The organism is Anaerostipes sp. CAG:276, from assembly GCF_000432215.1.
Lineage (GTDB): Bacteria > Bacillota > Clostridia > Lachnospirales > Lachnospiraceae > Anaerostipes > Anaerostipes caccae.
Map to the genome: position 1 here is coordinate 82863 of NZ_FR889182.1, position 48456 is coordinate 131318.

The 48456-nt window shown below is 46.3% G+C and carries 51 protein-coding genes and 2 pseudogenes; 9 read left to right on the forward strand and 44 right to left on the reverse strand.

Annotated features, from left to right (window positions below; genetic code table 11):
• The 10 genes from QVP35_RS06030 to QVP35_RS06075 all read right to left on the reverse strand — a co-directional run.
• On the reverse strand, positions 1 to 778 hold a 778-nt coding region (locus QVP35_RS06030; protein WP_288187779.1), incomplete at its 3' end, for a galactitol-1-phosphate 5-dehydrogenase.
• Between the two features lie 9 nt (positions 779 to 787).
• Complete coding sequence (gene gatY / locus QVP35_RS06035) at positions 788 to 1636, reverse strand: tagatose-bisphosphate aldolase subunit GatY (protein WP_022260902.1); 849 nt, start codon at positions 1634 to 1636, stop codon at positions 788 to 790.
• Positions 1637 to 1702: 66 nt separating this feature from the next.
• Positions 1703 to 3058: a PTS galactitol transporter subunit IIC gene (locus QVP35_RS06040; RefSeq protein ID WP_006569081.1), complete on the reverse strand. Its 1356-nt coding sequence runs from the start codon at positions 3056 to 3058 to the stop codon at positions 1703 to 1705.
• 41 nt (positions 3059 to 3099) lie between these two features.
• Positions 3100 to 3375 carry a PTS galactitol transporter subunit IIB gene (gatB, locus tag QVP35_RS06045; RefSeq protein WP_006569082.1) on the reverse strand — a complete coding sequence of 92 codons (276 nt, stop codon included), beginning with the start codon at positions 3373 to 3375 and terminating at the stop codon, positions 3100 to 3102.
• Complete coding sequence (locus QVP35_RS06050; RefSeq protein ID WP_022260903.1) at positions 3372 to 3836, reverse strand: PTS sugar transporter subunit IIA; 465 nt, start codon at positions 3834 to 3836, stop codon at positions 3372 to 3374. Before QVP35_RS06050 ends, gatB begins: the two co-directional genes overlap by 4 nt.
• Before the next feature lie 4 nt (positions 3837 to 3840).
• Positions 3841 to 5931: a BglG family transcription antiterminator gene (locus QVP35_RS06055; RefSeq protein ID WP_009290351.1), complete on the reverse strand. Its 2091-nt coding sequence runs from the start codon at positions 5929 to 5931 to the stop codon at positions 3841 to 3843.
• A 143-nt stretch (positions 5932 to 6074) separates the two neighbouring features.
• Positions 6075 to 6773, reverse strand: a complete 699-nt coding sequence (locus QVP35_RS06060; protein ID WP_009290350.1) for an HAD family hydrolase — start codon at positions 6771 to 6773, stop codon at positions 6075 to 6077.
• 77 nt (positions 6774 to 6850) lie between these two features.
• Positions 6851 to 8017, reverse strand: coding sequence for an ABC transporter permease (locus QVP35_RS06065; protein ID WP_009290349.1), 1167 nt, complete (start codon positions 8015 to 8017; stop codon positions 6851 to 6853).
• Positions 8014 to 8700 (reverse strand): ABC transporter ATP-binding protein, encoded by a 687-nt coding sequence (locus QVP35_RS06070; RefSeq protein WP_009290348.1) that lies wholly within the window; start codon positions 8698 to 8700, stop codon positions 8014 to 8016. Before QVP35_RS06070 ends, QVP35_RS06065 begins: the two co-directional genes overlap by 4 nt.
• Positions 8701 to 8710: 10 nt before the next feature.
• Positions 8711 to 10315 (reverse strand): efflux RND transporter periplasmic adaptor subunit, encoded by a 1605-nt coding sequence (locus QVP35_RS06075; RefSeq protein WP_022260904.1) that lies wholly within the window; start codon positions 10313 to 10315, stop codon positions 8711 to 8713.
• Positions 10316 to 10441: 126 nt separating this feature from the next.
• On the opposite strand from QVP35_RS06075, the gene QVP35_RS06080 reads away from it, so the two are divergent.
• Positions 10442 to 11362: a TIGR01212 family radical SAM protein gene (locus QVP35_RS06080; protein WP_009290345.1), complete on the forward strand. Its 921-nt coding sequence runs from the start codon at positions 10442 to 10444 to the stop codon at positions 11360 to 11362.
• Positions 11363 to 11424: 62 nt separating this feature from the next.
• Here QVP35_RS06080 and QVP35_RS06085 read toward each other — a convergent pair whose 3' ends face one another.
• The 5 genes from QVP35_RS06085 to QVP35_RS06105 all read right to left on the reverse strand — a co-directional run bounded on the left by QVP35_RS06085 (position 11425) and on the right by QVP35_RS06105 (position 15319).
• Positions 11425 to 11601: a hypothetical protein gene (locus QVP35_RS06085; protein WP_009290344.1), complete on the reverse strand. Its 177-nt coding sequence runs from the start codon at positions 11599 to 11601 to the stop codon at positions 11425 to 11427.
• A gap of 61 nt (positions 11602 to 11662) precedes the next feature.
• Complete coding sequence (locus QVP35_RS06090) at positions 11663 to 12457, reverse strand: HAD-IIA family hydrolase (RefSeq protein ID WP_009290343.1); 795 nt, start codon at positions 12455 to 12457, stop codon at positions 11663 to 11665.
• Positions 12458 to 12469: 12 nt separating this feature from the next.
• A complete protein-coding gene (locus tag QVP35_RS06095) occupies positions 12470 to 13654 on the reverse strand; it encodes a sn-glycerol-1-phosphate dehydrogenase (RefSeq protein WP_009290342.1) in 1185 nt (394 codons plus the stop codon).
• A gap of 511 nt (positions 13655 to 14165) precedes the next feature.
• Complete coding sequence (locus tag QVP35_RS06100; protein WP_009289120.1) at positions 14166 to 14861, reverse strand: LiaF transmembrane domain-containing protein; 696 nt, start codon at positions 14859 to 14861, stop codon at positions 14166 to 14168.
• Positions 14858 to 15319 carry a LytTR family DNA-binding domain-containing protein gene (locus QVP35_RS06105; protein ID WP_009289121.1) on the reverse strand — a complete coding sequence of 154 codons (462 nt, stop codon included), beginning with the start codon at positions 15317 to 15319 and terminating at the stop codon, positions 14858 to 14860. Before QVP35_RS06105 ends, QVP35_RS06100 begins: the two co-directional genes overlap by 4 nt.
• A 143-nt stretch (positions 15320 to 15462) precedes the next feature.
• On the opposite strand from QVP35_RS06105, the gene QVP35_RS06110 reads away from it, so the two are divergent.
• A complete protein-coding gene (locus QVP35_RS06110) occupies positions 15463 to 16245 on the forward strand; it encodes a Cof-type HAD-IIB family hydrolase (RefSeq protein ID WP_009289122.1) in 783 nt (260 codons plus the stop codon).
• A gap of 50 nt (positions 16246 to 16295) precedes the next feature.
• Here QVP35_RS06110 and QVP35_RS06115 read toward each other — a convergent pair whose 3' ends face one another.
• Genes QVP35_RS06115 through QVP35_RS06125 form a run of 3 tightly spaced genes read right to left on the reverse strand, consistent with a single transcriptional unit; the run spans position 16296 to position 20681 of the window.
• The gene (locus tag QVP35_RS06115) at positions 16296 to 18074 is read right to left on the reverse strand and encodes an ABC transporter ATP-binding protein (RefSeq protein ID WP_022260905.1); all 1779 of its coding nucleotides are present in this window, start codon (positions 18072 to 18074) and stop codon (positions 16296 to 16298) included.
• Positions 18067 to 19797, reverse strand: coding sequence for an ABC transporter ATP-binding protein (locus QVP35_RS06120; RefSeq protein WP_006568594.1), 1731 nt, complete (start codon positions 19795 to 19797; stop codon positions 18067 to 18069). The genes QVP35_RS06115 and QVP35_RS06120 overlap by 8 nt, the downstream gene beginning before the upstream one ends.
• On the reverse strand, positions 19794 to 20681 hold the full coding sequence (locus tag QVP35_RS06125; RefSeq protein ID WP_022260906.1) for a cation diffusion facilitator family transporter: 888 nt from the start codon (positions 20679 to 20681) through the stop codon (positions 19794 to 19796). The genes QVP35_RS06120 and QVP35_RS06125 overlap by 4 nt, the downstream gene beginning before the upstream one ends.
• A 160-nt stretch (positions 20682 to 20841) precedes the next feature.
• Here QVP35_RS06125 and QVP35_RS06130 point away from each other — a divergent pair, with 160 nt between their 5' ends.
• Positions 20842 to 21357 carry a ferritin-like domain-containing protein gene (locus QVP35_RS06130; protein WP_009289126.1) on the forward strand — a complete coding sequence of 172 codons (516 nt, stop codon included), beginning with the start codon at positions 20842 to 20844 and terminating at the stop codon, positions 21355 to 21357.
• Between the two features lie 9 nt (positions 21358 to 21366).
• Here QVP35_RS06130 and QVP35_RS06135 read toward each other — a convergent pair whose 3' ends face one another.
• The 3 genes from QVP35_RS06135 to QVP35_RS06145 all read right to left on the reverse strand — a co-directional run bounded on the left by QVP35_RS06135 (position 21367) and on the right by QVP35_RS06145 (position 24139).
• Positions 21367 to 22173, reverse strand: a complete 807-nt coding sequence (locus tag QVP35_RS06135) for an MBL fold metallo-hydrolase (protein WP_009289127.1) — start codon at positions 22171 to 22173, stop codon at positions 21367 to 21369.
• The gene (locus QVP35_RS06140; RefSeq protein WP_009289128.1) at positions 22170 to 22952 is read right to left on the reverse strand and encodes a 4Fe-4S binding protein; all 783 of its coding nucleotides are present in this window, start codon (positions 22950 to 22952) and stop codon (positions 22170 to 22172) included. Before QVP35_RS06140 ends, QVP35_RS06135 begins: the two co-directional genes overlap by 4 nt.
• A gap of 62 nt (positions 22953 to 23014) precedes the next feature.
• On the reverse strand, positions 23015 to 24139 hold the full coding sequence (locus QVP35_RS06145) for a DUF6070 family protein (RefSeq protein ID WP_022260907.1): 1125 nt from the start codon (positions 24137 to 24139) through the stop codon (positions 23015 to 23017).
• Positions 24140 to 24258: 119 nt separating this feature from the next.
• Between QVP35_RS06145 and QVP35_RS06150 the strand changes: the two genes are divergently transcribed.
• Positions 24259 to 25386, forward strand: a complete 1128-nt coding sequence (locus QVP35_RS06150; protein WP_009289130.1) for a zinc-dependent alcohol dehydrogenase — start codon at positions 24259 to 24261, stop codon at positions 25384 to 25386.
• On the opposite strand, the gene QVP35_RS06155 is transcribed toward QVP35_RS06150, so the two are convergent.
• The gene (locus QVP35_RS06155; protein WP_009289131.1) at positions 25383 to 26543 is read right to left on the reverse strand and encodes an amidohydrolase; all 1161 of its coding nucleotides are present in this window, start codon (positions 26541 to 26543) and stop codon (positions 25383 to 25385) included. The two genes, QVP35_RS06150 and QVP35_RS06155, sit on opposite strands and share 4 nt — an antisense overlap.
• 157 nt (positions 26544 to 26700) lie before the next feature.
• On the opposite strand from QVP35_RS06155, the gene nox reads away from it, so the two are divergent.
• A complete protein-coding gene (gene nox / locus QVP35_RS06160; RefSeq protein ID WP_009289132.1) occupies positions 26701 to 28041 on the forward strand; it encodes a H2O-forming NADH oxidase in 1341 nt (446 codons plus the stop codon).
• 11 nt (positions 28042 to 28052) lie between these two features.
• Positions 28053 to 29303, forward strand: a complete 1251-nt coding sequence (locus QVP35_RS06165; protein ID WP_009289133.1) for a [Fe-Fe] hydrogenase large subunit C-terminal domain-containing protein — start codon at positions 28053 to 28055, stop codon at positions 29301 to 29303.
• 582 nt (positions 29304 to 29885) lie between these two features.
• Here QVP35_RS06165 and QVP35_RS06175 read toward each other — a convergent pair.
• The 5 genes from QVP35_RS06175 to QVP35_RS06195 all read right to left on the reverse strand — a co-directional run bounded on the left by QVP35_RS06175 (position 29886) and on the right by QVP35_RS06195 (position 32881).
• On the reverse strand, positions 29886 to 30041 hold the full coding sequence (locus tag QVP35_RS06175; RefSeq protein ID WP_009289135.1) for a DUF3791 domain-containing protein: 156 nt from the start codon (positions 30039 to 30041) through the stop codon (positions 29886 to 29888).
• 83 nt (positions 30042 to 30124) lie between these two features.
• Positions 30125 to 30952 (reverse strand): undecaprenyl-diphosphate phosphatase, encoded by an 828-nt coding sequence (locus QVP35_RS06180; RefSeq protein ID WP_009289136.1) that lies wholly within the window; start codon positions 30950 to 30952, stop codon positions 30125 to 30127.
• A 68-nt stretch (positions 30953 to 31020) separates the two neighbouring features.
• On the reverse strand, positions 31021 to 31278 hold the full coding sequence (locus tag QVP35_RS06185; protein ID WP_022260908.1) for a TfoX/Sxy family protein: 258 nt from the start codon (positions 31276 to 31278) through the stop codon (positions 31021 to 31023).
• 26 nt (positions 31279 to 31304) lie between these two features.
• A complete protein-coding gene (locus tag QVP35_RS06190; protein WP_009289138.1) occupies positions 31305 to 31853 on the reverse strand; it encodes a hypothetical protein in 549 nt (182 codons plus the stop codon).
• 149 nt (positions 31854 to 32002) lie between these two features.
• Entirely contained in the window at positions 32003 to 32881 is an 879-nt protein-coding gene (locus QVP35_RS06195; protein ID WP_227032300.1) for an aldose 1-epimerase family protein, read from the reverse strand.
• 110 nt (positions 32882 to 32991) lie between these two features.
• On the opposite strand from QVP35_RS06195, the gene QVP35_RS06200 reads away from it, so the two are divergent.
• Complete coding sequence (locus QVP35_RS06200) at positions 32992 to 33687, forward strand: GntR family transcriptional regulator (protein ID WP_009289140.1); 696 nt, start codon at positions 32992 to 32994, stop codon at positions 33685 to 33687.
• Between the two features lie 17 nt (positions 33688 to 33704).
• Here QVP35_RS06200 and QVP35_RS06205 read toward each other — a convergent pair whose 3' ends face one another.
• The 6 genes from QVP35_RS06205 to QVP35_RS06230 all read right to left on the reverse strand — a co-directional run bounded on the left by QVP35_RS06205 (position 33705) and on the right by QVP35_RS06230 (position 37673).
• Positions 33705 to 34055, reverse strand: coding sequence for a PTS glucitol/sorbitol transporter subunit IIA (locus QVP35_RS06205; protein WP_009289141.1), 351 nt, complete (start codon positions 34053 to 34055; stop codon positions 33705 to 33707).
• A gap of 12 nt (positions 34056 to 34067) precedes the next feature.
• Entirely contained in the window at positions 34068 to 34604 is a 537-nt protein-coding gene (locus QVP35_RS06210) for a PTS glucitol/sorbitol transporter subunit IIB (RefSeq protein WP_009289142.1), read from the reverse strand.
• Between the two features lie 21 nt (positions 34605 to 34625).
• Positions 34626 to 34991, reverse strand: coding sequence for a PTS sorbitol transporter (locus QVP35_RS06215; protein ID WP_009289143.1), 366 nt, complete (start codon positions 34989 to 34991; stop codon positions 34626 to 34628).
• Positions 34992 to 35041: 50 nt separating this feature from the next.
• Positions 35042 to 35671, reverse strand: coding sequence for a PTS glucitol/sorbitol transporter subunit IIC (gene srlA / locus QVP35_RS06220; protein ID WP_009289144.1), 630 nt, complete (start codon positions 35669 to 35671; stop codon positions 35042 to 35044).
• Between the two features lie 48 nt (positions 35672 to 35719).
• On the reverse strand, positions 35720 to 36748 hold the full coding sequence (locus QVP35_RS06225; RefSeq protein WP_009289145.1) for an iron-containing alcohol dehydrogenase: 1029 nt from the start codon (positions 36746 to 36748) through the stop codon (positions 35720 to 35722).
• A gap of 187 nt (positions 36749 to 36935) precedes the next feature.
• Positions 36936 to 37673 (reverse strand): glucosamine-6-phosphate deaminase, encoded by a 738-nt coding sequence (locus tag QVP35_RS06230; protein ID WP_009289146.1) that lies wholly within the window; start codon positions 37671 to 37673, stop codon positions 36936 to 36938.
• Between the two features lie 316 nt (positions 37674 to 37989).
• Here QVP35_RS06230 and QVP35_RS06235 point away from each other — a divergent pair, with 316 nt between their 5' ends.
• A complete protein-coding gene (locus QVP35_RS06235; RefSeq protein ID WP_009289147.1) occupies positions 37990 to 38685 on the forward strand; it encodes a GntR family transcriptional regulator in 696 nt (231 codons plus the stop codon).
• Positions 38686 to 38769: 84 nt separating this feature from the next.
• Here the strand turns inward: QVP35_RS06235 and QVP35_RS06240 are convergent, their stop codons facing one another.
• From QVP35_RS06240 to QVP35_RS16565, 3 genes and pseudogenes are all read right to left on the reverse strand, one after another.
• A complete protein-coding gene (locus QVP35_RS06240) occupies positions 38770 to 39165 on the reverse strand; it encodes a transcriptional regulator GutM (protein ID WP_009289148.1) in 396 nt (131 codons plus the stop codon).
• A 233-nt stretch (positions 39166 to 39398) separates the two neighbouring features.
• Complete coding sequence (locus tag QVP35_RS06245) at positions 39399 to 40574, reverse strand: iron-containing alcohol dehydrogenase (RefSeq protein ID WP_022260909.1); 1176 nt, start codon at positions 40572 to 40574, stop codon at positions 39399 to 39401.
• 67 nt (positions 40575 to 40641) lie between these two features.
• Positions 40642 to 41966, reverse strand: a pseudogene (locus QVP35_RS16565) (alpha-amylase family glycosyl hydrolase); the annotation flags it as partial.
• Here QVP35_RS16565 and QVP35_RS06255 point away from each other — a divergent pair.
• Positions 41957 to 42181: pseudogene (locus QVP35_RS06255) on the forward strand (UTRA domain-containing protein); the annotation flags it as partial. The pseudogenes QVP35_RS16565 and QVP35_RS06255 sit on opposite strands and share 10 nt — an antisense overlap.
• A gap of 73 nt (positions 42182 to 42254) precedes the next feature.
• Here the strand turns inward: QVP35_RS06255 and QVP35_RS06260 are convergent.
• From QVP35_RS06260 to QVP35_RS06295, 8 genes are all read right to left on the reverse strand, one after another.
• The gene (locus QVP35_RS06260; protein ID WP_009289153.1) at positions 42255 to 42848 is read right to left on the reverse strand and encodes a hypothetical protein; all 594 of its coding nucleotides are present in this window, start codon (positions 42846 to 42848) and stop codon (positions 42255 to 42257) included.
• Positions 42849 to 43103, reverse strand: a complete 255-nt coding sequence (locus tag QVP35_RS06265) for a hypothetical protein (protein ID WP_009289154.1) — start codon at positions 43101 to 43103, stop codon at positions 42849 to 42851. It abuts the gene before it with no gap.
• A gap of 161 nt (positions 43104 to 43264) precedes the next feature.
• Positions 43265 to 44128, reverse strand: coding sequence for an AraC family transcriptional regulator (locus QVP35_RS06270; protein ID WP_009289155.1), 864 nt, complete (start codon positions 44126 to 44128; stop codon positions 43265 to 43267).
• 97 nt (positions 44129 to 44225) lie between these two features.
• Positions 44226 to 45026 (reverse strand): ABC transporter ATP-binding protein, encoded by an 801-nt coding sequence (locus QVP35_RS06275; RefSeq protein ID WP_022260913.1) that lies wholly within the window; start codon positions 45024 to 45026, stop codon positions 44226 to 44228.
• A gap of 10 nt (positions 45027 to 45036) precedes the next feature.
• The gene (locus QVP35_RS06280; RefSeq protein ID WP_054335196.1) at positions 45037 to 46575 is read right to left on the reverse strand and encodes an ABC transporter permease/substrate-binding protein; all 1539 of its coding nucleotides are present in this window, start codon (positions 46573 to 46575) and stop codon (positions 45037 to 45039) included.
• A gap of 3 nt (positions 46576 to 46578) precedes the next feature.
• Positions 46579 to 47190: a 4Fe-4S binding protein gene (locus QVP35_RS06285; protein ID WP_022260915.1), complete on the reverse strand. Its 612-nt coding sequence runs from the start codon at positions 47188 to 47190 to the stop codon at positions 46579 to 46581.
• A 170-nt stretch (positions 47191 to 47360) separates the two neighbouring features.
• On the reverse strand, positions 47361 to 47627 hold the full coding sequence (locus QVP35_RS06290) for a TIGR04076 family protein (RefSeq protein WP_009289160.1): 267 nt from the start codon (positions 47625 to 47627) through the stop codon (positions 47361 to 47363).
• On the reverse strand, positions 47608 to 48456 hold an 849-nt coding region (locus QVP35_RS06295), incomplete at its 5' end, for a pyridoxamine kinase (protein ID WP_199805914.1). The genes QVP35_RS06290 and QVP35_RS06295, both read right to left, overlap by 20 nt.

Below are 48456 nucleotides of genomic sequence, written 5' to 3' on the forward strand. Positions count from 1 at the left end.
TTCCGATAAAACAGACTCCCGCTTTGTTGGCTGCCAGACGGAACGCATATTTCATGGTCGTGGTAACCCCTGCAGTCTCATATACATAGCCGAACCCTTTGCCCCCGGTGAGTGCCATAGCCTGATCCATGAAGTCTTCCTCCAGAGTATTAATGCCATTATCGATGCTAAGTTTCTTCGCAAGCTTAAGTCTCTCGTCACTGATGTCAAAAACCGTGACCCTTTTAGCGCCGAAAATCTTTGCCCACTGGGCCGTGAACAGTCCGATGGTGCCGCCGCCCAGGACTGCCACATCTTCTCCGCCCTGGTAGCCGGTCCTTAAAAGTCCGTGGAGAGCCACTGTGGCAGGCTCAAAGAAAGCCCCCTGCTCAAAAGATACAGAATCCTCAAATTTTACCGCATTTTTCTCCGGCACCGCCACATACTCGGCGAAACTTCCGAATTCCCTGGAGCCGATAAAACTGTAATGTTTACAGAGGGAATAATTCCCCTTCCGGCAGTCCTCACATTCCATGCACGGAACCAGCGGCACACCGGCCACACGGTCACCCGGCTTTAAGGAGGATACTCCCTCTCCTACGGTTTCTACCACACCGGAAAATTCATGTCCCAGCACATTTGGGAAGAAATGACACGCATCCCCGTTGACTCTCGGCACATCAGATCCGCAGATCCCTGTATATTTGACTTTGACCAGCACCTGCCCTTTTTCCGGCACCGGGGTCTTGATTTCCTCGAACCGGATATCATTTTTTGCATGGACCACTCCTGCTTTCATTCCACTCACCTAAGCCTTTCCTTCACTCTTTACAACCTTCATTTTTGATTTGACATAGTCCTTTACCATTTGTTTTCCCGCAGCATTATATTTTTTAGGATCGATCGTATCCGGTTTTTCTCTGAGCACACCGGTAACCCCTTTTGAAAAGGCAATCCGTAGATCTGTGGCGTAATTCACCTTACAGATTCCCCGTTTGACACATTCCGCCACTGTCTCGTCCGGCACACCGCTTGTTCCGTGGAGTACTAATGGTATGGAGACTGCTTCCCGAATTTCTGACAGGCGCAGAAAGTCCAGTTTCGGTTCTCCTTTGTAAACTCCGTGGGCTGTGCCGATAGCCACAGCCAGGGAGGTGATGCCCGTTTTATTTACAAATACTAATGCTTCGGAAGGTTCTGTGTAGCCTCCGGCCCCTCCGTCCAGGTCGTCTTCCTTTCCCCCGACTTTTCCCAGCTCCGCTTCCACAGGCACTTTGGAAGGAGCACATGCATCGACTACGGACTTGGTAAGCCGAATATTCTCCTCAAAGGATTCATGGGAACCATCGATCATAATGGATGTATATCCGGTCCTCAAGGCCTGCATGGCCAGTTCAAAGCTGTTTCCGTGATCCAGATGCATAGCAATAGGCACGCTGGCACGCTCTGCCGCGGTCCGTACATTTGCCAGAAAATAATCCAGTCCCGCATAGTTTACCGTGGACGGCGTAGTCTGCATGATAACCGGGGAACGAAGCTCCTCGGCTGCCTCCATGACCGCCATGACCATCTCCATATTCTCTACATTAAAAGCGCCCACTGCATACCCGTTTTTCTGGGCATCAAGGAGCATCTGTGTTGTTGTCATTAATGGCATCTTTTTTCCTCCTGATCTTCGGTTATCAGTCCGGGCGGGCAAAAGCCCGCCCGGTTTTCTGATGTTTTACTGTTCTTCTTTTAATGCTGCCGCTCTGGCCTTGGATGTCCTTACAGTGAATACGAGACAGACTGCGTAGATTACGGCGATGACAGCCAGCCCTGCAAGATTTTCTCTCGTAAAGATCTGTGTGAACATATAGGTGATCGGTGACCCTCCCTGGTCAAGCGCTGCAATCCTGGATGCTCCGTTTGTCAGGTTCACAGACTTAGCAAGTGCCGTCGTCCACGGAATTGCCTGGTTTGCGATCCAGATGGTCACATACATGATCACAGAGCCTGAGATCAGTGTGCGGAACAGATTTCCCTTGTGCACTGCAACGGCAATGGCGATAAAGAATCCGATGGTTGCCAGATCACCAAATGGAAGAATGACATTTCCAGGCACAATCACTGCGATCAAAATGGTCAGCGGGATAAAGATCAGCCCTGCGGTTACTACCTGGGAATCCCCTAAAAGAATCGCCGGATCGAGTCCGATATAGAACTCTCCGTCCCCGGAACGTTTGGTGAGTATTTCCTTCATTCTCTCTGAGATCGGCATCAGGCCTTCCATGATACATTTTGTGATTTTCGGCATCAGTACCATGACTGCGGACATCTTGATGCCCAGCTGGAGCGCAGCCTGAAAATTATAGCCTGCCAGCGCACCTACTAAAGTTCCGAGGAGTCCTCCGATAACGATCGGTTCTCCGAGCACACCTACTTTTTCCTGCAGTTTATCGGCAGTAATACTGATCTTGTTCAGTCCCGGTATCTTTTCGATAATGGCATCAATCGTGCAGGCAAACGGTGCCAGGTAGGCGGATGTTCCGTGGGGAACGGTGAGCCCTTCCAGTTCAAAATAGTCTTCCATCAGCGGCGCATACAGGTCACCGAATTTGTATGTAAAGATTGCGTGGACCACTACTCCTGCAATACCGATGGCAAAGTTTCCTGTCACCGCATAGGCGATCGCCCCGGTAAATGTCATGTGCCAGATGTTCCAAATATCAATGTTTACAGTTTTGGTAAGCTTGAGTACAAGCATCACCACATTTACAAGAATCGCTACCGGGATCGCAACGGTTGCGATGCCGGATGCCCATGTGATCGGTGACATCCCCGGCCACCCCACGTCTACAACGCTCATGTGAAGCCCAAACGTCTCTGACATGGCCTTTGCCGCAGGCCCCAGGTTGGCATTCATCATGTCGACAATGAGTCCCAGTCCTACAAATCCGACTCCTACCATCAGTCCGGCACGGATTGCCTTTCCTACTTTCACTCCTACAATAATACTCAGTACTGCTATGACGAGAGGCAGCATAACCGATGCACCCAGGCCAATGATGTAATTAATCGCGTCTCCAAAAATACCCATAGTTTTTCTCCTTTACCTCCATGATGTTTCCTGCATGTCTGTTATTTCAGTACTTCTAAAATCTTTGCTTTGGTTTTATCTGCTCCAATCCCTGAGATAAACGGCATTCCTGTGATCAGCGGCACACCGTAATCACGTTTTACTTTTGAAGTCGTCACGATCAGATCTGCTGGAAGATTGGATTCAATCTCCGAGATTCTCACCTGTGCGATCTCCACATCAATCCCATTTTCCTTTGCCAGATCCACCACTGCGTTTGCCGCTACTGTGGATGTTGCCACTGCTCCTCCGCATGCTACGATGACTTTCTTTTTCATAATGACTTCTCCTTTTCTTTGATGATATTTATAATTTCTTCCGGGTTCTGCGCATTGCTGAGTTTTTCTACTACATGAGGGTCCTGCAGAATCCCTAAGATTGCCTGTAATAATTCCAGATGCCCTTTCTCATCCACGGCCAGCATGAAGATAACCCGTACCTCCACGGTCTCATCATCCGTTCCCATCTGTACGAAGGTGACCGGCTTTTTCGTGGTGGCGATGGCGATGCCCTTTTTCAGAACATGGCTCACATCCGTATGTGGAATGGCAACTCCCACTTCCCCCATGTCGACGCCTGTGGGAAAGTCTTTCTCCCTAATCTTTAATGCCTCTACATAGCTGTCCTTACAGTAGCCCAGAGAGACTAATTTTCCCCCCGCCTGCTCAAAAATATCCGCGCTGTCTCTGGCTTCAATCTGAGGCAGAATCAATTCCTTGCTTAAACGTTCCCAAACCATGTTGTCACTCCTTTATTCTCTGTTCATAAGTTTTAATAATCGCCGCCGTCTCCCGCGGACTTTCGGCATTCCACAGTTCTTCCTTAAATCTCTGGTTCGTCAGCATATTGACTAAATGAAAAAACGCTTTGATGTGCTTTTTGTGGTCCACGGTGCTCAGGCAGCAGAAAAATCTCACTTCTTCCCGGTCGCCGTCCTCATCCTCGATGACCACCGGTTCCTTAAGCCGGATCATATTCATTCCAACTTTTTTGCTGCCCAGCTCAAAGCCCTCGTGGGGCAGTGCAAACCCTTTGGAAATGACAATATAACTGCCGTTTTCCAGTACGTTTTCTATCATGGCGTCTACATACCGCTCTTCGATATATCCTTTGAAAAGCAGCGGTTCAGCCGACTTTCTGATGGCATCCTTCCAGTCTCTGCACTCAATATTGAGCTGGATATTCTTTTCTCTCAATAATTCCCACAGAAACGGCTCCCGCTCCTCATCAAAGGACTCTCCAAAATACTCATAGATCTTCATGGAGACTTCCTGAAACAGCTCCGGATCTCTGATCATAGGCCGAAGAATCGCAGAAAGTTCCTCTGGATTTCTGTCTTTTTCGGGCAGCTTCTTTTTGCTTCCTCTGTTCTTTTTCTGCAGAAGCTCGATCTTTTTATTCACTCTCAGGTAATCTTCGTCGGAAAACATCGGTGTCACAAGCACATATTCTCCCTCATAATCCTTTAAGGGAATCGTGGACACGATCATATCAATGTCTTCATAATGGCTTTTTCTTAAATCATGAGCAGAGACAACATCGACAATGTGAAAGTCAAAGCGGTTTCTCATTTTTGCAAGAAGGAGCTGCGATGTCCCCACTCCGCCATTACAGACAATGACAACACGGAACTCAATTTCCTTTTTCTTTCTCCTCTCCAGAGCGGCACTGATGTGAATCACGATGTAGTCGGCCTCAATCGCCTGGATCTTTCTTCCCACAAACCGTTCCAGCATCTCAATGTTGTTCTTAACCGCATACAGAGTTTCCTGATTTTGTTCTACGATCTGTCTGAGAAAATCGTCTCTCTGAGTGATATTAAACTCCTTTGTAAAAATGGATTCCAGATGATTGACAAGATTTTCATAAAACACAAAGTCCCGGTTAAGATCCACATGAAGCTCATTGGATATCTGCTCGATGAATTTCCTTGTGACCAGCTGCAGGCCGATGATCCTCTGGTTCCTGCTGTCTTTTTTTATGTAGCTTAAGCTGTCCAGAATATCGCTCAACAGTTCCTTTTCCCCCTGGCTCTCAGGAAGTTCCCAGTACTGGCACACATACCTCAAAATATCCTCTGCCATCTCGTACTTGCTCTTCTTTACCTCTAAAGACTCGGTGATCTGATGCCCCTTTTTCACTCTCTGGATCAGTATGGTCAGATACGAGAGCAGGTAGTTGAAAGATGCATCGGTTAAAAATCTTCCGTGTGCGTGCTCCTGTTCATTGATGATTTTCTGCAGGTTCTGTTTGTCTTCTTTTTTCAGCCTGTGGCTGATATTCAGTCCTCTGATGAAGCTTTGTACCACAGAACCTGCGGCCTGAAAAGATCCGTCCTGGTTCAGAAGCTTTAAAAGACATGCCCGCTTATCACTCTCCTTTCCGTGAAGAACCAGTCCTTTGTTGGAATGGGATTCCACAGTAAGATGCTCCTTTAAAAGCATCTGCTTGACACTCTCTAAATCGTTGATAACTGTGGCCCTGCTCACATACAAAAGTTCTGCCATGTTTGATAAGGTCGTGTAGTCCGAAGCTTCGATCAGGATCGCCGCAATCAGCGGCTTTCTCTCTCCTTTGGAAAGGCGGTATGTGTAAAAATCGTTCTGATTAAACAGACCTGCCGCCAGTTCGATGTCATCCTCCACAAGGAGTGTCCCATTGCTTCCCAGTTTTACTAAGGAAAGCTCATGCTGTTCCAAGAAGTCATTGACATCATTGATGTCATTTCTTATGGTGCGCTCCGACACCTGGAATTTCTCTGCCAGTTCACTGATACGGAATGTCTTCTCCAAATCCATGAGTCCCAGCAGAATCTCCCTTGATCTCTTGTTCATTTTTATCCCTCCGTTGCTGTATCTTTACTATATCATCGTCCCCTTTCAAAAAACAGTCAAAAGGATTTCGGACATTTTTGCAAAAAAATAGACAGGTCTAAAACCTTTCCATACGTTTTGAAAAGTTTTAGACCTGTCATTTGTTACAGAAGCTTTTGCAGCAGCCGGTACAGTTCTTCTTCGGAACCGACACAATAATCCGGCCGCACCCCGGACACCGGATACGGATGATTTCTCCGGTTCATCCAGATGGAATAAAGACCGGCACTTTTGGCTCCCTCTACATCATTTCGGTAGGAATCTCCCACATACCAGACCTCGGCATCCTGAAGCTTCATCTTATCACATGCATACCAAAAAATCTTTTCGTCAGGCTTTGCGGTCCCCACATCTCCGGATACGAAGATTACCTCGTCCAAAAACCACTCCCCAAGACCCAATGTTTCTATTTTCTCCCACTGGTGTCCGGATGGTCCGTTGGTGATCACGCCTATGGGAACCCTGTCCCGGCAGAATGTCAGCATTTCTTTTATAACCTCAGAGACACTGATTTGTTTTTGATATCCCGCATAGAATTCTTGAAATTTAAGTGCGTCTTCATCTGATATTTGTATATCAAACTCTTTGAGCGCCTTACTGATCCTGTAAATATACATCTCATCCATTGTCATCTGCCCGCTCTGGGAATGTTCAAAAGCCTCGTCACTGTACTTTCTGCTCAGCGCAAACAGCCGCTCCATATCAATCTCATATGTTTCACCAAATAACTGACGGAAAGCTCTTTCAAAGGGCTCCCGCTGGTCATACAAAGTATCGTCCACATCAAATAAAACCGCATCCATATTTTTTCTCCCTTTTTATTATATAGGATGATTATAACCGACATTTTATGAGAAAAAAAGACAGAACACGAAAGATTTTATTCATAATGAAGGGCTTCCACCGGTTTTAAATTTGCAGCCTTATTTGCAGGGTATAAACCGAAAATAATCCCCACTGCGGCCGAAAATATAAGTGATATCACGCAGATGGCCGGAGATATGCTTAAGGATGTATCTACAAATGCGTTTCCTACAGCAAGTATCAAAAAACTCAGAATAATTCCCGTAATTCCTCCCATAAATGACAGTACAACAGCCTCGGTCATAAACTGGGCCAGAATATCCTGTTTCTTTGCTCCGATGGCCTTTCTGATGCCGATCTCCCTTGTCCGTTCCGTTACCGACACCAGCATAATATTCATGATCCCGATTCCTCCCACTAACAGAGAGATACCGGCGATTCCTCCAAGCATCAGCGATAAGGAAGAGGATACATTACTGACGCTCTCCGCAATTTCGGCCTGATTGACGATCGTGTAGGAGTCTTCGTCTCCTGTCTTGTTTAACAAAAACCGGTCCACCGCATTCTCAGCCATCGTCAAAGTATCTTCTCCCGACGCAGACACGGTAAAACTCTGTATCGCAGCCTGCTGTAAAAGCCTCTGAGCCGTTTTAAATGGAAGATAAACGATCGTATCATTGGAATCCCTCTGGGATTCCCCGTCTTCTTTCAGCACGCCGACAATCTTAAAATTCTTACCCTTGACACGGATTGTTTCATCGACACAGTCTGTACTCCCAAACAGATCCTTTGCCGCTCCGGCTCCGATCAGACATACCTGGAGCCTGTTTTCATTGTCTACGGTAAGAATCTGTCTTCCGGACGTGATCTCCGTACCCTCGATCTCCAAATATTCCGGTGTGATTCCTTTCAAAGAGACATCGGAGGAATTACCGCCGGCTTTGGCAGTCCCGCTCCCTGTTACCGTAGGGGAAACAGACTGCACCGCCGGATTGTCCGTCAGCGACTCCAAATCTGAACTCTTGATTCCCGCACTTCTCCGGCTGTTGATCGTCGCGCTGATCACATTTCCTCCCAGTCCCGAGAGTGTATCATTGACCGAACCGGCTGTGCTCTGCGCAATAGACACCAGCAGAGTCACACTGAGGACTCCGATGATAATGCCCAGCATCGTGAGGAATGAGCGAAGCTTGGTAGAAAGAATAGAGGATAGTGCCATTTTCACTGCCTGAGTAAATTTCATGCCGCATCCCTCCCGCCTGTATCAGATATAATCTTCCCGTCCATGATGCGGATCTGTCTTTCCGCTTCTTTTGCCACCTCTGGATCGTGGGTGATCAAAATAATGGTATTGCCCTGTCCGTGCAGTTCTTTTAACAGTTCCATGATCTCTTTTCCTGATCTTGAATCCAGATTGCCGGTAGGTTCATCCGCCAGGATCAGAGACGGTCCCGCCGCCAGTGCCCTGGCAATGGCGACCCTCTGCTGCTGGCCGCCGGACAGCTGCCCCGGCTTATGGTCCATTCTTTTTTCGAGTCCCACCTTCATGAGTTTTTCCATTGCTGTCTTTCTTCGTTCTTCCATCCCGATGCCCTGATAGATCAGAGGCAGTTCTACATTTTCCAGCGCCGTCAGTTTGGCGAGGAGATGGAACTGCTGAAAGATAAAGCCGACCTTCTCATTCCTGATGGCTGCCAGTTCATTTTCCTTCAATGACTTTACCGGACGGCCGTCCAGCATCACTTCCCCGGAATCCGGCACATCCAGGCAGCCCAGCATATTCATCAGAGTCGATTTTCCGCTTCCGGAAGCACCTTCAATCGCCACAAACTCCTGATCTTTGATGGTCAGCGAGACCCCGTCCAAAGCATGAACCTCTTCTCCGCCGAGAACATACGTCTTTCTTAAATCTTTTACCTCAATCATATGTCTCCTCCTATCTGGACCCGCCCGGCATTCCGGATCCGCCGCCGGGTGCCCCGCTTCCGCCGCCTTTTCCGTTTCCGCTGCCCAGGCCGTCCGGTCCCATCATCTTGTCGTCTTCACTTTTATTAGAAGTGTTTTTGGTAATCACCTGAACCTGATCACCTTCGCTGATACCGGAAGTGATTTGGGCATAAGAATCATTCATAATTCCCACTTCTACCTCTTTTAATGTACCTTCTTCGCTTTCATCGCTGACGACTGCCACATAGTTTTTCCCATTCTTTGACTGTACAGCAGATACAGGTACAAGAACCGCATCTGATGCCTCTTGAGTAGTAATTGTGGCAGTAGCACTCATAGCAGGATAGAGATCCTCCGCATCACTGAGTTCTATGGTCACAGGATAGGTGGCTACCCCGTCCGTATTGGTCCCGATCTTGGAAACTTTGGTCACCGTTCCTTTAAATGTTTTATCCTCTATTGCGTCCGCTGTCACTGATACGCTCTGTCCGGTCTTAATCTCTTTGATATCCAGCTCATCCACATCAATGTTTACCTTATAAGCTGTTGTACTCACCACTTTACAAAAGGTTTTCCCCTTAGATACCATGGTTCCTGCGGAGGCTGAAAGTTCATCCACCACTCCGTCATACTTTGCCGTCACCGTCAGATTCTTCTTTTCTTTTTTTAATTCTTCCAGCTGGTCAACCAAAGCCTCATGTTTTGCCAGATTGCTCTCGTATGTTTTTGAATATCCTGCTCCGCTCAATGTGATCAGTGTCGTTCCCGAATACACCTTCTGATTTTTGGACACTTCAATGGAACTCACCGTTCCCTTGTCTCCCGTCACTGTGATCGGGCTGTTGGACTTCAGCTTTCCAGAACCCAGCTTTTTATTGCTGCTGTTATATACAGAAGCCTTTGTATCTACATCATAGTAGTAACTGTCGGAGATCACTGCTGTGGCTTTCCCGGAACTGACACCGGAAATCTTTCCGGACACCGAATACTCTCCAAATTTTACGGTGACACTGTCTCCGGTCTTTACGGTTTGTGAGGGCTTAAACTCTATCTTGAGCTTTCCGTCCGCCGAGATTTCCATCAGAGCGCCTTTGCTGTCCATGGTCTTCGCCACTGCTGTACCATCTTTTGCATAAATGCGTTTTACCCTTCCGGAAACTTTAGAACTGATCGTACTTGACGCGCTCTCCGCTCCCTGTGAAAGGGTGTTCTCCAGAGAGGAGATCTGATTTTCCAGACTGCTGATCGAATCCTCCAGCGAAGAACTTGTGAGCACTGCTATGGTATCCCCTTTCTTCACTGAGGAACCGTCTTTCTTTTTAATCGACTGTACGCTCACATCACTGGAAAAAGAGACGGTCTGGGTGGCAGCAGATGCCACCGAACCGCTGCCCTCCACTGTCTTTTTGATCGTTCCCTTTGTGGCCTTCTGAGTCTGGATCTGATTCCCGCCTTTTGCCTTCCTGGTCAAGGCCAATCTTCCTGCAAATACACCGGCCAACACAAATAAAACCAACAAAGCGGCCGTCAGCTTCTTGTGTTTTTTCATTTTTCCCGGTATCATAACCATGATATCCTTCCATTTTTTCTTCATGAATATAAGCCTCCCTATCCTTCTTTTATAGATGTTTTTATCATATAGGAAGAATTTGAAAGGCTTATGATCAATATGTGAAGAAACTATGGAACTATACCACACAGCAGAAAGGAACCGCATCTTATGAATTGGGATGGAAAACGTTATTACTCTTTTAATTCTTATTTAAAGCAGACCTTCGGAGAAAAAGTATACAAAATATCTTTAAACGGCGGCTTCACCTGCCCAAACCGGGACGGCACCCTTGGAACCAGAGGCTGTATTTTCTGCAGCGAAGGAGGCTCCGGAGATTTTGCACCCGACGCTGCTCTCCCCATTGGTGAACAGATTGAAGAAGGCATCCGCATGATCAGGCAAAAGACAGATGCATCAAAATATATCGCCTACTTTCAGGCGTTTACCAATACCTATGCCCCATATGAAAAGCTTCATTCTCTTTTTTATGATGCGATTTTAAGGCAAGAAATTGTGGGACTGGCTGTGGGGACCCGTCCGGACTGTCTTCCCCCGGACGTGCTTGAACTGCTCGATGAACTGAATCAGATAAAACCCGTCTTCGTGGAACTTGGACTCCAGACCATCCATGAGAAAACTGCACAATTCATCCGAAGAGGCTATCCTCTTTCCTGTTTTGAACAGGCAGTAAAAGCACTGCACGATCTGGGGATCAATGTTGTCGTCCACCTAATCCTTGGACTCCCCGGAGAAACGGAAGAGATGATGCTTGAGTCTGTCCGGTATTTAAATCAGCTGCCAGTAAACGGAGTGAAGTTTTCCCTCCTTCATGTGCTGAAACACACTGATCTCGGCGCTCTGTATGAGAAGCATCCATTCCCGGTCTATGAACTGGATGACTATGTTGATTTCGTGATCCGATGTATTGAGGAACTGCGGGAAGATATCGTTATCCACCGCCTGACAGGGGACGGACCCAAAGATCTGCTGATCGCTCCCCGCTGGACGCTCAACAAAAGAAAAGTATTGAATGAGATTTCCCGGCGCATGAAGGAGACCAACAGCCGTCAGGGAAAACGTTTCATCTGAGACATTTTAATAAGACGTGAAAATACCCTTTCGGAACCATGGCTCCGAAAGGGTATTGATTATTAATGGTGCTTTTTGTCCGGCTCAGGTTTCTTTTTTCTGCCTTCATAAGTGTTGTTGTCACACGTATTGTTATTGCCGATCTCCACTCCTTTTTTAATCGGAGCGATCAAAAAACCGACGACCACGCCGAGCCAGAGCCAGAATCCGCCGAAGAAAAATGCTTCTTTTTTTGTCATAATGAATTCCTCCTTTGATTGTCTCCATTATAACATCCGGCCTGCACAAAATCAATGAAGGCTAAAGTACCTCTGTAATATCCTCCAATGAATCCACAATCACATCCGGCTTCACATCACTTTTCTCCACATCCTCCAGAGTACTCTCTCCGGAAAGCACCAGAATGGAAGTCACGGGACTTCCGTCCGCCACTGCAATATCCGTATACAGCCGGTCGCCTACAATAGCGATCTCCTCCGGGCGGTACCCTGACTGCTCCACAAAATAATTCAGCGTATGCTTGGAAGGTTTCCCAAAGAATTCAGGAAAGCGTCCCGTGGATGCCTCCACCAGCTTCGCCATGGAACCGCAGTCCGGTATGAAGTTTCCGCCTTCCATCGGACAGTTCCAGTCCGGATTGATGCCGTAATATGTACATCCATTGCGCACATAATGGCAGGCTTTCGAAATCTTCTCATAAGTAAGTGTAGTATCAAATCCAAGGATCACGATATCCGGGTTTTCGTCCACAAGCGGCATGTCAAAGGCTTCAAACTCTTTTAAAAGAGAAGGGGTTCCTACCACATAGAGGGTTTCCCCCAGATGATTCTTTTTTAAATACTGAATCATTACATGACTGGAAATCATCATTTGTTCCGGTGTGATGGATATTCCCATTCCCCAAAGTTTATCTATGTAGGCCTGCTGGCTCTTGGAAGAATTATTCGTAAAGAAATAATACTCCCTCCCTGTGTCTTCCACTTTCTTTAAAAAGTCCTGTGTAAACGGAAACAAGTCATTTCCAAGATAGATGGTCCCGTCCATGTCGAGGACAAAACATTTGATATCTTTCACTGCCTGAATATTTTGCTTCATCTGTCTTTCTCCTTAATCTTCATCATAAAAGCGATGTGTGATCTTCTCCGCGATCTCCTGCATCTTTCCTTGTTCCACTGCCAGGTCTAAGACGCTGTACCGGTCTCTGACTTTGTATCCGTCAAGCAGACTCTGATAAAACAGATCCCTGTCGATTCCGATCTCTTTTGGGGAAACCGGCGCACCTACGGTTTTTAAAAGTCCTTCCACATATCCCCTGGAAGGCGCCAGCTTCTTTGCCGCATCCGGTATTTCGTCACCCATGATCTCGAAAATTTCCGCGATGATCGGTGTAGCGATGCCCACTTTGATTCCGTGGAGCTCCGGATACTTTTTCCTTGCGATGAATTCCATCTCCCAGTAATGACTGAGCATATGCTCTGCTCCGGATGCCGGACGGGATACGCCGATCAGTCCCATGGCTACTCCGGTGAGCGTCAGCGCCTCGATCAGATAGAGAACTGCTTCTTCGTCCCTGTCTGCAAGTGCCTCTGCACTTCCGGTTACTTTATCGAGGGCTTTCTGCACGAGAGTCACACATGTCTCACAGCAGTATTCCCCGGTCATCTCCCTGGACAAATACCAGTCTGCGAGAGCGGTAAGTTTTCCGATCACATCCCCGAATCCGGCGCGGATCATATGCATCGGCGCCTGCTTCATGATGTCTGTATCTCCTAGGATACCGTAAGGAAGGGTTGCAATAAAGGAAATCTTCTTTCCTCCCAGTATCAGAGGAGCTCCGTCTGATGCATAGCCGTCCATGGAAGGTGCGGTGCAGACAACGATATATGGGATCTTTGTCCTGGCTGACATATATTTTACCATATCATTCAAAGTTCCGGAACCTGCCGCGATTAAAACATCCGTCTCCGGCTCCAGATTTAAGAACATGGTTCCCACAGCCTGCTCATCCGGGATCAGAATATCTTCCCCTGAATCCAGTACCACACTTTTCACCTGAAATCCTGCATCCTTCAACAGTGTTTCCGCAGTTTCTCCCGCTGCTTTGTATGTATTGTTGTCGCTCAGCATGTAGACTTTCTTTGCGCCAAGGCCCTTCACCATTTCCGGCAGTTCTTTGATCACTCCCTGGCCCATCACCAGCTTGTCGATATCCAGAGTATGATGCCTTCCGCAGCTGCAGTCAAAACTTGCCTTTGCCATTTCATTCATAGAATAGTTTAAGATCTCATCCATTTCGCTTCCTCCCGAATCTTACTTTCAAATATAGTTACCACCTGCAACAAAAATAATACCACTGGTAATATAACTTCATTTTACTTCCATTCTATGATAAAATCCATACCTTATTTTGAACATTTGTATAAATACTTTTAAAATTGAATTTATACATACATTTGTATAAATATCTATGAGTTTGACTCTTTGCAGCCTGCTCCAGCAGACATTACGTCCATTTTGACCAGTTTGGAGGCCTTGCATTCGAAGAGATGTTAGTTTTTCTTCTTTCAGCAAAGGCTCGGAGGCAATGAGGTTCGATTCACTAAATTCGCACTTCGCCTACGGCTCCTGCTCATTAAGTTCCTTCGAACGGCCTTCGTACTAAGCTCAGTCCGCACTTCGTTTGCCTTCCCTAAGTACTCTAGGCCAGCGTCAGCGAGTTCCGAGCGGGCCGCCGCAGAGACTTTGATGAAAGTTAGAAAATCTTACATCTCTGAGACAGCAAGCCGGAAAACTGGTCAAAATGTCACACATAGATAATCGTCACTCCCCCAAAGCTGATTCTTCCGGTCAGTCTGATCCGTATCGTACCGTCGCCGTGGTTCCTGTTTTTCTCATCCACAGCCCCGAAGACAGCACTGGCCTGATTGATCACCGTCCACTCTTTCGGCAGGAAAAGTTCCATCCCGGCAAACGATACGTCCACATTGATTTCAGCATCTCCACCCTCTACTTCTGCGTTGTCGAAGTAAGCCTTGATCTCCCCGAAGCTTACGTCAAACTGTGCATATTTGAAATGATCAGAATTTACATATTTGACGGTAGAACCGAATGTAGTTCTGTGGCAGACAGCAGTTCCGTCCTCCTCGTCAATGACTGACTCAAACGGCTCATCTCTGTGCCATTCCTTCCATCTCTTTTTCCTGGAAGGAAACAGCAGATGGCACCCGATGCTTCCCAGGAGTGCAGCTCCTAATACCGGCCATGGCGTGACAGCGGCGATTCCCAGCGGCCCTGCATAAATGATGCAGAGAAATGCAATGGAAAACAGGATTCCCGTATACTCCAGATGCATCAGGCTTTTGATCAGCATAGCCGCAAAAAATATCGTCAGCATGAGGCTGAATACACTGACTTCTCTCAAGTATCCCAGTCTTCCAAAAATAATAAACACTGCTCCAAAGATAAAAAACAATCCCCAGAAAATCTTTTCTTTCTTCATCTCCCGATCCTCTTTTCTTCTAATTTTTGTTTCAGCGGTTTCAGATAAAGTCTCGACACATACAGCTGTTTATGGGTATGTTCAAACTGTATGATGCCGGAAGCCGATATCCCCCTGCTGATGGAATAGATCCTGTTGGTGTTGACAACGGCCGACTTTGAGATCCTCATGAAGGACCCCGGAAGCATCTCTTCCAGTTCATACAGCCGGTACCTGGTCTCGTAGATATCATCCGCCGTGTGCACGTTGATGGTGTTTCCGTCTGTCTCAAAAAACAGAACCTTGGACAAGGGAAAATAGTACTCCTGCTCTCCCTTGGAAAACACGGCCGTCTGTGTCCCGGATGCTGCCTCCGAGACCGCTTTCTGCACTTCCTGGACGATGTCATTTAAACCGGCACACCGGATGATGACCTCTTCTTCCATTAAATTTTCATCAATCTCAATCTGTATCTTCATCTTTTCATCTCCACGCCTTTATTATAGCAGAGCCCGTGAGGCTGTAAATGAAAAACAGCCAAGTGGTAAAAAACAGAGGGTAAGTGACACATTCCTCTGTATATATGGTATAATAGCTGCAATCAGAATGGAGGTATCATACTATGTCCAAAAAAATTTTTTTCTTTGATATCGACGGGACCCTTGCGGATCAGGAAGACATCCTTCCCTCGAATCAGAAAGCCCTTCGGGAACTGAGGTTAAAAGGACACACGGTCATGATCGCATCAGGAAGGCCCGCCGGCTATATCAGGCGTATGTTTTCCGGGCTGTCCGACGGATTTATCGCCGCAAACGGCAGACGCATAGAGCACGAGGGAAACGTCCTGCTGGACAACAGCTTCACCGTCGCAGAACTGAAAGAAATCATTAAGCTGTGCAGGGTTTCCCAGTGCTCCTACTGTCTCCTCGGAGACGGCGTCGTATACCACGGCAATCCGCTGTATCTGTACGGACATACGAGACCATACGAATCCATCGATGTAATTCATGAAGATAGCTGGGACATCCGGGATGTCAGAGCCTATGCATTTGATATCATCTACAAAGATGCGGCACATCTAAAGACAATCAAGCAGAATTTTGACGGCAAATATATCATTAACGACCACTTTGACGGCTCCGCCGATGTCTCCAGCGTATCCTTCAACAAAGGACATGCTGTTGCCTATACGACCAGTGCCCTCGGCTTTTCACAGGATGACAGCTATGCATTCGGAGACGGAGACAATGACGTTCACATGTTTGAGGCCGCCGGTACGGCAGTTGCCATGGAAAACGCAACCCGGGCAGCGAAAAAAGCCGCAGATTACGTCACCCGCCATTATAAAGAGGATGGAATTTTCCATGCCCTGAAACACTTAAAAGTAATCAGCTGTCTGCTTTAATACAAAAAGAAAAATCACCAGACCTGCGAAACTACAGTCTGGTGATTTTTTTATGTGGAAAATTGTGAGTGGTAAAGCTGTTCGTAGTATCCCTTTTTTTCAAGCAGTTCCGTGTGCGTGCCGGTCTCGACGATCCGGCCTTCTTTCAGCACGAGGATCAGATCTGCATTTTTTATCGTCGACAGCCTGTGGGCAATGACAAAGCTGGTCCTTCCGGCCAGCAGCTTATGCATGGCTTCCTGAAGTATCTTTTCAAGCCTTGTATCCACGGAAGATGTGGCTTCATCCAGAATCAAAATTTTCGGGTCCTTTAACACCGCCCTTGCAATCGTAAGAAGCTGTTTTTCACCCTGGGAAATATTGCTTCCTTCTTCGTCGATCTCCATATCATAACCTTTCGGCAGCGTCCGGATAAAGTGATGAACATTTACCGTCTTGGCCGCGTCGATCACCTCATCCTTTCTGGCATCCAGCCTTCCATACCGGATGTTTTCATAAATCGTTCCGGAAAACAGCCATGTGTCCTGAAGGACCATGCCGAACATGCTTCTTAAGTCTTCTCTTTTCATGGACTTGATATCCACGCCGTCAATCAGGATTCTTCCGCTGTCTGTGTCATAGAAGCGCAGCAGCAGGTTGATGATCGTTGTTTTCCCGGCCCCTGTAGGACCTACGATAGCGACCATCTGGCCGCTTTTTATATGAATATCCAAATCCTTTATGACCGGTTTGTCTCCGTATCCAAAGGCCACATGCTCGAATGAAACCTCTCCTCTTACATCCAAGATGCGTGTTCCCGGTTTTGGATCTGGAATCTCCTCAGGTTCATCGAGGATCTCGAAAATTCTTTTCATCCCTGCAAATGCTGCCTGTATCTGTGCTGAAAGCTGGGCCACCTGTGAGAGGGGTTCATTGCACTGCCAGATATATCGGATGAAAGCCTGGAGATTGCCCACGGTCAGCATCCCCTGTATGACAAAGACAGTCCCGGACACCGCCACGCCTCCGATACACAGATATACAGACAGAGAAATCAGCGGACTCATCATGGAAGAGACAAACTGTGCTTTCAGAGCATGCTTCTGGAGTCTTCCGTTGATCTCTTTAAACCGTTCCTGGGAAGACTGCTGCCTTCCGAACAGCAGGATCTCATTGTATCCCGTATATAGCTCCGTGATCGTCCCGTTCAGTTCTCCCAGAGAATCCTGCTGCGCCTTGAAGTGCTTCTGGCTTTTCCTTACCACAGCCACACTGATCAGAATACTGACAGGAATGATCAGCACGACCAGCCATGCCATCACCGGCTGAATGGTAAACACCATCACAAGGACCAGGATGAGCGTCAGGACGCCGCTGATAACCTGGGTAAAGCTCTGCTGCAAACCGTTGGATACCGAATCGATATCATTTGTCACCCGGCTTAACGTATCCCCAAAGCTGTGGGTATCGAAATATTTCACCGGCAGCCTTCGGATCTTATCCTGCACCGCATTTCTCATATCATGCATGGCGCTCTGGATGGAATTGGTCAGCAGAAACATACTGATGACCTGGGATGCCATCTTTATGATATAGATTACCGCCAGTACAGCAAGAATTTTCACGATCACATCAAACTGTACTCCCGCGCCGGGTACTTTTCCTGCAATCTGCGCTGCGTCTTTGGCCAGCTGGGTGGTAATCATTCCCTCGATCCTTGGCGCCGAGGTCATGGCGGCCACGCTTAAAACCGTCATCACAACCGCTCCGATGAATCCCCATTTATAAGGAGCGATAAACGGCCTGAGTCTGCTGATCACCGCACCTGCCTGTTTTATTTTCTTAATCATGGGCCAGTTCCTCCTTATCCAGCTGGGATGCGGCGATCTCCTGATAAATCCTGCAGCTTTCCAGCAGTTCTTTATGAGTTCCGGCTCCCACGACCCGGCCCTCATTGAGCACCATGATCTTATCTGCATCCATGATGCTGGTGATTCTCTGGGCTACGACCATCATGACCGCGTCCTTCAAAACCTTTTTCAGTTCTTTTCTGAGCTTTGCATCGGTCTTAAAATCAAGAGCAGAGAAAGAATCGTCAAAAATATAGACTTCCGGCTTTCTCACAAGTGCCCGCGCGATGGAAAGCCTCTGCCTCTGTCCGCCGGATACATTGGTTGCATTTTCCGTGATCTGCACGTCAAACCCGCCTTTTTCCATGATAAAATCATATGCCTGGGCGGTTTTTGCCGCCTCCTCCATTTCTTTCAAAGAGGCATCTTCTTTTCCAAACTTGAGGTTATCAGCGATGCTTCCGGAGAAAAGCATAGCCTTCTGCGGTATAAAACCGATAGAATTTCTCAGAGACTTAAGATCGATCTCCCTGATGTCCTTCCCATTGACCAGAATCCTTCCGCCGGACACATCATAAGCCCTGGGTACGAGATTGATCAGAGTGCTTTTCCCGGAACCCGTGCTGCCAATAAATGCAATCGTCTCTCCCTTTTTCACAGTGAAGGACACGTCGGTGAGCACTGCTTCCTCCCCGTCCGGGTATGCGAAGGTCACATGGTCAAACGTGATCTCATCAATGCGGATAGGGCTGCCTCCTTCTCCCGAAGCATTTTCAACTGCCGGCACAGCGTCGAAGATTTTTGTAATCCTCCTGGCGCTGACCGCCGCTTTCGGATACATCATGAAAACCAGACAGAACAGCATAATAGAGAACATCACATGGAACAGATAATCCATGAAGGCTACCAGCTGTCCAATGTTCAGCCCTCCCTGCTCTATCATAATGCTGGAAATCCAGTAAATGAGCATGCCGGCTAAATTCATAAGAAAATAAAAGGCCGGCTGAGTGACAGACATCAGTTTAAACAGCTTTTTGGAATATCCCATATAGGCACTGTTTGCCTCATCAAAGCGCTTCTTTTCATGCCGGTCGTTGGTAAACGCCCGGATGACCCGGATACCGCTGATATTTTCCTTGGAAATGCGGTTGATCCATTCCAGCGAAGACTGCTGGCGCTCACTTAAAAGTTCAGAGCGTTTTGCCACAATGATCACACCTACGACGATAAAGGGAACCGTCCCCAGGATCACCATGGAAAGACTCAGAGAAGCTTTCAGCACAAGCACGATGCTGCCAACAGTCATTACCGGGGTCATCAGCGCGGTGCGGAACAGAATATTCAAAAACATCTGAATCTGAAAAGCGTCGTTGGTCGTCCTCGTAATCAGGGATGCCGTCCCGAATTCTTTGAATTCCCTGTGTGAAAATTCCTGCGTCTTTTCAAACATGTCATTTCGGATGTCCCGCGTAATCGAAGTGGACAGATAGGCACAGCAGTAGCCCAGCAGGATCGTCCCAGCAGTTCCGAGCAGAGAGATCAGGAGGATCACTCCTCCCATCTCAAAAATAAAAGCCGTGTCCTTTTCCGATACGCCCCGGTCGATCATCCACGCTACGATGGTCGGTATCCCCAGCTCCACGAGAGCAAAGCCGAATACCGAAAAAACATTCAGCGCAAACATTTTTTTATAATGTTTCAAGTAAGATAAAATTAGTTTCATTTTGTCATTTCCTCGTTCATTCCCCCATCTTCATTCTTGACGGGATTTACGTGTACCATACAATGTTTCACCGGCGCAAACTTCTCCTCAATTTTCAAGTGGACTTTTTCCGCCGTCTCGTGGGCCTTTCTGAGCGGAAGATTCCCGTCCATACAGATTTCCACATCCACATATACCCTGGCTCCGAATTTTCTCGTCCGGATATCATCAATCCCCCTGACTCCCTTCTGGTCAAGGATCACGCTTCTCATCTGTTCCACCGTCTCCCTGCTGCACGACTCATCGATCATTTTGCGCACGGCATCTGCGAAAATGTCGTAGGACGCTTTTACGATAAAAATGCAGATCACTACACTCGCCAGGGGGTCCAGAATCGGAAAACCCATCCTGGCTCCCAGGACGCCGACAAAGCTGCCGACGGAAGACAGTGCGTCAGAGCGGTGGTGCCACGCATCCGCCATCAGCGCAGCAGAATCAATTTTCCTGGCCGCATTCCTCGTATACCAGTACATTCCCTCTTTGACGGCTATGGAGATCAGGGCGGCCGCCATGGCCAGAGCTCCGGGAATCACAAGTTTTCCCTGATCCCCCGCAAAAATCTTCTGAAGTCCGGCCGCTCCTATGAAAAGCCCTGTGATGCACAGTACTGCTCCCAGCAGGACCGCCGCCACACATTCCATCCGTTCGTGGCCGTACTGATGTTTTTCATCTGCTTCCCTGGAAGCCAGAACAACCCCCGCCATGACAATGACCGTGCTGAACACGTCGGATGCAGAGTGGGCCGCATCCGAGATCATGGCTCCGGATCTTGCCGCAATGCCGGCAAATAACTTAAATGCCGACAATATCAGGTTTACAAGAATACTATTGACAGACACTTTCATGGCTATCCGTTCTTTTCTTTGCTGTCTCACCGGTCCCTACACCCTTCAAATCTGAGTACTTATAGAATATGCATATTCTCTGAAAATGTACGATAAAGATTCACCGTCTGTCCGGGTGTGCATATTATAAAAACAACTGAAACAGCAAAGGATGTTTTATATGACATTTTGTGATTCTTACCATCCGGCGGTCACAGACCCCCATCCCTACCCGCCTGTAAAAGCAGCCCGGCGGAATCCCCGGTATGCGGAAATGATACTGCCAGCACTGAGAGCCCAGTCCAGCGAACTGACGGCTGTCACCACATATATTTATCAAAACTGGATCTTCTTTAAAAAGTATTCCTCGCTGGCCGATACTCTGATGAAAATAGCAAAGGTGGAAATGCACCACATGCAGATGCTCGGCACACTGGTCTCCCTTCTGGGCGGCGATCCCAGATTTGCGGAAGACCCCTGCCAGTGCTGGAGCGGAGATGCCCCTGATTATACAAAGGATCTTCACCAGGCACTGAAAAGCAACATGGAAGCAGAAGAGGCTGCCGCCAGCTTTTATCTGGAGACTGCCTCTAAGATACAGGACCCGTTTGTCTGTGCTGTGCTGAACCGGATCGCCATGGATGAAAAAGTCCATGTTCAGATCTTCCGTCATTATCTGGGTGCTTCTGGCTGCTGACATTTTTCGTTACAGCTTCAGCACCTCCAGGTCATCGGGCACATAGACATTCCCTGAGTACAGCAGTTTGACCTCTTTTGTATACTGCTTCTTCCGATTCTTTAAATCGGTATCCTCCGTATGGTAAAGCACCAGATTTCTGACTTTAAGTTTTTCGGCCAGATTCCCGGCGTCCAGCGCCGTGCTGTGGTGCTTTTCATATGGATGGAAAATATCCCTCATACCGTACAGACAAAAGGCTTCGCAGAGCATCCAGTCTGCTCCTTCCACATAGGGCTTACATAAGCTGTTGTACGGTTCATCACCAAGACATACCAGTGAAATGTCTTTCTCCAAATCCGTTCGAAATCCAAATTGCTTCGCCTTTGTGGAATGTATATCAAAAAAACGGACACACATGTCTGAGATCTGTATCCCTTCTCCGTCTTTTACTTCCTGTATTCGTATTTTACTGCCCAGAAACTTTAAGAATTTTCCGGCCAGCGTCAGTTCGCATATCTCCCTAAGAACCTTCGCCGCCTCATCGTGGCAGTAGATCGTAAAACGTCCTTGATAAGTTTCGGCGAGCATCATAGCAGCGGCTTTCCTTATGATCCACACGGCACCGAGAATGTGGTCTGTGTGGGCATGGGTTAAAAACATATGGCGGATCTGTTCAAATGGGATCTGTGCTTTTTCCAATTGTGAAAGGATCCCATTTCCTCCCCCCGCATCCACAAGAAAATATTCTTCCTCATTCCGGAGAGCAAAGCATGTATTATAGCACTTGGTAACCATCGCATTTCCGGTTCCAAGCATAATCAGTTCCGGCTTCATAAAATCAACTCATTCCTTTTTCGTTCACTGCACTCTTTTTTCAGTTTCACAGATGCTGCCATGAGCACCGGTCTGCTGACTTTCCTCGCGTGTTCCGGACAGACGGCGATGCACCGCATACAGGAGATACATGTTTCCTTCAGTGTCTCTTCCGGATGCTCTGCGGGTATGGCGCCGACCGGACAGAGACGGGCACACAGGCCGCACTTCTTACACTGTTTACCGGCAGAAGGCTTCATGGGAACTCCATTGTACTCCCGGTATGGCCGGTTTCCTTTCTCGGAAAGTTCTGTCATGCCTTCGATATCTTCTGTCTGCTGTATCTTTTCCCGGATTTTCACAGCAAAATCCGTGAGTTCACTCTGATCCCGGCTGTCGGGCCTTCCTTCTGCATACTGGCGCATAATGGAATGTTCCGCCGCCGCAGCCACGGCTGCCGCAGGAACAAATCCCTGCTCCTCTGCCAGGTCTTTCATCTCAAGAAGAGTGTCGTCATAATCCCGGTTCCCGAATGCGGTCAGAAGGATGATCGGTGTCTTTTGTCCCTTTAAATTCCGAAACCGTTCTGCAGCCGGAGCCGGCACTCTTCCCCCGTAGGACGGAACTCCGAAGATCACCAGATCCTGTGCACCAAATTCGTGTATTTCCCTTTCCTTTGGTATCCTGGAAAGATCAATCTCCTGATGCGTTTCTTCCCATGCTTCACCAATCAGTCTGACAATGCGTTCCGTGCTGTATGTAGGGCTGAAAAATACTTCCGTCACTTTTGATATTTCCATACTCAAAACCTCCTGACTTCGCTTTCTGCCATTATAACAGAAAACTTTATCGTCTGGTAGCTTTATCGGTTCCTTTTCTGGTAATCCAAAACTCTCTCTTTATCTGCTGTTCTGATCTGATTCCCAATATAACGCACCCTGCCGTCCCCAAATTTTTTCAGAGTTACTTTATGGCGGAACAGGCAGTCCGTCCCCTTTTGTTTTAAAACAGCATCCACGGTGAGAACGATTCTTCCATCTCTTTTATGCTCTGCCCCAATCACCTCAGGAACCGGCATACTTTGGGGAATTAAATTTCCGCACCTTAAAGGCTCCCACAGATAACGTGTTCCGTCTTCGCTTCTGTCTGCCCGGACACGGATCTGTCTCTTTGAAAACGGAAGATATTTTTGCAGCAGAAGTTCAAATTCTTCAGATGGAATCCCTTTTGTCCCGTTGTCCCCGTCAAAATGTCTGCCGGTCTCTATGCGGTACAGATACTCATAGAGATCATTTACATAAAGTTTTCCCGGCTTTTTTTCATTCCAGTCGATAAGAAACAGATTATTTCCCCTGTAACCCACCGGTTCAATATATTTCCTGCAAAATCTGCGGTATTCTTTTTTAAGAGGGCGGATGCGGATCATGCTGTGGGTATCCATCTCCTCATTTTCTGTATGTTTGGTCTCCCAGATCAGCCATCCTTTCTTCGTCAGCCTCCAGGAGGATGCTTCCTCTTTTTTTACATAGGATACTGCCGGATTCCCCTGTTTGTTCCAGTCCAGATAAGCGTCTGTGAATTCCGCTTTGTTTCCTTTCGGCTTCAGTTCATATCTGTGGATTCCGCCTGATCTGGTGACACAGAAAAATACGGCGGAAGTCTTCCCGCCCTTTCCGGCTTTCAGCAAATCTTTCTCCACTGTCCGTCCATTCTGCATATCGCAGTCATTTTCCATACACGCGGCAGAATATCCGCATGTTCCAAGCTGCTGAACAATCTTGTGGATCTCCCCTTTTTCCAGCACAGGATTCATGCCTTTCCCTTTGCCTGCGGATGCATAAATTGTCTGATAGCAGTCTGCCGCCGCACAAAGTTCTTTTTTGATCTTTTCTGTCCTTCCTTTCGGATTCTTATTCGTTTCTGTGGCGCAGGCAGAAAGACAGAAAAGGCATCCCAGCACTGGGATCAAAATTTTTATGATTCTCATAGTCATTTGTCTCCTTTTTTAAATCTTACATCTGTAAGAATTAATTGTCAAGTATAGCTGTCTATGACAAAAGCCATATTAAAAAGTAAATATGATATTTAGAAAGGACGGTACAAATTATGGATGCGATTGTTTATCACGGAGTGAAAGATGTGGGAGTGGAAAAGGTTCCGGACCCAAGGATTGAAAGGGAGGATGATATCATCGTAAAAGTGACTTCCACGGCCATCTGCGGCTCCGATCTCCATCTGATCCACGGCCGGGTTCCTGCCCTGAATCCGGGATTTATTCTCGGACATGAGACCATGGGAATCGTTGCAGAAACTGGAAAAGCCGTAACCAATGTAAAGAAAGGTGACCGGGTCATCGTTCCGTTCCCTGTGGCCTGCGGACACTGCTTCTTCTGCGAACACGGGGAATACAGCCAGTGCGACAACTCTAATCCAAACGGAGGAGCCGGCGGCCTGTTCGGGTACAGTGACGCCTTCGGCGGATATCCGGGAGGACAGGCACAGTATCTGCGGGTTCCTTACGCCAATGTAGGGCCTGTGAAAGTTCCGGAAGAACTTGAAGATGAGCAGGTCTTATTCCTGACTGACATCCTCCCCACCTCCAGATGGGCCGTGGATATCAGCGGCATGAAACCGGGTGACACCGTCGTGGTCTTAGGCTGCGGCCCTGTCGGCCTTTTGACAGTCAAATGGGCCTTTTTGCTGGGTGCAGAACGTGTCATTGCCGTGGACAGCGTAGACTACAGGCTGCGGCATGCGGCATCCTACGGCGCCGAGGTCATGAATCTTAAGGACTATGATAACACCGGTATGGAAATCAAAGAAAAAACCCACGGCGGCGCCGATGTTGTCATCGACTGCGTGGGTATGGACGGGAAAATGTCAGTTGTAGAAAAAGTGGAATCCGCCCTGAAACTCCAGGCCGGCTCCAAGTCTGCCATCGAGATCTCCTCCGAAGCGGTGAGAAAATGCGGCACCGTGGCAATGATCGGTGTCTACGGCGGAAGATATAATCTGTTCCCTCTGGGCAACTTTTTTGACCGGAATATCACATTGAGAATGGGTCAGTGTCCTGCCCAGAGGTATGTGGACCCAATTCTTTCACAGATCGCGGACGGTTCCTTTGATGCCACGGATATCATCACCCACCGCCTTCCTCTGAGCAAAGGAAAACACGCCTATAAGATCTTCGATGAAAAAGAGGATGAGTGCATCAAGGTCATCTTAAAGCCTTAACTCTTATCTCCCTCATGGTAAACAATCTGCCCATTGATGATTGTATAAAGAGTCTTGGTAAGGGTATTCACCGGATTGTCAGAAAAAACTGCGATATCCGCATCTTTACCCGGCTTCAGGCTTCCGACCCGGTCATCCACACGGCAGATCTTAGCGGCATTGATGGTCACCGTCTTCAGTGCTCCTTCCATGGACATGCCCTGTTTCACGGCCAGTCCTGCGCAGAGAGGCAGATACCGGATCAATGATACCGGATGGTCTGTCATAATAGCCGTCAGGACCCCAGCCTTTTCTAAGATCCCGTTGGTCTTGAAGCTCATATTCTGTACTTCAATCTTGGACCGGGCAGTCAGATCAGGACCGATAATTGCAGGAAATCCGGATTCTGCAATTTCCTCAGCGATCAGATGGCCTTCCGTACAGTGATCCAGGGTCAGGTCAATCTCAAACTCCTTGGCGATCCGGATTGCGGTCAGAATGTCATCTGCCCTGTGGGCATGGGTCTTTAGCGGAATCTTTTTTTCCAGCACGGGAAGCCACGGTTCCATCTGAAAATCTTCTTTTTCCAGTATTCCCTCCTGTTTCTCTTTCTGGTACTGTTTTGCCTGAAACAGCACTTCCCTCAGGAGTGCAGCCGTTCCCATCCGTGTTCCGGGCATGAGGTCTCTCCCACCGTATTCATTTTTGGGGTTTTCTCCGAAAGCAGCTTTCATTGCCGCAGGATTGAGCACTGCCATTTCATCGACACACCGTCCGTGTGTCTTTAAAAATATGGACTGGCCTCCCACCACATTTGCACTGCCGGGTCCTGTCATCAGTGAAGTGATCCCTGCGATAATCGCATCGTGAAACGCAGGGTCCATCGGATTTACTCCGTCCACAGCCCTCACGGCAGGAGTTATAGGATCTGTAGCTTCGTTGCAGTCATCTCCTGCCGTACCTCTTTTCTCCTCCATAATTCCCACATGGCAGTGGGCATCAATGAGTCCCGGCATGACCCAGGCCCCTTTCACATCGAGGACTTCTTCCCCCTTACCCGGCGACGGTGCCTGCTCCATTTTCCCCAGTTCTTTTATTACCTCACCTTTCGTCTGTACATATCCGTTTTCTATTGTTTTTCCTTCCATAGGAAGGATTTTCCCGTTTATAATCAGCATCGTTTTATTCCTCCTGTAACTAATGTCTCAAGAAGTATTTCCCAAAACAGAATTTTCAAACAGCGGAGCATTTTCCCGGACACATCAATAATTTTTTCTTTTTTTGGCATACTGATTATGATACGAAGTCTTATCAGATATAAAGGAGATTAAGATTATGCCAAAAAAAATCATTGTCATCGGTGCGAATCATGCAGGTACTGCAGCGCTGAATACGATACTCGACAATTATAAGGATGTGGACGTCACCGCCTTTGACGCCAATTCCAATATTAGTTTCTTAGGCTGTGGAATGGCACTCTGGATCGGGGGACAGATTTCCGGGCCTGACGGACTGTTTTATTCCAGCAAAGAAATATTGGAAGGGAAGGGCGCAAAGATCTATATGGAGACCTCGGTCAATTCCGTAGATTTTGACAGCAAGGTCGTCTATACAAAGGATGCAGCCAGCAAAGACTGTGAATACCCTTACGACAAGCTGATCCTTGCCACAGGCTCTACTCCGGTGGGACCTCAGCTGCCAGGCATGAGCCTTGAAAATGTACAGTTTGTAAAGCTCTATCAGAATGCGGCTGAGGTCATCGAAAAGCTTGGAGATACCTCTATAAAGAAAGTCGCTGTCGTCGGAGCCGGATATATCGGTGTGGAACTTGCCGAGGCTTTTCAGAGAAACGGCAGAGAAGTCACTTTAATTGACTGCGCAGACACCTGCCTGTCCGCCTATTATGACGATATGTTCTGCAAACGCATGGAAAAGCAGCTGTCTGACCACGGAATCCATCTGGCATTTGAGGAAAAAGTCGAACGCCTGGAAGGAAACGAAAAAGTCGAGAAGGTGGTCACAGACAAACATACTTATGATGCCGACATGGTCATATTCTGTGTAGGATTCCGCCCCAACACAAAACTCGGAAACGGCCAGCTTAAGCAGTTCCACAACAATGGAGCCTATCTTACGGATCTCATGCAGCAGACCAGCCGCCCGGATGTCTATGCCGTAGGTGACTGTGCCACCGTTTACAACAACGCCATCGAAGATACGGATTATATCGCACTTGCCACCAACGCCGTCCGTTCCGGAATCATCGCCGCCCACAATGCCTGCGGCACAGAGCTGAAATCTCCCGGAGTACAGGGTTCCAACGGAATCAGCATCTGGGGCTTAAACATGGTGAGCACCGGGCTTTCCCTGGAGCGCGCAAAAAAGCTGGGTTTTGACGCCGCAGCCACAGACTATGAGGACTGGCAGAAAGCCGGATTTATGGAGAAGGACAACTATAAAGTCGTAATCCGCATCGTCTACGACAAAAAGACCAGACGCATCCTCGGTGCACAGCTTTGTTCCGACTATGATATCTCCATGGCAATCCACCTGTTTTCTATGGCCATCCAGGAAAAAGTGACCATTGATAAGTTAAAACTGTTTGACCTGTTTTTCCTTCCCCATTTTAATCAGCCGTACAATTATATCACTATGGCCGCACTGAACGCAGAATAGGAGTGATTCATATGCCGGAAGCAAAAAAATCAACCTCTTTCCATGAACTCTATAAAGAATTACTCCAAAAACAAATGAAAAATGAAGATATCAGTGAGGCTGACTATGATCCCCATCAGCTGGACTGCCTCTTAAATCCGGACCAGTATGCCCCGGTCATCCACACCGAATCATGTGAGAGCTGTGCCTATGACAGGGCCTGCAAAAACAGCTGTATTTTTGACGCCATCGAAGAAGTTGACGGAAAGCTGTCCATCGATCCGGATAAATGCAGCGGGTGCGGTGTCTGTATTGAGTCATGCAGGCTTGATAAGCTGGCGGAAAGCAAGGATATCTTCCCAGTGTTAAAAGAAGTGCGCAGTGAAGAAAAAGATGTGTATGCTCTGATCGCCCCTGCTTTCGTGGGCCAATATGAAAATGCTTCCCCAGGACAGCTGAGAAGTGCCCTGAAGGCCGCCGGATTCAAAGGAATGGTGGAAGTAGCGGTCTTTGCAGACATCCTGACTCTGAAAGAGGCTTTGGAATTTGACGAGCATATCAACTCAAACGATGATTTCCAGCTTACCAGCTGCTGCTGTCCGGTCTGGATCGCCATGATCCGCAAAATCTATCATGAACTGATTCCCCATGTGCCGGGAGCGGTCTCCCCGATGATCGCGGCAGGACGGGCAGTAAAGCAGATCCACCCCGATGCAGTCACAGTATTCATCGGCCCGTGCATCGCAAAAAAGAAAGAAGCCAGAGAACCGGATATTGCAGATGCAGTGGACTATGTACTGACATTTCAGGAAGTACAGGATATCTTTGACGCGGCCGAAATACGGCCGGAAGAACTTGCCGACAACGACAGGGAACACTCCTCCAGGGCAGGCAGGATCTATGCTCACACCGGCGGCGTCAGCGAAGCCGTAAGGTCTACTGTGGAAAAACTCAGTCCGGGAAGAGACGTCCCGGTCCGCGCACAGCAGGCGGACGGTGTCCCTGCATGCAAAGCCATGATCGAACAAATCCAAAAGGGCGAAACAGACGCCAACTTTTTTGAGGGGATGGCATGCAGAGGCGGATGTGTCGGCGGACCTAAAATTATCATTGATAAAGACAAAGGAAAAAGAAACGTAGAAACATACGGAGAGGAAGCTCCTTATAAGACGCCCCTTGACAATCCGTATGTGATGGAACTTCTCCACCGGCTCGGTTTTAAAAATATGGAGGAGTTTGTAGAAAAGAGCGATATGTTTACCAGAGAATTTGCAAATAATTAAAAATACAAAGAATATATATTTCCCATTTAAACAAACATCCGTTACAGTAAAAATCAATTCTGTAACGGATGCTTGTTTTCGTTTAATCTAAACTTGTTTCTTTCCATTCATTCCTGAGATCTTCTACCAGATACTCATCGCTGTGGCAGTGCATATCAGAAATTCCTGAGCTTATTTCTTTATATAATTCTGAATGATAGAAAAAATCCAGTGCACTTTCCAACGGTATATGCTCGATTCCAGAAAACATCTCTATAATGCGGGAATATTTCCTTTGTAATAATATCCGGTTGGCCTGCATTATATCACCTCACATCCTTGATATTTTAAATATTTATCTAATATTTCCTGGGAGCAAAAACATAACTGCAAATTAGGTTTTTCATATTTTAAACGTTCTATAGCGGAATATTTATCAATTAAGCCAGAAAAATATTCTGATACAACACTCCTGCCACGTTTTTTCTTAAATCTAAGTGACCATTTCCTTGCCTGTTCATATATTGGTGTGGTATAAAATCATGGAATGACCTCCTCTTGCCTCATATACTCAATGATGTCCTCAACAATATACTCTTTGCTTTATGTATGCAATATATCATAATTAGGAATAATATACTCCTCTAAAATTTTGCTTTGTTCTGTGAGCAGCCGATACACCTCTTCTCCATCTAATCCAAGTTTTTCGGACACACTTTCAATACAAAATACAGAAAACTCTAATTCTTTGGTCTCCATTGTTTTACACCTCATCTTAGATATACTGAACTCTTTTCAGGAACTTCAGCTTATAAAATTTTGTACTATAATTTTGCAAATGATTAAACCAGGAATCCAAAATATACAATTACCACGATACCAAGCAGGATCCGGTAAACTCCAAAGACCTTAAAATCGTGTTTTCGGATATAACTTAACAGCAGACGGATTGCCAGGATGGACACTAAGAAAGAAACCACGGTTCCCACAGTCAGAAGAATCCATTCACTGCCTGAAAACATTCCTACCTTCAGAAAATATTTGATCAGTTTCAATCCGCTGGCTCCGGCCATAACCGGCACTGCAAGGAAAAAGGAAAACTCACTGGCAACATAGCGGGAACAGCCCAGCAACACGGCTCCCAGGATCGTTGCACCGCTCCTGGATGTCCCCGGAATTGCCGCAAGCACCTGAAAACATCCGATGAAAAACGCCGCTTTATATGTCAGATCCTCCAGTGACCGCATAGACGGACGCCTGTTCCTGCTCTCAATGACAATAAAGGCAATCCCGTACAAGATCAAAGTTGCCGCTATGACATAAACACCGGAAAGATAATCTTCCAGTACCATATCCAGCGGAAGTCCCACGATGATGATCGGTATGCATCCTACAATGACCTTTTTCCAGAGGTTATATGTATCCCGTTTTTCCCTTCTGCTCTTGCGCGGAGAAAATGGATTCAGTTTGTGAAAAAATAAAACCAGCACCGCCAAAATAGAGCCGAACTGGATCACTACTTTGAATACTTCAAAAAACTCCGGGCTTAATGCCATCGGCCAAATATTGTCAAACAAAATGAGATGGCCCGTACTGCTGATCGGAAGCCACTCTGTGATTCCCTGAATAATACCGAGAACAATCGACTTTACGATTTCTATTACATTCATAATTAATCTCCCTTACATGTTTTGTCTATTATATTTCACATCAGGGAGAATTTCAACTTATAATACCGTCATTGATTGATATCATCAAAAAAATCTTTCAGGTCTTTTCTCACTTCCGGTGACAGATCCTTCTTTTTTATTCCTTCCACCGCCCCTTCCAGTCCCCAGAGCAGATGGAGGCAGGCAGACTCGTCAAAAGCTCTTATCTTCAGCCACGCTTCTTTACTTCCGGCCTTAATTAGCTGCTCTTTTGTATAGATTCCTGCCTGGTTCAGCTGCTCCTCTGTTTTTGCCCCGATATTCTCAAGATCTTTCAGTTCTCCCATAATAACTCCTTTCCGGCTCACACTCCTCATAAGAATGCAGCGCTGATTACGATGATTCCTAATAAAATTTCAAAAATAGCTTTCCCGATCATATTACGATCCGTAATATAAAGATAGGGCTCGTTTTCGCAGATAAAAACAGGATAAGGTTTTCCTGCCTCATAATTCTTTGATATTTCAGGAGGAATGTTTTCGCCGCTCTCATTTTTATAGACAACTCCCCCGTATGTATATTCAAAAGTAGGTGTGACGCTTCTGTTTCTTCCCGTGCCTGATATCTTACTCTCTACAAACCTTCCATAAACCATTGTTTTACATATACGGATTTTTATGAGATCAAAAACACCCAGAGAAATACTGAAAAGTCCAACGCAGCTCCAAAAAGCGATCCTCAAAAGTACCGAATTTTCTGTATAGACTGCATAGAATCCCACAATTCCCCCTGCCAATAAAATAAGACCCGAAATTTCTTTTTTAATCCAATAAAATCTTTTCCCTTTAAATCCGGAAGAAAAAAGAAAAAACAGACCTGACAATATATCTGCTGCTAAAAGAATTTTAATTACTGTATCCAATCTTGCTCCTCTCTCATATATTCCAATAATAAATCATTCAGTTCCATTTTAAAATCATGAAAACGAAAAATAAAAACAGTCCCAGAATTCATATAATATCCCGGAACTGTTCTATATCTAATTTCTGCCGCCTTTTAAAGGCGCTCCTGTTAATCGCATATCTCTATTGTATAACTTATTTCTTTTGTTTCCCCTGCCTTCAATGACTGGATTAAATATTTTTTCCTGATATCCTGCACGCCCTGTCCCACGAAATCATTCATGCCATACCACGGTTCAATACAGATATATTCAGCTTTATCAATAGCAGAAGGCATACTCCAGACCGCCGCTGCCGGAAATCCCGGGAAACTTACTTTCAGATGATAGTCTGCCTTGTCACACTCAAGAAGCATGGATGAAATCCCGTCTTCAAATATGAATGCATCCTGCCTTAGCAAATCCGGTGTCAGCTTTAATTCACTTACTTGTTTTGCAACCGGATAAGTTTCCCTGGTAACCAGACGGCCCTGGACTTTACGTGAATGTAAATCAAATTTTCTGTCAAAAACAAGCTTATAATCAGATAACTCTGTTTGAGGTGCCAGCTGGAATCCAGGGTGAGCGCCGATCGAATAATACATTGTTTCGTCTCCTGTATTCTCCACAGTCCATGTGATCACAAGCTTTCTGCCTTCCAGCCGATGGGAAACCCTCAGACAAAAACTGTAAGGATATAACTTATAGGTCTCCTCACTGCTTTTCAGCTGCATGATAATCTCATTTCCTCCGGCAGAGACCGGAGTAAAGTCCATGTCACGAGCAAAGCCATGGGCGCCTATCTGATATGTTCTTCCGTTTGCTGTATATGTTCCGTCATAAAACCCGCCGATGGCAGGGAATAAAAGCGGACTATGTTTCGGCCAGACCTCACCGGCCTGCCATATGTACTCACGGCAGCTGATTTTATCATACATTCCACAGAGCTCACTGCCATGTTTTTTTACTGAAATCCTGCACACTTCATTTTCGATTTGATACATTTTCATGTTCCTCACTTTCTTTCAAACAGCTGGATTTTTACAATGAGATATAGTATAATGAAGCAACAAAAATATGGACAAAACACTTTCCATATCCCTGATCAGGAGGATTTTTAATGAACCGAAAATTTATATCTGTCAAAAACTGTATTTTAGATAAAATCAATAAAATGTCTCCCAATGACAAACTGCCCTCTGAACGTGATCTGATCAATGAATTTGGGTTTTCACGTCCGACCATACAAAAAGCGCTGACGGAACTGGAAAATGACGGTATCATTTACCGCATTCCCCGTCAGGGATCGTTTGTGTCTGACCGTCGGCTTAGGAAATCTCTGGATTCTCTCCAGAGTTTTCCCGAAGACCTGCGTTCCAGCGGTGATGTACCTTCCACCCGTCTGATCGCATTTGAGATCACAGAGGCATCGGAGACCGTTGCAGAAAAGCTTGAGATGAATGTGGGAGATCCCGTATATTATCTGTGCCGCCTGCGTTTTAAAAACGGTGACCCCATTATTTATGATTATTCTTACTATGCACCGTTTGCCATTAAAGATGTCACCTGCGAAGTGCTGGTTGACTCTATTTACGATTTTATGGAAAAGCACGGAATGAAAGTCTCCATGGCCCATAAGACAGTGGATGCTATACTTCCGCCGAAGGAAATTGCAGATGCACTGGAACTCGGAAATAACGAGCCGGTCATCCGGATTGCCATGGTAGCCTATCTCTCCGACGGACGTCCGTTTGAATACACACTTTCACATAAGAATCCTAAGAAATATCTTCTTGAAATAAAATCCTACCGCTGAATCATAAAATATTAATACTATTCGATGACTACCCGGTCACCTGTCTGATAATCAGGATAATCGCCTTTTACATGTACCGTTCCGGGAAGCGCTGCCTTCCCGGCCCCGTCAAAACGCACCGTACAGTGTCCAAGGTCTGAAAATGTTTCTTCCACCTTGCCGCCCACGGCTGTGACCGGATAACTGCTCTCCCCGATTTTCAATACGTCACCCGAACATATGGTGACTGTGTCCCGGGGTTCTTTTATGAGTACGCTGTAATCTTCAAGTCCTCCGCTCGCGCGCTGTCCGAAAAAGATCAAAATCTTTTCATCCCGAAAGTCTCTTGCCTGATCACCGATTCCCATAATTTCCGTCTCAAATTTCATTGTTTTTCCCCCTTAAAATACAAGCTGTCCAACAATGACCGCTATAATGATTTCAATCGGTGCCACGATAAATTTAGAGAACAGGACTGCTGATACTCCCACCTCAACGGTTTCGGGCTCCGCCTCACACAAAGACATTCCTACCGGAATAAAGTCTGCGCCGCAGGGCTGATGAATGGTAAACACTGTGGGCAGTGCCATCGTCAGCGGAACTGCACCGGTACTGATCAGCCCTCCGATGAGAGCCCCGATTACCTGCGGGATAACCGCTCCCGGTCCGATGATCGGAGAGAGAAGCGGGAAGGTAATAATCAGTCCCATGACCACCAGTCCAAAAGGAGATGTTGCAAGGCCAGATAAAGCATTTGCAATGATATTTCCCACTCCTGTACTCGTGATCAGTGTAAATACCGTTGATACAAAGATCAGGAAGGGGATAATTGTCTCAAGACAGAGTTTAAATGAGTTTCTTGCCGCCTGAACAACTGTCATGACAAACTTTCCGATCGCCGAAGCGACCATCGTCATAAAATTAGAAACTGCTTTCATATGTTTACTCCTTTCCTTTGCTTATTCCTCTGCGGTGACGTTTTTCACATTTGAGCCGGATACATACAGGCCCTCTTTGCAAAAGGAACCGAAAGGACCGCTTGGACCTGTTGGATTCAGGTTGATGGTCTTAAGTCCTTTTTTAGGAAACATTCCCAGGCGGAGACTTCCCCCGCAGTTTACGATCACACATGCCGTCTCGGCGTCCGGAACCGGTTTACGGAAACCGTCCACTGCCTCTCCCCCGATCACCTCGGCAATCTTTTCGGCTAACGGGTGGATTCCCGCACCTGTCATACATACAACTTTTGTCCTTTTACCTTCTGCACTAATTTCCAACGGAGTACCGTATCCTCCGCCTCCTTTTGAAACAATCGCTTTTGCCATATCTGCAAACCTCCTATATAGATGATACATTTATTGTTCTCAGCATTTTATCAGCACGCTTCTCCGTGTTTCCGTGCTTCAATCTCATCCCAGTCAATGCCCTGGCGCTTGGCCATAATACCGTTTACTGTCTCGATTGTCAGACCGATCAGTGAAGAGGTACACATTCCTACCAGAAACGTACATACCGCCAGCAGTCCTCCTGCCTGTGTGCCGTACATCTTGACGACTCCCTCATATACACCCAGCCATACGTACATTTCTGCAGGATTCACATGCGGAAACAGACACATCATAGGAGCCATATTGGTACGGTTTGCCACTTCAAAAAATGCAGCTTTATACTTTTCTTTCAGGTAACGTCCGAATGTAAATACGATCGGGCTGCTCACAAAGAAATTTCCCAAATACGGAAGTACCGTGTAGCGGGTAAAGAAATTTCCTGTCAGTTTCTGCGCAAACTTGTCAAAACGGTCCTCCCCTACTAAACTTACAATCGCATTGAGAACGGTCAGTGCGATCAATGCCATGGGAAGGATGCTGTACATATTGTCGATGAAAGTCGTTCCGGCTGCCCTGAAAAATCCTGTCAGCCCTTTTGCGGCAGTAACCAGCGCTGTAATGATACCGGGCAGTTCAAATGCCGTTTCGTTCACCGCTGCTCCAATTTCTAAAAGCATATTTTTTCCTCCTTTTACTTTTTGCAAAGAGCAGAGCTCTTCGCATTTCTAGGCGATATCAAAATCTTTCTTGTATTTTGAGATGGCCATATCAACCCACTCGCCGGTGATCGGTTTTGCATTGATGATCGTATACCTGAGTCCTTCATGTTCCGTGAAATCACGCAGTGTGAGCAGACCGGTGCGCAGCTGTTCTTCCGTGATGTCCAATCCCTTCAGCGTAACGTCAATCCCCAGGCGTTTCAGCATCATGAGCGCCCGTTCATGTTGATTGTCCTGGAACAGTGACATAAAATAAACGGTCAGGCCGATGATCTGTCCATGAAGAAACGGCTTTTTGCAGACAAATTCCATATTGTCGAAGAAAGCATGCTCACTGGCACTCTCCCACATGGTATGGTTCATCTTCGCGCTGTGTTCGGCTATCCAGCGGAAGGCTTCACACATAAAATAGATGCCTTCGTCATTGACTTCACGGATATTATCAATATTCTCAGACAACATTCCCAGAAGATATTGTGCTCCGTCACTTATTTCCTGGGAGTACGCGTGGCTTTTTGTAACCATGCTGTTCAGTTTCCAGTCATAAGAAGCTGTCAGACATGCCAGCAGATCTCCGGCTCCTGAGACATTTAAGTACTTTGGCGCTCCTTTAATAATGTCAAAATCTATGTAGATGGCTTCCGGGAAAATACGTCCCATATAAGTAACCACATTGTTGACTCTCATCGCAGATTTATAACAAAACGCTGCGTTGACAGACAATACAGTCGGAACACTGTGAATCTTCTTTCCCAGGTGTTCTGCCATCCATTTGCCGGCATCGATTGCCATTCCGCCGCCCATTGCTACAACTGCGTCTACACCCTCATAATCTTTCACGTCATTTTCCAGCGTGGCAACTTCAACATTTTTTACTATATATACTTTATGTTCATTTTTTAACTGATCCTTATATTTTTCATACACAAATCCATCGGCTACAACCAGATAGTTATTCAGACCTTCTGTCAGTTCCGGCAGCAGATTTCTGCCGTAAACCAAACGGAAACGGTCCCCAACATGCGGAAACATCATTTTACGATTCCTCCTTTTAAGAGAGTTGAGTGCAACGATGATATGTGTTATAGTAAAGTCAGGTATTGTATTGATTACTATATACATATCATTTTCTATACGGTGCCTGTCCCAAAGACACTGTATCTTTCAAAGTTGATTCCGTCAGAAACCTTTGGGGAGGCTTCTGCGGAATCAATTTTTAGGTTCAGGCTTTATATCCTGCAGCAGCAGCCGGTTCTTCGTCGATTACCACTGTAACATCCCTGTGCATTTTCAGCATCGTAGCCGGAACTTTGCAGGTAACCTCATCATTTGTGAGCAGCGCTTTCATAACCGGCACCTTATTTTCCCCTGTCACGATCATGACAATTTTTTCTGCCTTCATAATATCTCCGATCCCCATTGTGATGGATTCTCTCGGCACATCATCCGGTGAATCAAAGAAACGGGAGTTAGCCTCAATGGTGCTCTCATCAAGTTTTTCAATATGTACTCCGGCAGTAAGTTTCTCCCCCGGCTCATTGAAACCGATATGTCCGCTCACTCCGACTCCGAGAAGCTGGAGGTCTACCATTTTATCTCCGTACAGCTTTTCATTAAATACTTTAATCTCATCTTCCGGTTTGTTCATGCCTGAAGGGCAGTATGTTTTTTCTTTATCAATTTCAACCTGATCGAAAAACCAGCTGTCCATGCACTGACGGTAACTCTGCGGGCTTGACGGGTCCATTCCAATGTATTCATCCAGATTGACCGTTGAGATTCCGGAGAAATCAACTTTCCCTTCCTTGTATGCGTCAACCAAAAACGGATAAACATTTTCTGCAGTTCCGCCAGTTGCCAATCCCAATTTAGAAGACGGGTTTTCCTTAACCTGTTTGATGATCTCTTCAGCTACTGTCCTGCAAGATTCTTCATAGCTCTTTGTCACAATAATTTTCATGATGGTGTACTCCTTTTCTTATAATCTTCAACAATATGCTTCGTGGACCTGTCCACAAGCAGATTCTACTACACATGTCCAGAAAAAGCAATAGCTTTTATTAAGATTATTTTCAATTTATATTTTTTTATTTATATATATCGCTCTATAAACTGCATATATTCAGCATTTATCTGTATTTTTTTCTTGTCTTGACCTAAAAACAAATTAATGCTATACTATGTCCTCGCACAGTATCTGGATAATCCAATCATTTTGGATAGGTTCAGTTTAGTGCTTCAGAGCAGCCCGTATTTCTTTTTGGGAGGATCTTAAAATGGACAGAAAATTTATGTCAGTCAAACATTGCATCTTAGAAAAAATCGATAAAATGTCACCGAATGATAAACTTCCATCTGAACGTGACCTGATCGGAGAGTTCGGCTTTTCACGCCCCACGATCCAGAAAGCGTTATCCAGCCTGGAAAACGACGGCATCATTTACCGGGTCCCGCGCCAGGGTTCCTTTGTCTCGGACCGACGCCTGCGCAAGTCATTGAATAAACTCAAAAGCTTTCCGGAAGATCTCAGATCCGGCGGTGACATCCCTTCCACACGCCTGATTTCCTTTGAAACCACACAGGCAAATGAGACCGTGGCGGAAAAATTGGATATCTGCACAGGCGATCCGGTATATTCTCTGGTCCGCCTTCGCTGCAAAAACGGTGACCCTATTATTTACGACCGCTCTTACTTTACACCTTTTTCCATCAAAGATATTACCTGCGGTGTATTGGTCGATTCTATTTACAGTTTTATTGAAAAAAATGGTATGAAAATATCGATGGCTCAGGAAACCATCAGTGCCGTGATCCCGCCGGAGGATATTGCCCGGGCTCTGGATCTTAAGTCAAATGAACCTGTCATCAAGATCGAAATGACTGCTTTCCTCTCCGACGGCCGGCCGTTTGAATATACAATTTCGCACAAAAATCCAAAGAAATATCTGCTTGAACTGCAGTCCTACCGATAAAAAACAGGAAGAAATTCTTTTTCATGAATCTCTTCCTGTTCTTTGAATTCTATTAAATTTTCCCCTGTCTCTTCTTATCCCTGTTTAAACTTCTCCCTGCTGTTTAAGACCATCCTCCAGATATTCAGCTGCCATCTGTTTTGCCTGTTCCAGCCTTGTAAGCTTCTTCTTTTGTGACAGATTCTCTATAATCTCCAGATAGTTGGTTTCTTTGAGTTCCCGGTCTTCCCGGAATCCGGAAAACACCGAATTGCCGCTTGTCTGATACCCGCACACAATATTCCCCTGCAGATCGGTAACTAACACATAGGCGCGGTTCCCCCGCCAATGACGGGCCATCCCGACACTGGATACCGGACCGGAACGTTTGATTTCCATAAGCTGCTTATTCAATTTGTGAATCTGGGGCAGCGCCATCAGTTTGCTGACAATGGCCATTGCTAAAAACAGTAATACGACACCAAATAAATTTCCATTCATAAAGACTACCTCCTCAGAAAACCGATCAACATCTGTGCTTCAACATATGGACATATCCATATAGCAACCTAAAAATCACATATTTATAAGTGTTTTGATTTATATTTTTAACACCGAAACATAATTTTTCATTTTGGACATGTCCAATATCAATTATATTGTATATGATTTGGTCATTGAATGCAACCGTTTTCTGAACCGGTATTATAAACATCGTTCCGTCATTCTTTTTTCTAAAGCATCAGCCGATATATCTTCTCCACATCTTCCTCCCCAAGCCTCACAAATTTTCCGACGGTTCCTTTCCGTCCGTTTCCATAGCAGGCAGTGTGTGCCATCTTTTTGATATCTTCTTCCTTTGCCCCGATCTCTCCGAAGTTCAGCGGCATGCCGATGGATCTCAAAAAGTTTTTAAGTGCCCGGATTCCGGCCCTGGCTGTCACCTCAGGATTTTGGAAATCCATCTGGCATCCCCATACCCTGACCGCAAGCTGGACAAATCTATTGACATCATGTTTCAGATTATAAGTCATCCAGGCAGGGACCACCATTGCCAGGCCTGCTCCGTGTGTACAGTCGTAAACTGCGGAGAGTTCATGCTCAATGTCATGGCTTCCCCAGTCCTGTTCCCGCCCCACGCCGCAGCTGTTATTGTGAGCCATCATTCCTGCCCACATAATATTTGCTCTCGCCTGGTAATCGTCCGGGTCGGCGATAACCTTGGGTGCTTCATGAATCACAGACAGCAGCAGACCTTCGATCAGCCGGTCTGTGACCTCCACGTTTTCCGTATTTGTAAAATACCGTTCAAACAAATGGGCCATAATATCCGTAATACCTGCCGCAGTCTGGTATGCCGGAAGCGTCTGGGTAAGCGCAGGATTCAGAACGGAGAATTTCGGACGAAGGCCCTCTCCCGTGGCTCCTCTTTTCAGCATTCCTTCTTCCTTTGTAATGACAGAATCCGGACTTCCCTCACTTCCTGCGGCAGCGATGGTAAGAACGGTTCCGACAGGGAGTGCCTTTTCCACTTTCTTTCCCTGATAATAATCCCAGAAATCGCCGTCATAGACAGAGCCCGCGGCAATGGCTTTGGCAGAGTCGATCGTACTTCCTCCTCCCACTGCCAGCACAAAATCCACATGCTCCTTCCTGCAGAGCTCAATACCTTCATACACCAGCCCGCTTCTGGGATTTGGTTTCACCCCTCCCAATTCTACATAAGAAATGTCTTCCTCCTCCAGGGACTTTTTGACACGGTCCAAAAGGCCGGAACGCACAACGCTTCCGCCGCCGTAATGGATCAGCACCCTGCTGCCGCCAAACCTCTTTATATAACTTCCGGTATGGTTCTCCTCCCCGTTTCCAAAAGCAAAATACGTTGGGCTGTAAAACGTAAAATTCTCCATGCTGTGTTCTCCTTTCCCGAACTGTCTTTTCAGATTCTAAGAGGATTATACCAGATTTCCATTTCTTTTAAAAACTTGTACTCTGTCTCTGTATTTTTTCTAAAGTTGTTGTCTCATAAGGCCGCAGAGTCAGCTGCCCGTTTCCTGCTTTTACGCCTTCATAATTTCCTAAAAGCTTCCGGTATCCTTCTGTATCCACCCTAAGAACATATTCCTGATCAGTCAGATTGTTTAAAACAATCAGTTCCTCATTGCCGTAAAACCGCCGGTACGCCAGGACTTCAGGCCGTTTTCTGAAGAGGAATTCGATTTTCCCGTCAGATATAACTTTTTTCTCTTTTCTCAGACTGATCAGTTTTTTATAAAATGACAGGACAGAATTTTGATCCTTCTCTTCTTCCTGTACATTGATCTTTCGGTAGTTTCCGGTATGGATATCCATGGCAGAGAGGATGAAAATCCTGCGTTGGTACTGCCGGACCACTGCATCGGCGTGCGGCTGTTATCCCTGGATCTGGCCCTCAGCACTTCCTGCGCCTCCTGCTCCGTCTTTCCCTGTTCTCTCATGATCCGGTAATAATTCAGGCTTTCCACATCCCGGTACTGTCCGATCTCCGTATAGCCTGGATTTGTCATACCGATCTCTTCTCCCTGGTAGACATAAGGGGTTCCTCTGAGCAGGTGGATACAGGCAGCCAGCATTTTGGCAGACTGGCTCCAGTAGTTTCTGTCATTCCCAAGTCTTGAAACGATCCGCGGCTGATCATGATTACACCAAAACACCGCATTCCATCCGCCGTGTTCCTGCATATTGAGCTGCCAGTCCTCCAAAAGCCTTTTCAGCTCAATCAAATCCGGTTCCATCAGTTCCCATTTTTCTCCGTTCTTATAATCGATCTTCAAGTGGTGGAAATTAAAGCACATGGAAAGTTCTCTCTTCGGGTTGTGAATACCGGATACAGTTTTCAATGGTTGTGGAAGACATTTCCCCCACAGTAACCATTTCCTGAATCTCTGTATCCCGTACCAGTTCCTTTAAAAACTCGTGGACACGGGGACCGTCCGTGTAAAATCTCCGGCCGTCTCCTTCTATGTCATCTTCAAAAACTTTTGGTTTTGAGATCAGATTAACAACATCAAATTAAGACCTCTGCTGCCCGCTTCCCGGATCAGTTCCTCCAAATCTTCCATGGACCCGAACAGCGGATCAATCGTATAATAATCCGAAATATCATAACCATTGTCATTCTGAGGCGAGGAGAAAAATGGTGTCAGCCAGAGATAATCCACTCCCAGCTCACTGAGATAATCAAGTTTTTGTGTCACTCCTTTTAAATCTCCAAATCCATCATCATTAGAATCGTTGAATGATTTCGAATAGAATCGAAAGAGACCTGGGCATGCAGATTGTCACAAGTAAAAGGAAGATGACGGTAGAGCACAGCACCCAGATTGACGAAAAATATATGGATCTTGGCGACTACAACTGCCTTACAGTCATCACCAGCCAGACATTCAATGCGGACGGCATCATGTTTGAGTATACCCAGTCAAGGCACCGTCCGGACTACTTCTGTTTTCAGGATACGGCAGTGAGGAGACGGTGACAAATACACTCACAACAAAAAGAACAGGGATTTCATTGAAAACATTCAAAATCCCTGTTCCTATAAACTTTGGCTAAACTAATTTAAAATCTACGTTCTCTTTTTTTGGAGCAAAATATCCTTTGATACAGTTTGGGTTTCGGACACAGATTTGAATATGTGTTTTTTCATAAAACCCAGAATTAGGATAAATTCTCTTTCCTTCAATAAACGCTCCTCTAACACTGTCATATTCTTCTGTATTCATTTCTTCTCCAAATCTATGAATACGCTCTATAACAGCGCAATCCAACTCTCTTATTAATAAATCTGTATTTTTTCCGATATTTTTATTAATAGGTAGCTGTACATGAAATTGCTTACATTCTTCAACCAAAATATCATATCCGACTTTTAAGACTTCTCTGGATGAAAAATCCATCAAATCCAAGCAAAATCCTAAGTCAAGTACAGTACCTATAACCTCTGCATCTTCTTTTTTATAATGATTTAATGCCCAGTCCATTGCCCGGTCATAGCTGTTCTCCCAAAAATAAACCCCATTTCCAAGCCAGTCGTATGTATTATTGCTGGGTTCTAATTCCTGATGATGATACAATACTTGTTCAAAGGTATCTTTTGTACATCCATGAAATCCCAGAACTAAATTTGGAGAATGATGATACATTTAACGCTTCTCCTGTTTTTTGCTGTATATATACCGACTAGTTAATTTTCCGTCAGCATCAGCGATTCCTGCTTTTATAAGATTATTCCCTGAAACCCTCCTTGCTTCTTCTTTAGACATTGCGCGTAGCCGCTTTAAGTATAGATTCATTTCATTTGCCTGCCTCTTATAAACCTTATCCATAGTTCCTGCAGTCATAATATCACCTTCTCTTTTGGGATTATTATTTTTATCTATATAATATTTGTTCTTCATAAAAATATCATATAGTATTTAATTTGTAGAATCCTGTCATTTAAAGTATAAATCGTTCGGCAAAAAAAGTCAATTACTCAAACATTGTTTTTGCTTATTTTTTCCATTTTTTACTTAATCAACTATTTCTTAGGATTGATACCTATATTGGAAGCCTTTTTTTATTCCTGTATTTTCGCCCATAACTCAATATAGCAGTCATTCTGCATGGGCCTGAAATACTTCTGCATCAAAACAGGCTCCGGAATTATTCCTTTCTCGGGCAGCCAGACATCATACAAATATCTGCTGGCTTTATACAAAGCCTCTGAGACAAGGGTTTCAAAATCTTCCGCATCATAACTGCACACAATATATCTGCCTTTCGGCATAATTCTTTCCTCAGGGCCACGGTCATTTTCCCGTTTCTCCGTCCCCACAAAGTAATCAAAATATTCCGGGTCGCTGTCTGGTGTGAGGATGTCCGCGTATTCCCTGTCGGGATCGTCCGGCAGTTGTTTCCACAGTTCTGTGAGCATATTGATCTTCGGCTCTCCCAGTTCTTTTACGGACGCAGTCCTGCTCCTCCCAGTGTAAATGATATCCCGTTCCAGTTTCTTCTCTCTGATTTCCAGCACCATCTGGTCCACTGCAAGGGGAACCCCCTCCTCGATCAGAGTGTGGTTCAGCATAAGATCGGGCTTTACAAAAGCATCCAGAGTCAGATCACTTTTCCTGTACTCATCCGGCGTAATGCCGTATGTCTCCCGAAATGCCTTTGTCAGGCTGCTGTGGCCTGCAAACCCACACTCCAGGGCCACGTCGAGAATCGTGCAGCTCCGATCCCTGAGCTTTTCTGCGGATTTTGCAAGGCGTCTTAGTTTCAGATATTCATTTACATTTTTGCGGACCAGACGGTGAAACAGCCTCTGATAATAGTACTTAGACAAATGTGCCTTTGCTGCCAGAACATCTACCGAAATCTCATCTCCATAGTGTTCTTCAATATAATCCAGCGTTTTTTGTATTGCTTCCCAAGCGTACATATTCTTCCTCCTGATTCTTTGTGATATAAGACAAGTCTAAAGGATGTTCAAGTTGTATGCTTGCCGTAGAATGCTCTCTTTTTCAACTTTTTCCTCTCTAAAGGAGGTGTCCTGCCGCCCCGCTGTGCCCGCAGTCGGCCAGCTGTTCATCGGGAAGCGTACACACTCTGCGCTCCTTTTCCACCAGCCGGCTTACAAACTCTGTGGACGGGGCTTTTAAAAGATCTTCGGGTGCGGCATACTGTTCAATCTTTCCGCGGTCCATGACCAGCACTTTTGTTCCAAGCTTCAGCGCTTCCGAGATATCATGGGTCACAAACATGACCGTGATCCCGGTTTTCTCATAGATCTGCCTGAGTTCAGTCTGGAGCTGTCCTCTCGTGATCTCATCCACGGCTCCGAAAGGCTCGTCCATCAGCAGGATGTCCGGCGAGGCAGCCAGGGCTCTTGCAATTCCGACTCTCTGCTGCTGTCCGCCGGAAAGTTCTGAAGGATACCTTTCTCTCATATCTTCATCCAGGCCCACGATGCCCATCCACTTCTCCACCGCTTTTTTTGTGCGCTCCTTATCCTTTTTGTTGAGCAGGTCAGGAACATAGGAGATATTTTCTTCCACCGTCATATGCGGAAACAAAACGCTTCCCTGGATGACATAGCCGATATTTCTTCTCAGGCTGATCATATCCATCTCTGAGATATCCCTGCCTTCCACAAAAATACTGCCGCCATCGGGGATTACAAGGCCGTTTACCATTTTCAGAACCGTCGTCTTTCCGCAGCCGGAGGACCCTATCACCGTCACAAATTCACCCCGCTCAACCGTCAGGTCAAAACCTTCTATGACGGTTTTTTCGCCGTATACTTTTTTAATCTGTTTGAATTCAATCGCTTTGCTCATCCGGGCCTCCTTACTTTAACAGTCCTTTGCTTTTGAGAAAATCTTCTGCCGCTTCCTTAGGTTCTTTCTTCTTCGTCTCCACTTCATAGTTGATCTTTGCCATCAGCTCATCGGAGAGGATGCCGTTAAGCTTTTGAAATACCGCTTTCAGTTCCGGATGCTCATTCAGCACATCATCCCTGACTACATTTCCGCAGGAATAAGAAGGATAAAAGTTCTTGTTATCTTTCAGGACGACCACATCCGATACGCTCAGCTGTCCGTCCGTCGTAAAAATATTCATCACATCGATCTTCTTTTGTCCGATCGCTTTATATTTCAGGCCAATATCCATGTCCATCGTATTTTTAAACTTGAACCCGTAGGTCTTGCACAGAGCGTCGTAGCCATCTTCCCGCTCGAAGAAATCATACTCCGCTCCAAAAGTCAGCTGACCCGCCGCCCTCTTTAAATCTGAATAAGTCCTTAAGTTATATTTCTCCGCAGTCTCCCGGCGCACAGCCAATCCGTAGGTATTGTTAAATCCGTACATTCCAAGCCACTGCATCCCGCATTTTTCTTCATATCCGGCTTTCAGCTGTCCGAACATATCCTCTGTATAAATGCCGCTCTTTTTCAGTACCATATTCCATCCGGTTCCCGTGTACTCCGGATAAATGTCGAACTCCCCTTTTTCCATGGCCGGCTGGATATTAGAGGTTCCTCCGCCCACACCCTGGGTCAGTTCTGTGTTCAGCCCCGTCTCCTGCTCAATAAGAATACTCAGCATCTCTCCCAGGACATACTGTTCCGTCATCGGTTTGGTTGCAATATGGACAGTATCCTTCTTCTTTTGCCCCCAAAAGGCCCCAGCCGTCAGTGCTGCCGCTATCACAAGAACCAGGATCAATAAAATCCTGTTTGCCTTCCGTGCTTTCCTGTCCCTTACCTTCATTCTTTGTTCCACAAAGCCGAGAATAAAATCCATGGCCAGCGCCAGAAGTGCGATCAGAAGGCTTCCCGCCAGAGTCATCGCCCCATTGTTGGTCGTTATACCGCGGTAGATCGCCACTCCCAGTCCTCCTGCCCCGATAAACGATGCGATACCTGTAAGAGCAATGGTCATTGTGACCATATTTCTGATTCCGGACATGATGACCGGCATGGCAAGCGGAAGTTTGATCTTAAATAAAATCTGCGCCCTTGTGCTGCCCATTCCCTTGGCAGCCTCAAGGATTCCTTCATCAATGTTGCTCATTCCCGTATGCGTATTTCGCACCATCGGGAGCAGCGCGTATACGGTCAGAGCGATCACCGCAGTGGCATTTCCGATTCCGGAAAATGGGATCAGAAATCCCAGCATGGAGATCGATGGAATCGTATAGAGAAAATTGATCAGTCCAAGAGCCGGTTTTGCATACCTTTGATACTCACTGATCAGGATTCCCACAACACCTCCAAATATAATCGCAATAAAAATAGCAATAAGAGAAATTTCAAGGTGCTCGAAAGCCAAGCCCATGAAAAATCCGCTCCGCTGTGTTAATACGTTCCACATTTGATGCAGCATAGACTATCCATCCTTCCTTTGAATTGCGCCCGCAGGACACTGTTCCTTACAAAGTCCGCAGTGCAGGCAGTGTTCCTGCTGTATTTTATAAGGCTTTCCCTCACTGATGCATTGCTGGGGACATACGTCCCTGCACGTCCCGCAGCCGATGCAGGCTTCTGTGATCAAAAAGCCTTTTTCTTCTTTTTTCATTGTGCCGATGGTGAAGCGTTCCCTGTAAATCGGAACTTTCCCCAGATCGAAAAACTCCAGCCAGCCGTCCTCGATGCAGAAAGCCTCCGAGATATAACGGCTTTCCCCCGGATACACATCGTTCATCATCGGGTTTTCCTCAAAGATCCGGTCAATCCACATTTTTTGATCCGAAAGCTTTTTCACCGGGCCGGAGAGCCGCACCATCTGAAATTCTTTATTCATTCCTGTAATGGCTGTATATTCATTTGCCATCAGCTGTCGGTAAAAGTCTTTCCCTCTTTCCGTACAAAAATACAGCTTTTCTCCCTCTGCGATCATGACATCGATGATGCGCACCTGGGGATGTCCTTCTTTATCGACCGTTGCGAAGGCCACATCTTTGATCTCTCTTAATAATTTAATACACTCTTCTGCTGTCATCCCTTTATCCTCCTTTGTGACTGCCCAGATTCTAACCACATGATAATTCCCCGATCTCCAAACGTAAAGTACGCACAAAAAAGTAGGATGGTTACCGCCAGGAAATCTGGTATCTTTCGGATACCATAAAATGCAGAAAGGAGCGGCTAACTCTGATTAACCGCTCCTCACTATTCTTCACTGATAATTTCAGCTTTAAAGACATTGATCGTATCCGCGTCAGGACAACAGAACACCGCCGTTCCTTCCGGCTGACCCGGAATGGTTCCCCCGTATCTTAAAATATCAACATACGGAAACGCCACATGCATAGCCATCGGACAAAGCCGGCCCCTCTCCGTATCAAAATCAAAACTGTCTCCGACCCTGTGTCCCCGGTGACAGCCGTGATCCCCTTTTCTTTCGACCAATGTAAGTTTAATCTTCGGACGACTCAAAATTAAGCACCTCCAAATTTTTCTCAATCGGTATTCCCTTAAATTTATCAACTGTTTCATGGTTAATAGCAATCAGCTGTCTGACCGCAGACATAGCTCTCTGCGCCGCTTTTTCAAGCGCTGTTCCATTCAGCACCTGGCTTGCGAGAATGGCTGAAAATATATCTCCGGTTCCGGGAAAGCGAACCGGAATCTGTTCAAACGGAAGCTCAGACACCGTATCCGTCTGATGATCATAGATCAAAACAAAATCCCCGGCCTCCGTCTTTACACTCGTGATGACGATAGATTTCGCACCAAGCTTTCTGAGCTTTTTGAGAATCTCTCTGCCCTCTCCCTGGGTAATGACTTCCTTTCCCTGACACATACCCGCCAAAAAGCTTGCTTCCGTCAGGTTCGGCACAATCACATCGGCCAGGGAACACAGATCTCTCATATAGCCGACGGTTTTTTCTTCAATTCCATTATAAAGCTTTCCTTCATCTCCCATAATGGGATCGACAAAAATCCAGGTTCCTTTCTTTTTCTGCTCTCTCAGATAGCCTGAAATCAGTTTCACCTGCTCTTTGGAAGCGATAAATCCCGTGCAGACGGCGTCAAAAGAAAATCCCAGTTCCGCCCAGACTTTCATCGTCTTCCTCATATACTCAGTGGTCTCTAATATCTCGAACTTTCCATAGTCGAGAGTGTTTGAGACCAGTGCAGTGGGAAGGTTATATAAATTAAGTCCGGCGTGGGTCATGACCGGCAGCATGGCAGACAGGGCCACTTTGCCGTAACCGGCCAGATCATTGATCAACAGTATTTGGTCTTTCATGTAATTCCTCAT

What these genes read in the sequence shown, in the direction of transcription:
- QVP35_RS06050 (WP_022260903.1), bottom strand. Translation starts at nt 3,836, where the DNA reads ATGGTTTGGGAACGTTTAAGCAAGGAATTGATTCTGCCTCAGATTGAA.
- QVP35_RS06095 (WP_009290342.1), bottom strand. Translation starts at nt 13,654, where the DNA reads ATGGATGAGATCTTAAACTATTCTATGAATGAAATGGCAAAGGCAAGT.
- QVP35_RS06075 (WP_022260904.1), bottom strand. Translation starts at nt 10,315, where the DNA reads ATGAAGAAAAAATGGAAGGATATCATGGTTATGATACCGGGAAAAATG.
- QVP35_RS06150 (WP_009289130.1), top strand. Translation starts at nt 24,259, where the DNA reads ATGGATGCGATTGTTTATCACGGAGTGAAAGATGTGGGAGTGGAAAAG.
- QVP35_RS06245 (WP_022260909.1), bottom strand. Translation starts at nt 40,574, where the DNA reads ATGGAGAATTTTACGTTTTACAGCCCAACGTATTTTGCTTTTGGAAAC.
- gatY (WP_022260902.1), bottom strand. Translation starts at nt 1,636, where the DNA reads ATGCCATTAATGACAACAACACAGATGCTCCTTGATGCCCAGAAAAAC.
- QVP35_RS06065 (WP_009290349.1), bottom strand. Translation starts at nt 8,017, where the DNA reads ATGAAATTTACTCAGGCAGTGAAAATGGCACTATCCTCTATTCTTTCT.
- QVP35_RS06285 (WP_022260915.1), bottom strand. Translation starts at nt 47,190, where the DNA reads ATGACAGCAGAAGAGTGTATTAAATTATTAAGAGAGATCAAAGATGTG.
- QVP35_RS06040 (WP_006569081.1), bottom strand. Translation starts at nt 3,058, where the DNA reads ATGGGTATTTTTGGAGACGCGATTAATTACATCATTGGCCTGGGTGCA.
- QVP35_RS06090 (WP_009290343.1), bottom strand. Translation starts at nt 12,457, where the DNA reads ATGAAGCAAAATATTCAGGCAGTGAAAGATATCAAATGTTTTGTCCTC.
- QVP35_RS06260 (WP_009289153.1), bottom strand. Translation starts at nt 42,848, where the DNA reads ATGTATCATCATTCTCCAAATTTAGTTCTGGGATTTCATGGATGTACA.
- QVP35_RS06185 (WP_022260908.1), bottom strand. Translation starts at nt 31,278, where the DNA reads ATGGGAGAACTGAAAGATCTTGAGAATATCGGGGCAAAAACAGAGGAG.
- QVP35_RS06135 (WP_009289127.1), bottom strand. Translation starts at nt 22,173, where the DNA reads ATGAAGCCGGAACTGATTATGCTTGGAACCGGAAATGCGATGGTTACC.
- QVP35_RS06115 (WP_022260905.1), bottom strand. Translation starts at nt 18,074, where the DNA reads ATGATTAAGAAAATAAAACAGGCAGGTGCGGTGATCAGCAGACTCAGG.
- QVP35_RS06105 (WP_009289121.1), bottom strand. Translation starts at nt 15,319, where the DNA reads ATGAAGATACAGATTGAGATTGATGAAAATTTAATGGAAGAAGAGGTC.
- QVP35_RS06270 (WP_009289155.1), bottom strand. Translation starts at nt 44,128, where the DNA reads ATGTACGCTTGGGAAGCAATACAAAAAACGCTGGATTATATTGAAGAA.
- QVP35_RS06055 (WP_009290351.1), bottom strand. Translation starts at nt 5,931, where the DNA reads ATGAACAAGAGATCAAGGGAGATTCTGCTGGGACTCATGGATTTGGAG.
- QVP35_RS06070 (WP_009290348.1), bottom strand. Translation starts at nt 8,700, where the DNA reads ATGATTGAGGTAAAAGATTTAAGAAAGACGTATGTTCTCGGCGGAGAA.
- QVP35_RS06195 (WP_227032300.1), bottom strand. Translation starts at nt 32,881, where the DNA reads ATGAAAATGTATCAAATCGAAAATGAAGTGTGCAGGATTTCAGTAAAA.
- QVP35_RS06235 (WP_009289147.1), top strand. Translation starts at nt 37,990, where the DNA reads ATGGACAGAAAATTTATGTCAGTCAAACATTGCATCTTAGAAAAAATC.
- QVP35_RS06215 (WP_009289143.1), bottom strand. Translation starts at nt 34,991, where the DNA reads ATGGCAAAAGCGATTGTTTCAAAAGGAGGCGGAGGATACGGTACTCCG.
- nox (WP_009289132.1), top strand. Translation starts at nt 26,701, where the DNA reads ATGCCAAAAAAAATCATTGTCATCGGTGCGAATCATGCAGGTACTGCA.
- QVP35_RS06060 (WP_009290350.1), bottom strand. Translation starts at nt 6,773, where the DNA reads ATGGATGCGGTTTTATTTGATGTGGACGATACTTTGTATGACCAGCGG.
- QVP35_RS06180 (WP_009289136.1), bottom strand. Translation starts at nt 30,952, where the DNA reads ATGAATGTAATAGAAATCGTAAAGTCGATTGTTCTCGGTATTATTCAG.
- QVP35_RS06225 (WP_009289145.1), bottom strand. Translation starts at nt 36,748, where the DNA reads ATGATGTTTCCGCATGTTGGGGACCGTTTCCGTTTGGTTTACGGCAGA.
- QVP35_RS06175 (WP_009289135.1), bottom strand. Translation starts at nt 30,041, where the DNA reads ATGGAGACCAAAGAATTAGAGTTTTCTGTATTTTGTATTGAAAGTGTG.
- QVP35_RS06145 (WP_022260907.1), bottom strand. Translation starts at nt 24,139, where the DNA reads ATGAGAATCATAAAAATTTTGATCCCAGTGCTGGGATGCCTTTTCTGT.
- QVP35_RS06120 (WP_006568594.1), bottom strand. Translation starts at nt 19,797, where the DNA reads ATGAAACTAATTTTATCTTACTTGAAACATTATAAAAAAATGTTTGCG.
- QVP35_RS06280 (WP_054335196.1), bottom strand. Translation starts at nt 46,575, where the DNA reads ATGCTGCATCAAATGTGGAACGTATTAACACAGCGGAGCGGATTTTTC.
- QVP35_RS06125 (WP_022260906.1), bottom strand. Translation starts at nt 20,681, where the DNA reads ATGAAAGTGTCTGTCAATAGTATTCTTGTAAACCTGATATTGTCGGCA.
- QVP35_RS06130 (WP_009289126.1), top strand. Translation starts at nt 20,842, where the DNA reads ATGACATTTTGTGATTCTTACCATCCGGCGGTCACAGACCCCCATCCC.
- QVP35_RS06100 (WP_009289120.1), bottom strand. Translation starts at nt 14,861, where the DNA reads ATGAAGAAAGAAAAGATTTTCTGGGGATTGTTTTTTATCTTTGGAGCA.
- srlA (WP_009289144.1), bottom strand. Translation starts at nt 35,671, where the DNA reads ATGCTTTTAGAAATTGGAGCAGCGGTGAACGAAACGGCATTTGAACTG.
- QVP35_RS06155 (WP_009289131.1), bottom strand. Translation starts at nt 26,543, where the DNA reads ATGCTGATTATAAACGGGAAAATCCTTCCTATGGAAGGAAAAACAATA.
- QVP35_RS06200 (WP_009289140.1), top strand. Translation starts at nt 32,992, where the DNA reads ATGAACCGAAAATTTATATCTGTCAAAAACTGTATTTTAGATAAAATC.
- QVP35_RS06210 (WP_009289142.1), bottom strand. Translation starts at nt 34,604, where the DNA reads ATGAAAGCAGTTTCTAATTTTATGACGATGGTCGCTTCGGCGATCGGA.
- QVP35_RS06080 (WP_009290345.1), top strand. Translation starts at nt 10,442, where the DNA reads ATGAATTGGGATGGAAAACGTTATTACTCTTTTAATTCTTATTTAAAG.
- QVP35_RS06165 (WP_009289133.1), top strand. Translation starts at nt 28,053, where the DNA reads ATGCCGGAAGCAAAAAAATCAACCTCTTTCCATGAACTCTATAAAGAA.
- QVP35_RS06110 (WP_009289122.1), top strand. Translation starts at nt 15,463, where the DNA reads ATGTCCAAAAAAATTTTTTTCTTTGATATCGACGGGACCCTTGCGGAT.
- QVP35_RS06230 (WP_009289146.1), bottom strand. Translation starts at nt 37,673, where the DNA reads ATGAAAATTATTGTGACAAAGAGCTATGAAGAATCTTGCAGGACAGTA.
- QVP35_RS06085 (WP_009290344.1), bottom strand. Translation starts at nt 11,601, where the DNA reads ATGACAAAAAAAGAAGCATTTTTCTTCGGCGGATTCTGGCTCTGGCTC.
- QVP35_RS06205 (WP_009289141.1), bottom strand. Translation starts at nt 34,055, where the DNA reads ATGAAATTTGAGACGGAAATTATGGGAATCGGTGATCAGGCAAGAGAC.
- QVP35_RS06240 (WP_009289148.1), bottom strand. Translation starts at nt 39,165, where the DNA reads ATGAATGGAAATTTATTTGGTGTCGTATTACTGTTTTTAGCAATGGCC.
- QVP35_RS06275 (WP_022260913.1), bottom strand. Translation starts at nt 45,026, where the DNA reads ATGAGCAAAGCGATTGAATTCAAACAGATTAAAAAAGTATACGGCGAA.
- QVP35_RS06140 (WP_009289128.1), bottom strand. Translation starts at nt 22,952, where the DNA reads ATGGAAATATCAAAAGTGACGGAAGTATTTTTCAGCCCTACATACAGC.
- gatB (WP_006569082.1), bottom strand. Translation starts at nt 3,375, where the DNA reads ATGAAAAAGAAAGTCATCGTAGCATGCGGAGGAGCAGTGGCAACATCC.
- QVP35_RS06265 (WP_009289154.1), bottom strand. Translation starts at nt 43,103, where the DNA reads ATGAAGAACAAATATTATATAGATAAAAATAATAATCCCAAAAGAGAA.